The organism is Pantoea sp. JGM49 (genome assembly GCF_018257655.1).
In the GTDB taxonomy this organism is placed as follows: Bacteria; Pseudomonadota; Gammaproteobacteria; order Enterobacterales; family Enterobacteriaceae; genus Pantoea; species Pantoea communis.
In genome coordinates this window covers 1-57,671 of sequence record NZ_JAERJM010000008.1, presented here as the reverse complement: position 1 = coordinate 57,671, position 57,671 = coordinate 1, and the positions used below count along the sequence as shown (strand labels likewise).

Genomic DNA, 57,671 nt, shown 5'->3' with positions numbered 1-57,671 from the left:
AACGCTGTTGTGCTTTCCATGCCAGCATTGCCGGGATAAAAACGGCCCAAAGCGTTGCAAACAGTCCTGCGAAGCCAATCGCGGCGACAAAGCCATGTGGCCAGAATAATGACGCCATCAACGGTGGCAGAAAGGTCAGGCAGGCAGTTTTCAGCCGTGCAGCAGGAGAATTGCCCCAGCCTAAACGATCGGCGATGAAGTCAAACAGACCGGCTGTAACGCCGAGAAAGGACGCAATCACAGCGAAATGCGAAAAGATCGACATCATCAATGACAGTGTGCTGACGTGCAGATGATTGCTCAGCGCCGCCATTAGCGCGGCGATATCGCCACCCTGCTGCACGATTGCAGGAAATGCCGCGCGCGGCAAATTGCCCATGGTGCTGGTAACCCAGAACAGATAGAGTGCCAGCGACATTAGGGTACCGAGCACCAGCGCTTGAGTGATATGCCGTTTATTGCCGCGGTAATAACTCACCAGCCCGGTGATATTGCCGTGATAACCAAAAGACGCCAGACAAAACGGCAATACCCCGAGAGCATAAGGCCAATAGCTTTCCCCAACTGGCGCCGCGCTGATCAACGAAGGTAAACTGACCTGCGTCAGCAAACCACCAAAGAGCAGGATCAACAGCAGGATTTTCGCCAGTACGCAGAAGGTCATTAAACGACTCACGCCAGTGGTACCGAGCCACACCACGGCGGCAACGCAGAGCGTTAGCGTGATTTTCGCACCGGCGGTGGAGAGCGGCAGCCCCGCCAGATTGAGCGAGTGCTGATAAACCGGACCGCTGGCGGAGATGTAGGCATAAGTCAGGATGCCCAGCACAAACAGAATACTGAGACCGTTAAGCGTTGCCCAACCGCGACCCAGTAGATCTTTGGTTAAGGTGTCATAACCCGAACCCTGCGGATAATGCAGGCTGGTGCGCATAAACAGCAAACCTGATAGCAACATCGCGCCCCACGTCACCAATAACAGCAGCAGCGCCCAACCAAACCATGCACCGGCCATCACAATTGGCAAGGTGAACATACCCGCACCCACCACCGTGCCGCAGATAATCATCGCGCCCCACCAAACAGAGGGTTGGCGACGGCTCAAGGTTAAATCCGTCATTTTGTAAAATCCCTGCAAACATCAAAGGCGGCGATATTACACGGAAAGCGGCGTGAGGGAGAGGCAACGGCAGCAGGTCGTGACGCGCTGAGTGTCAGCGTAGGGTGACAGCGTCATTCGTTAAGACGGGGGTTAGGATTGTTATTGATGAATTCATCAACAACATAGTTAGGTGAACAGAATCAGGAAAAATCTCTGAATGACAAACTTGCTGACACTAAAAATTGACACGGGCGCACTTGGTGCGCCCGTGTTTCCGTCATTGATAAAACGCAGGGCGTGGTGGCATGGTAATCGGCACAATCTCACCGTTGTTCTGCGCGGCAACACAAGCATCGGCAGCAACCGCCGCAGCATAGCCATCCCAGGCCGATGGGCCCGTCATGTTGTCAGACAACACATTGTTAATGAAATCCTGCAATTCCACATCATAGGCATCGATGAAGCGCTTTTTCCAGTCGGTCAGAATTCCCGTGGAGAGTTTAGCCGCGCTTCGCGTCTGAACGGACATCGGCTCAGGTAAGCTCGCAATCCCGGTCTTACCCACCACTTCACACTGGATATCATAGCCATAGGCACAGTTGACGAAAATTTCGACGTCAATACGCACACCTTTCGCCGTTTCCAGCAGCACTATCTGTGGGTCTTTCAGATGCGATGAGGCTTTACGGGTTTTACGCGGATAAATCACCTGAGCACTGACGTAATCGTCTTTCAGCAACCAGCGCAGAACATCCAGTTCATGGATCAGCGTATCGGTAATCGCCATGTCCGTGGTGTAGGCATCGCCGACTTCCGGGTTACGGTGTGCGCAGTGCAGCATCAAGGGTTCGCCAATGTCTCCGCTATCAATAACGCTTTTCAATGCACGATAGCCGCTATCGTAAGGGCGCATGAAGCCAACCTGCACGCGCTTTTTACCACTCGCGATCTCCGCCTCCACAATGTTCATACAACCCTGCGCCGTCACCGCCAGCGGCTTTTCACAAAATACCGCTTTCCCGGCTTTAATCGCTGCCAGCACAAATTCTTCATGTGTCGGGCCCCATGATGTCACCAGAACCGCCTGTACATCGGGAGCATTAATCAGGTCATGTGCATTGTCATAGATCTCGGCTTTGAGCGCGAGATCGGTCAGGATCTGCTCGCAGTTAGCACGGTTGATGTCATTCAGTGCAACCACGCGAGCGTTTTGCAGCACCTGACTGCAACGACGAATGTGTTCGCGCCCGATTGCGCCAGTGCCAATTACACCAATATTCAGCGTCATGGTTTGTTTCTTCGTTCTTCTGTACGAGTAAAATTAATGGTTCAGATAATCAATGCTGGTACGAATCTCACGCGCGATATCCGCTTCGCTCCACGCTTCCATCACTGACGAGAAGGGTTCAAACGCGTAAGTACCGGTGTAACCTCTCTCCTCCAGGCGCTGGACTTGTCGTTTCGATTGCAACATGTCATCAGCGCTGAGCATAATGCGTTCTTCATCAGTCAATTCTGCAGTTGGACGTGTATCCGTCACACCAGACAGGTGAACCAATCCGATGCGGTTAACGTCAACGCCACCGGCGAAGTCCTGTTCTGCGCCTTCATACAAATGATGATGGAAGGTATCGAGCACGATCTTGAATGGCACATCTGCCTGTTTGATCAACTGTTGTGCCAGTGCCGCCGAACGCAGCGAACTCTGTGGAAAGCCCAAAGGTTCCACCAGCCCTTCAATGCCGTATTCGGCGAACAGCGGCGCGAGCGTTTTTAAAGCGGCAACCGTTTGTTCACTGGAGACCACCGTTCCGTCATTGAGTGGGCACAGCACCAGCGCTTTCGCCCCGGTTTCACGTGCGTCTTTTAATAAACCCCGTGTTTTTTCCAATATCTCAGCGGATAACTGGTTAAAGGGATACACCGCATTGATTGTTTCGATGGTCAGCGCATGTTGATTTGCCAATTCACGAATTTTCTCGCCCCCTAAACCATCCGTCACACTTCCGCCCTTCATATCATTACGAATCTCGACCTTATTTATCCCTAAATCTTTCACCAAGGTGATAAACTGATTAACAGTTAAGTTCGGCGCAATTTTTCGATTAATACAAAAACGGTCACGGCTTATTTTCTGGCTCATGTTATTTCCTGAAATGATTATCAGCGCATTGTGTTTTGGTTATTCTGTTTTGCTGCAGTGTTTAGCGTGTTTTGATAGTAATTTATCTTCTGGATTTATACTGCGTCATCGTTGAGTGATTTACATCAAGCTCGCAAATCCATCCTAAGGCTTGCCGTCATACAGCGCGAAGAAGTAATGCTCGACCTGTTCCAGACTGCGCCCTCGCGTTTCCGGAATGGTGCGCAGCACAAACATCGAGCCACCAATACCGATGATCGCGAAGGTAAGGAATGCGCCTGCAAGACCAAAAGCAGCCAGCAATATTGGAAATGCCATTGAAATAGCAAAGTTGGCCATCCACAGGGCGAACACCGCGCCGCCCATGCAGATCCCACGCATGCGCGCCGGGAAGATCTCCGAAAGCAGCAGCCAGGTCACCGGGGAAAGTGCGCCTTGCTGGAAACACAGGAACATCAGCATGCCAGTCAATACCAGATAGGCACGCAGCAGATTGACCTCTCCGCCTGCCAGATATTCCGGCATGAAGAAGCACACGGCGGCAATAAAGAACAGGCAAGCCGTACAGCCCATCTGTCCCACCAGCACCAGCGGTCGACGACCGATTTTGCCTATCATCCAAATCCCGACCAGGGTCATCAACACGGAAATGACGCCGTTGGCAATGGTGGCAAACAGCGCGGCATCATTGCTCAGCCCCGTTGCTGTCAGCATGGTCGGCGCGTAGTACATAATGGTGTTCACGCCGGTCAACTGCTGGATGGCAGCGATACCAATACCTAACAGAAACACCTTACGTAGCCAGGGCGTACGCAGATCGCGCAGCCGACCTTTACCTTTCTGCCGGTTTTCTTCAATGGTCTCTTCAATCTCTTCTAACTCCCACTCAACATCGTCTGCTGCACGGGTCTTCTCCAACACATGCCTGGCTTCGCGGATATTGCCTCGCATCACAAGCCAGCGCGGGCTTTCTGGCATAAAAATCATGCCCAGCCACAACAGCACGGCGGGAACAGTCGAGAGTGCCAGCATCCAGCGCCAGGTATGTTCACCGCCCCAGATTTCATTGAAGGTTGCATTCGAGACATACGCCAGCAGTTGACCCGATACAATCATCAACTCCTGTAAGGTCACCAGTTGGCCGCGTTTATTGGCTGGCGCGATTTCAGCGATATACACCGGCACAGTCGCCGCAGCACCGCCCACGGCAATGCCGAGGAAAAGTCGTGACATAATCATCGACACAACATCCGGCGCAAAGGCTGAACCGACTGCGCCAAGGGCAAAAATAAACGCCAGAGTGATGATGATTTTGCGCCGGCCCATGGCATCGGCGAAATGTCCGGCCAGTAAAGCGCCGAATGCGGCTCCAAACAGTAACGAGCTGGTCACCAGGCCCGTGGTGAAGGGCGTTAATTGCAGGTCACTGCGCATAAATAACAGTGCACCCGATACCACCCCAGTATCGTAGCCAAATAATAATCCGCCGAGCGTTGCCACCAGCGCAATAATCTTCACAAAAGGCTCAGTTCGCGTCACGCTATTCGGGCCTGACGCGGTATTGGTCGAGATATACAGTTCTTTTTCCATAACCTCTCCTGGTAAAAACGCATTTGGAAATACAGCAGAACAAAACAGAAAATGACGCTATCGGTATTTTTATTTCATGTTAATTTTTATTTGAAATTCATTTTCCGAAATGTGATATCAAGCATTCTGGCTGGTTTATTTTGATGGTTAAACATCAAAAGGGAGCGTTAATTTAAAGAGTGAGAGGCGAAGATGGATTCGAATAACCCTGGATTGAGGTGGGCAATGTTTATTAATAGCGGCGTGTATGTATTTAAACATTCGAGAGAGGAAATAAGAAAAACCTTACGCCAATGGGTATTGGCGTAAGGTAAACGCGATCAGAATTGCCAGCGAACCCCGCCGTTATAGCGCCAGCCTTTCGTACCGTTACCGTCAATTTCCTGACGATAGTCGGCCTCGGCATACAATGAGAGATTCCCTTTTAGCGCGGCCGTACCACCGATGCCCACATCCCACATCTGTCCGAACTTCCCGCTGTCGAAACTGACACTGTCCGCGCCGCCGTTAATGCCCGCTCGCGTAGTGGCCGCCCCTCCCCAACCACGCGTATAGCTGGTGCGCAGATAAGGCGTATATTGCTGGCCGGCTGTATCTTGCCAGGTGCGATCCAAACGCACGCCCACGCGGCCAATGGTTTGATCGTAATTGCCCCAACTGACGCGTGTGTTATCCCGATCCACCAGATTATCCATGTTAAGTTGCAAGTACATTAACTGCGCCTGCGGTTCGAGACGTACGCCATTGCCCAACTGCCACGGATAGCCGGTTTCCAGTGACGCGCCCCAGCCATTGCCTTTCAGTTTGCCCACCTCTTTTTGCCGCGCAATATCGGTATCGCCACGATGCCAGTCGAATGACAGTGCCCCATCAACATAGAAGCCACTGTCACGCAGCCAGGTGCCGTACAGCGACAAGGTATCGCTATCGAAACTGGTCGAGCTGTAACCGTCCGCTGCATCAGGACGAATACGGGCATTACCGCGCGTATAGGCCACGCCTGCTCGCAAACTGTCGCTGGTGCCTTGCAGATGAATCAGATTGCCGCCCAGTTGCACCGCGCTGTAATCAAGATCAAAATCGTAGCCGTTTTGACTCAGGCTGCGATCCGTCTTGTAGGTGAGATTGGAACCCAGATAACGGATAAACATCTCACCGCCGTTGCCCGCGCTGCTGCCTGAATCCTGACGTAGCTCTCCCAGTCGCTTATGAAGATCGTCCATCACCGCCATGTTGTAGTAGGCCAGCCCGATGGGCGCAGAAATATAAGATGGCATCTGAGGCGTAAGTTGTGGGCGCACCGCATTACCTGCTGCATCGCTGACAAAGTTACTCGCGAGACGAAAATCCTGACCGGTTCCGTTAGAACCGCTGTAAAGACCATATTGATAAGGACCCGCGGCGACATAGCCCTTTGCCAGCGCGAAGCTGTTAGCACTGGCATTGCCGGTTACCTGCGCCAGTGCAATGCCCTGTTCAGGCGTCATCACCGCCAGACGGTTCCCCGTCGGGTTAACATCCAGCAGAGTGGTGCCGCTGGTATTGCCATTCACACGCACACTGTCACTAACGCCTGTATCAATTTGCGTATTAAGCTTCACGCGTCCGCCAGCTGAGTTGAGATCCCCATCGATGGTTAGCGTGTTGCCCGGAACACCATTGCCATTAGTCAGATCCAGCGTACCGGCATTATTCACTACCAGCGAACCGTCGGTGGCGCCACTCAGCAGTGGATTGACGCCGTCGCCCGCATACACCGTTGAGCCTTCGCCGATATTAATAGTGCTGTGCGCCAGTTTCAGGTTATCGGTCAACGTCCATTGAGTGTTATCGAAGTTGATGGTGCTCCAGCCACCGCCAAGGTTGGTGCCTTTGCTCAGGTCATCGGCGCTAAATGACCCGCCGCGCGCATTGATGTCATTAAAATAGAGCGTGCTGCCTGCGCCATTCTGCGTGGTGATGTGCCGGGTATTGGCCAGATCAACCTTCTCCACCAGCGCCTGGTTAGTGCCGCTCCCCATTGTCACGCTGCCATTAAGCGTGCCGCCGGACACCTGCACGATGTCGTTACCGGCCCCCGTATTCACATCCCCCACCACGCTGCCTGACATCAGTGCAATGCGGTCGTTGGTCGCGCCGCCCGCCACCACCTCAATATCCGGGAAGGTGGCGCTGATTTGCCCCTGGTTGATAAACAGTGTTTGCCCTCCGCGCAGATCAATCACCGGTGAGACTTTACTGTTTGAGACGATACTGCCCCGGTTAATCACTTCACTGGCGGTGTCAGTGACAATCGCCGATCCGCCACTAAAGTCATACACACCGATAAAGCCTTTGTTGATCACTCTGCCGGTCGTATTAGCGCGTACGCCGGTAGTATTGGCACCCGAAAGGAAAATGGTGTAATTGGGACCGAGGGTCAAATCGTTGTGGGTGACAGAACCATCTTCATTAGCAAACAGATAGCCGATGCCGGGCGCGTTGGTCAGGCTGTTGCTGCTGACGTTGATATAAACATGGTCGTCATAGCCGAACGACGTTGCCGAGCGAATGCCATTACCGCCATTGACGTCCAGTCGCACATAATTTAGTGCAATATTGCTGGTTTCAGCGCGGTTATTAATAAGATTACGGGCACCACTCAATTCCATATGATCGGCGATAAACCCTGCGGCACCGTTATCAATCACCACCGTGTCTGCGTCACCGCTGGACCAGATATTGCTGCTGTAACTGTTGTACTGTTCGCCTTGCCCATCACCAATAATGTTAAGCGAACCGCCATTGCCAACACGAATGGCAGCGGTCCCTTCGGAATAGATCTGTCCACTGTTTTGCCGATAAGTTGACGCTCCTGATGAGGCATCCAAAGCCACACCTTTATAAGCGGAAATCGAACCACTGTTGATCAGAAGGCCGCCATCCGTCAGTGCAACCGCGCGGCTGTTGTTGCCATTGACGGTGACGGTACCCTGGTTATTGATATAGCCGCCGTCGCCTGCACTCAGTAACGAGACGTTCTCCGCATCCGTCGTCAAATTGGAGCTGTTGCTAATGCTGCTAAAGCCTTCAAGCGCCTGATAACCGATTTGATTGGCAGCATGGAATGCAATTTGACTGCCTTCACCAATCACTACCGTTCCGCCATTGCCCGCCTGCGCACCCACCGCATGTTCACCGTACAGATTGATGGTGCCATTTTGGTAGAAATAAGCTGCGTCCCCAAAAGCTACGCCGCCCACGGAAGGCTGTGTCGCGCTGGCATTGCCGGCGGAGACATTGATCGTGCCGTTGTTGGTCGCACGAGCGCCAACCGAATAGGTATAACCCTCGGTGTAAAGCCCGCTACTGCCATTCGTGATCGACACAGTGCCATTGTTGGTGGCATTCCCGCCGAGCGAGCCAATCCCCACCGTGTTGCTGCCTTCCAGTGCGATATCACCGTTATTGATCAGCTGCCCAGAGCTACTGGCAATAAAACCAATCTGCCGATCCTGCGAGCCATAGATATTGGCATTGTTAGTCAGCAGCGTGTTGGTGTAAGGCAGCGTTGTGGAGTTGGTAATATTGCCATTGAGGTCGGTACGATTGCCTTGTACCTGTGCCACGATGCTATGTATGCCATTCATATTGACGGTGGTTGCAGCGTCAATCGTGCCCTGCGCAGCACCCTCAATACGCAACCCGATGCCATTTTCGCCGAGATTAAAGATGGCATTGCCAGTGGTGACCGTGGTGTTATCTCCACTGCCCAGGACGGCGGTGGAAAGGTTGCCGTTTGAAGTTAACGTCATGCCACTGCCATCAAAGCTCGCGCCATCCTGCACACGAAAGATGGATGCGTTATTTCCCGTTACGCCGTAGTGGCCATTCTCGGGCAGTAAAATTTTTGCGTTCGGCCCCATAGCGAGAAAGGTGATTTGATCGGCACCGCTATTACCCGTGGGTAGAGCCGCCTGCGACACATTCACCGTGGCATTGCCTTCCGCGCGTATCCCAATCGCGCCAACTCCGTTTAAGGTGATCGGTCCGGTGATCTCCGCCGAAGCGACGCCGCTATTGATACCCTTCACCCATACTGCGGTGTTACGTGTTCCTTCCGTGACATTTGCATTGCCAGCAATACTGATTGGGCCACTCGACCAGGCGTGCGAAAGAGCACCGTCATTCGCCGTCACCAACAGGCCGGTACCGTTATCGCCATTCAGGTTAATCACTCCGGCATTGCCCACCTGACCGCCGCTGCCAGAGTCCATCACCGCCAGTCCAGTGCCGCGACCATTGACATCAATGACGCCATTATTACGGGTGACGGCATCCGCGCCGCCCGTCACGCTCATCGCCGCGCCGCTTTGTACGCCCGAACCCATGATGATGTGGCCGTTGTTGACTGCGCTGTTGCGACCCAACTGAAGGATACCGGTGGCGCTATCCAGCATAATGTCAGACGTTGCATCACCGGGATGATTTTGCGGCGTACGGCCAAGATAGATTGTGCCGTTGTTAGTAAAGGTGCTCGCATCGCCGCTAAGCGTCACCGCTGTTGCACTGCCGTTGTCGCCGACCAGATTGATGGTGCCGTTATTCACCCCTTCGCTGTTATCCAGCACAACGGCTGATCCCGCGCTGTTGATAATGCCGTTGTTGATAAAGTGACTATCACTGGCATTCACCGCTAATCCGTTAATGCCGAGCGTGCTGGTATCAATGCCACTCCCATCGGCGTTATTAAAGAAACCACTATTAATCACACCGTTGTTGATGCCGCTGCTGCCGTTGGTTAATACCAGGGCATCATTATCGGTGATTCCGCTACCGGTACTCGCTAACTTGCCGTTAATGGTTGCGGTGGCACCATTGTCCGCGCGCATCGCTCCGCCGTTGGCATTCGCCACCTCAAGGGTTTTTCCTGCCTCAATAGTGGCACGCGCATTGGCACCGTCAGCGCTGAGCACCACGCGCTCGCCTATTGGCAGGAAAGCTTCATCGTCATCCGGGGTATTCACTCCCCACACCACCTGCCCGCTGCTGAGCGTCACTGCTTTATTAAATTCGTTGTTGTAATCAGCGGAACTAATTTGGCCATTCTGCAGTTGCTCAATCAGCCAGTCGTTGTAATTTTGCAGGTCGCTCAACGACGTCACGTTAAAGTCGGTGGTATCGCCATAGAGGCTGGTCACACTAAATGCGCCGTTATACGCCACCAGATTGTCCACATTCAGACCCCATCGCGACACGGCAGGAATCTGCGTCGCGGTAAATGTGATACGGTTATCCGAATCCCAGTTCATGTTGCCTTTGTTGCTGGCAGTGAATAAGCGGCTCTGCTTTGCCGCCATCTCCCAACCATTTGCCACCGTGCTGGCTCCCTCAGTGCCTAGTTGTACGTTGATAGTGCCATTACTCACTGAGGCAACACGCGCATCAATGTACTGCTGATTCTTCACCTCTTCGAAATCGGTGACCAGGGTGCTGCTATCGACCGGCGCGAGATTGCTTAACGCGGCAGTGTTGTAAGTCTGGAAATTGCTGTAAGAGCGGTGATCCTCATTAGGCACGGAGATCGTGAAATCCTGCACCCCCAAGCTCAACCTCTCTTTACCTAATAAGTTGTTATCTGTCACCAACCGGCCTTGATCCTGTAACTCGCCAATGGAGACCTGCAATTCGCCACTTTTACCCGGCGTAAATTGCGGCAACCCCGTTAGCGATTGTGTGCTGCCGTTGCACACGCAAAACACCCCCACTTTGTTGTCATTTTTCGCAGGGTCAAAGGGTTGAATAACGGCGGCATTGGTTTGCATCGCAGGAATCATAATGCCTTGTGCAGCCAGCAAACTGATAACCAGCGGTTTTAATTTAAATAACATCCTTTCCTCCAGAGAGAAAATAATATTTTTCGCGCGGCAAAAACTAATACCGCGCATGACGATTGGTTTAATAAACGTGAGAACAAGAATGGAGAGTGCATTATGTCGAGTTATCTCACCATTTCGTAAAGAAAACGTCTAGCTGGAGTTAAGGTAAACAGGAAGGCTTAAGTCAAATTAAGAATTAACCCCTGAAAATCAGCAGGTAACGCGGGGTGATTTAATGGATTCATCTTCATTTATATCAATGCATTAGTCTAAATTTAAAGTCCATTCATTACTGGGTTTATTGAGGCTTATATATTCTTATTATCGATATTCGCAGATAACAGAAAAAACGATTTCCCAGTGAAACAGATCCATTCTATTTTGAATATTAATGTTATGAAGATTAATAATCGCAGCGCTGTAGCGGGTCGGAAATAATTGACTCAAAATTGATATGCTGTCGATTCTCGAAGGCAGGAATCAAAGCGAGGATGTAAATTCTCGCCATCTTAAATTTGTGATCGTTCGCGCAACAAACCAACAAACATCCTTGTATGGTAGTCTAAAATTATAAACCTGCAGGATTTTGACTATGGCATCTTCCACTTTTACTCAGACCCAAACGGCACAGGGAAATCACACCTCACTCATTCGTCGTGTCGCCAGTGCTTCGGCGATTGGCACCGCGGCGGAATATTATGATTTCTTTGCCTATGGCACGGCTGCAGTGCTGTTTTTTGGCCACCTGTTCTTCCCCAGCCACGACCCTTTGATCAGCACCCTCGCCGCGTTTGCAACTTATGCCGTTGGCTTCCTCGCCCGGCCGATTGGCGGCATCGTTTTTGGCCATATTGGTGACAAAGTGGGACGTAAAAAAGCGCTGGTGGCCACCATCCTGATAGTGGGTCTCGGTACTTTTTGTATTGGCTTGCTGCCAACCTATGAAAAGATCGGCATCTGGGCACCGGTGTTGTTGATCGCTATTCGCCTGATGCAAGGTTTTGGCGTGGGCGGCGAACAAGCTGGCGCGGTCCTGATGACCGCAGAATATTCGCAAGCATCACGTCGTGGTTTTTTTGCCAGCTGGGTACAAATCGGTGCGCCGGTTGGGTTCCTGCTGCCGCTGGCACTGTTCGCAATTCTTAATGCCTCCCTGAGCGCGGAACAAATGATGGATTGGGGTTGGCGCGTGCCCTTCTTACTGAGCGCAGTGCTGGTCATCGTAGGATTGTTTATTCGTTTGCGCATCGATGAATCGCCAGTGTTCGCCGCCATTCGCGAAACCAAGGCCGCCGAATCGCGTCCGTTAAAAGAAGTGATTCGCGGTAATCCGAAATTAGTCATCAATGGTGTGGCGGCTAAATTAATTGAAGCTTGCGCCTTTGCCCTCTTCACGGTGATTATCCTGGCGTGGGGCAAAGCCAACAATCTCGACGCCGGCATACTGATGAACAGCATGATTGTGGCTGTGATACTCGAGGTATTTGCCATTCCGCTGATGGGGGCGTTATCCGATAAGATCGGTCGCAAACCGGTATACATGATGGGTGCACTGCTGATTGTGATTTCCATCGTGCCGTTCTTTTATGCCCTGTCCCAAAACAGCTACTGGCTAACGCAAATTGCGATGATTGTCGCGCTGACGCTGGGCCACAGTATGTGCTACGCCCCACAGGCTTCCTGGTTCCCGGAACTGTTCCCGACGCATATTCGCTGCAGCGGCATTGCAGTGATTTGGCAGGTGGGATCGTTAATTGGCAGTGGCGTGCTTGGCTTAGTCGCGGTGAAAATCCTGCAGGCCACCGATGGGCACTGGTATGGCCTGGCGCTGTATGTTGCAGTACTGGGGGTGATTTCCGTTGTAGGCCTGCTGCGATTGCCTGAAACGGCTCCAGGCCGACGTGATGGCGAATATCATACCTGGGAACAACATTAATTAACGATGGGCGCACTAAGGTGCGCCCATATGCTTTATTCAGTTATGCAATGCCATTTAAAGCATTTGCCAGACCCCCTTCTTGCAATAGCATGACTTTTCTCTTCTTTATCCTCACAGCTGAATCGCTAGCCCATGCGCAAACTGTATCAACGTTGCCTCTCGTTAAATGATTTCGAGAAATATGCCCAAAAGCGTCTGCCCCATCCGCTGTTCGCTTGTGTCCGGTGGTGTTGAGGACAACATTGCGCTCCATCACATTCAGCAATCCTATGCTCATTACGGCCTGATACCTGAAAACATGGTCGATGTGTCGCAACGTAATACTGAGGTAGATCTGTTTGGGCATCGCTATGCGGCGCCTGTGGGTATTGCGCCGATGGGCATCTCTGCCATCACCGGTTTTCAGGGCGATATTGCTTTAGCGCGGGCAGCGGCGAGCAAGAACGTGCCCTTTATTATGAGCGGTTCCTCGTTGATTCCACTGGAGGACGTGGCTGCGGCTAATCCGGCGATGTGGTTCCAGGCCTATTTGCCAAAGACGCTGGAAGAGATTGATGCGTTGGTGGATCGCGTCAAGCGAGCGCGCATATCCGTACTGGTCGTGACGGTGGATACGCCGGTCAAAGCTAACCGGGAAAACAACGTGCGCGCCGGATTTTCCACGCCATTCCGCCCCAGTCTGGCCTTGGCGTGGCAAGGCGTCACCCATCCCCGCTGGCTTTACGGCATACTGTTGAAAACCTTACTGACCTCGGGCATACCTTATTTCGAGAACAACAACGCAGTGCGTGGCGCACCGCTGTTTTCCAAAAATGCCGTGCGTGACTTCAGTGGGCGCAGCCATCTCACCTGGCAGCATATCGAACATATTCGTCAGCGCTGGACGGGCGTGATGGTTATTAAAGGAATTCTGAGTCGAAATGATGCATTGCGCTGTAGATCCATTGGCATCGACGGCATTGTGGTCTCGAATCACGGCGGTCGTCAGTTGGATACGGTGATCCCGCCGATTTGTGTCCTGCCCGAGATTGTCACCGTTGCGGGAAATATGACGGTGATGATGGACAGCGGCATCCGACGTGGCACCGACGCCATCAAAGCATTGGCGCTGGGGGCAAGGGCCTGCTTTGTTGGCAGGCCTTTTAACTATGCAAGTGCAGTAGGCGGAACATCGGGGGTTGAGTGGGCCATTGACCTTATCACTAATGAAGTCAGTCGCGATCTGGGCATGCTGGGTGCACCCTCGCTCGCTGACCTCAGTGAAAAGCATTTACGCCTGATAAAGTGACAGTGTCATGCCATGCAGCTCGTCGACGAAATGTGGTCCCCGCTTTGGTTCCATGGGGCTCGCCTGTCACATCTAACGTTCTGCGGCTAAGGTTTACGCGGCAGTGAAACGCACAACAATCCAAACACAATCAATACAACACCGGCAAAACTGCTCCAGCGGAAGGCTTCACCGAACATTGGCAACGAAATAGCTGCCAGCCACACCAGCACATAACTCAGGCTCAGCAACGGATAGAGGCGGTTAAGCTGCATATGACGTAGCGCCAGCATCCAGCACAGCATCGATAATGCGTACGCACCAAGTCCCAGACCGAGCAGGAGCAGCGGCTGCAGATGCTGCCAGAATTGCGGGCTAAGGATTGCAGTCAATGGCGGGAAATGTAGCATCGCGGCACGCAGGACCAATTGCGCCAGCGACACCAGCAGCACGCTACACAGTGCGAGGATCACCCCTTTCATAGGTGGCTCCCCATCAGCGCGACCCCGGCAACAATCGCCAGCGTACCGAACCATTGTTGCAAGGTGTATGTCTCACGCCAGATCAACTTAGCTGCTATGGCCACCAACACGAAGTTGAGACTCAGCATCGGATAGGCCACGCTGACCGGCACCACACGCAATACCAGCAGCCATAGCAACATCGCCACGCCGAGCAAAAAGAGGCTCAGCGCAATCCACAAGATGAGCTGCTTCTTGCCGTGGCGCATCCCCAGATACGCCGCCTGCTTTTGACAAAGCTGGGCGGCGCAGCTCAACAAACTGACCAGAAGAATAAGCAACAGGTTCATGGTGTCGCGTTATAACCGTAATAGACCAGTCGACCTTGACGATAAACGTCATCCGGCGTTGGCATTGCAGGGTCAGGCCCGTTCTCGCCCGAGTTGAGCATCATCACCACGGACACTTTGCCATGGCGACGATGTTCACGCAGCCAGTCAGCAAATGCTGCGCCATCAACATAGCGCGTTTTCGCATCGGGATAGCTAAGACCGTATTGCAGTTCGCCTTTGGCATCATAGAAAGTGATATCACTGCGCTCAGTTTCCCATGCCACCGCAGCCGCGATGCCAGGATTGTCAGCCAGCAGATAACGGCTGTCTGCCAGTTGATGATGCACAGCCTGTACAAAACTCTGCGGCTGTTTGGAGTCACGAACCTTCTGCGGTATCGCGAAGCCGATCAGTAGCGCCAGCGTTAACGGACAAAGCGCCGCCAGTTGCCAACGGCAGGCACCCGGTTTGAGACTGAACCACCCCATAATGCCCCAGCCGGCAAAGGCCAGTACGCCACAGATTAACGGCAGTATTTCATCATGGGTATAAACGGGCTTATGCGCCAATCCCCATGGCGCAACCACCACCAACAGGACTAAGGTGGTTATGGCGCCAAACAGCAGGTTTATCCAGCCATTAACTTTAAACACCTTCACTAATTGTGCAGAACCACTGTGGGCGTAATGCGCCATCAACAGTGCTAAAGGTGCAAAGCACGGCAGAATGTAGGTCGGCAGTTTGCCTTTAGCGATGCTAAAGAACAGCAGTGGCAAGATCACCCAACTTAACAGGTAAACGGCTCCCGCATGTTGACGACGCTGGCGCCATGCGCCCATCAGTGAGCCCGGCAGCAGCGCCAGCCACGGCAGGCATCCCGCCAGCAACACCGGCAGGTAATACCAGAAGGGGGCTTTGTGCTGTGCATCTTTCTCTGCAAAGCGCTGAATATGCTCAACCCAGAAGAAGTAATGCCAGAAATCCCCTTCCTGGCGATAAATGGCCAGCGCCCACGGCGCACTGAGCAGTGCGGCAACGATGATCGTCAAAGGTCCCCAGCGTAATAGCTCGCCGAAGCGTTTTTGCCAAATCGCCCAGGGCACTATCGCCAATACCGGCACCGCCAGCGCAAGGAAGCCCTTGGTCATAAAGCCCATCGCGCAGGCTGCGCCCAGCAGCACATAACCGCAGAGACGCTGTTGCGTAGTAGAAGCTTGCGCCACCAGCCAATAGCTGCACATCGCGGCAACCATCCACAACAGCAGAATAGGATCCAGCACCGCGTAAGTGCCAATGCCATACACCAGAAGCGAAGTGAGAAAAATGATGCTGCCGGTCAGTGCGATTTTCCGGCTGGCAAACATCTGATGGCCCAGCCAATAAATCAGCACTGCACTGAGCGTGGTGCAAAAAATCGAACCGGCGCGTACACCGAAGTTGGTATGGCCAAACAAGAGCTGGCCGATATTGTTGACCCAATAACCCGCTATGGGCTTTTCGAAATAACGCAAATCAAAGAAGTGCGGTACCACCCAATTGCCATTAACCAGCATTTCACGGCTGATTTCAGCGTAGCGGGTTTCATCCGGCTGCCATAAGGCGCGGAATTCGATCGGGATAAGATAATAAAGCGCGAAAAGCGCCAGGAGCAGCGCCGTTTTGGTGCCTGTACGCATCCGTGGTTCCTATAAAGTTTCCTGTTAACGTTTAGCGCTGGCAGCCCAGCCAGCCTTCGCGTCCGGGTATATGCCCACGTACCAGATTGCCCTGCGGGAGTGTGCTGAGATCGTCAGGTAACAACTCGCTCAGAGGACAGAAGTGAATGCCTTGTTGCTCTGCGCGGGTTAACAACTCGCCAAACGCCTTAGAACCGATAATGCCTTCAACTTCAGCATGAATGGTGTACACCGGCGATCCTTCGGCAGCGAGCATCTGCTCAAGAATGAAATCGTTATAGTCAGCGGCGCTAACTGACTGTCCGACGACTTCATCCCAGGTAGGCAATGTCACGGGGATTTGCACCGTGCCTAAGCTGCCATCACGCAGACGCGGCAAGAAGGGTCCAGTACCACGACAATCACTGTTATAGCTGAAACCGAAGGTCTGCTTAGCGGCGACAACGCGGCCATCCGCCCGCCATCCGGCCACGGCAGAGCAAGTGACAGCGTCACCGATAATCGCTTCCAGTGCGGCTTTCCCACGCGAAATCTGTTCCAGCAACTTTTCTTCTGACCACACGCCTGCCCAGGTTTGCCAGGCAAAGTGATCCCAGGCGTGCAGACCGACTTCATGATGATCGGCTGTGGCGCTGATGATCTCCTCCAGACCGCGGCCAATCTCACGTCCTGGCCAGGCCGTACCAGCCAATAAAATATCCCAGCCGTAGAGTGAAGCTGCGCGCGAGCGCAGCATTTTCCATAAGAAGCGCGGTTTCATCAGGCGCCACAAGTGGCGCCCCATGTTATCCGGCCCAACGCTAAAGAAGAAACTGGCCTGCAACTGATGCAGGCTAAACTGCTCTAGCAGCGCCGGAACGCCGAGTTTGGTTCCACGCCAGGTATCAACATCTACGCGCAAACCAATTTTCTTCATGGCTTATCCTGCAACTCAACGGTGCGCAGGAAGAAATCCAGCGTGTTATCGATCGTGGTATCCATCTCAATGGTCGGCGTCCAGTCCAGCAAGCGACGCGCATTTTTGATTGACGGCTTACGATGCTCGACGTCCTGATAACCTTTACCGTAGTAGCTGCTGCTCTCTACTTCGCGGAAACCGGCGAACGGCGGGAATTGGTCGCGCAGCGGATGACGTTCGAAGCTTGCCAGCAGACGTTCCGCCAGCTCTTTGATGCTCGCCTCGTTTTCCGGGTTACCGATGTTGACAATCTGACCGTCGCAGTTGTTGTTCTTGTTCTCAATGATGCGGAACAACGCTTCGATACCATCGCGAATGTCAGTGAAGCAACGCTTCTGTGCACCACCGTCGATCAACTTGATCGGCGAACCTTCAACCAGGTTGAGGATCAGTTGGGTAATCGCACGGGAGCTACCAATACGCGCAGCGTTCAGGTTGTCGAGACGCGGGCCCATCCAGTTGAAGGGACGGAACAGCGTGAAGCGCAGACCTTCTTTTTCGCCGTACGCCCAGATCACACGGTCCAGCAGTTGTTTGGAAACCGAGTAGATCCAGCGCTGTTTATTGATCGGCCCCACTACCAGGTTGGAGTGATCTTCATCGAAGTGTTTATCGGTGCACATGCCGTACACTTCTGACGTGGAAGGGAAGATGATGCGCTTTTTGTATTTTACGCAATCGCGGATGATCTTGAGGTTCTCTTCAAAATCGAGTTCGAACACGCGCAGCGGGTTGCGGGTGTATTCAATTGGCGTAGCAATCGCCACTAATGGCAACACCACATCACATTTTTTGATGTGATACTCGATCCACTCTGAGTGAATGCTGATATCACCTTCAACAAAGTGGAAGCGCGGCTGATCTAGGAAACGGCTAATGGCATCCGATCCAATATCCAGACCGTAAACTTCAAAGTTGTCATCCTGCAGCAAACGTTCGGTCAAGTGGTTACCGATGAAGCCGTTCACACCCAGAATCAACACGCGTGTACGACGTTTAACGGCTGCAACCGGCTGAGAGTACAACAGTGCGCCCGGCACCATTCCCAGACTCTGCGCCAGTTGGCTGCCGTTCATATAGACGCCATTTTCACTTTGTCCGGTTACTACTTCCAGGGCACCTTCTCCGCAGGCAATCAGGAAAGGTTCAACGGAAATCACTGTGCCTGGCTTGGCTTTTGGCGCATCAACATGTACGCGCCCTTTCCACACCACAAATTTCACAGTACCGGCGAAGGCAAATGCGCCCGGCCATGGATCGGTGACCGCACGCACCAGGTTGTTGATTGACTGTGCCGACTGTTCCCACTTAATGCGACCGTCTTCTGGTGTGCGACGTCCCACCACCGTCGCCTGGCTGTGATCCTGAGGAATTGCCGCAATTTCACCACGTTTCATCGCTGGCAGTGCCTGCTCCAGCAATTGTGTAGCACAGGCTGTCAGTTTGCGATGCAGAGTTAAGGCGTTGTCTTGTTCATCAATGGCGACACGCTGCTGTGCCACGATATCGCCTGCATCCGCGCGTTTTACCATGCGATGCAGGGTCACGCCGGTTTCAGTCTCGCCATTCACTAACGCCCAGTTAAGTGGCGCGCGCCCACGATATTTAGGCAGCAGTGAACCATGCAGGTTGAAAGCGCCCAGGCGCGCGCTGCTGAGGATGCTGTCATTGAGCAGATTGCGATAGTAGAAGGAGAAAATGTAATCCGGTGCCATGGATTTAATGCGGTCGACCCACAAAGGATGGTTAGCATCTTCCGGCGCATACACCGCGATACCCTGCTCTGCCGCCAAACGGGCGACAGAACCAAAGAAGTGGTTCTCATTAGCAAAATCAGCATGGGTGAAGATCGCGCTGATTTCGAAACCCGCATTTAACAGCGCAGTAATACCTGCACAGCCCATATCGTGGTAGGCGAAGACGATAGTTTTCATTGCTCAATTTCCTGTACAGAGGAGACATCTTTCTGCGAGTTAATAACACGTTGAATGAAGTAGCGCGGACGAGCGCGGACGTCGTTGTAAATTCGGCCGATGTATTCGCCGAGTAGGCCCATACCGATAAATTGCGCGCCGACAAAAATAAACAGCACCGCAAACAGCATGAACACCCCGTCTCCGGCCCAGTCGGCACCGAGGAACAGGCGCAATACGATCAGTACCAGTGAGAAGGCGAAACCGGCCAATGCAATCAGACTGCCGACAATACTCAGCAGGCGCAGTGGCGTGGTGGTCAGGCAAGTCACCAGGTCATACATCAGATTGATCAGCTTCATAAAGCTGTATTTCGAATCACCAAATTCGCGCTCGGCGTGGGCGACAGGCAGCTCAATCGTGCGGCGCGCAAAGGTGTTGGCCAGGATAGGAATAAAAGTGCTGCGCTCGTGACAGTTGAGCATGGCATCGACAATGTGACGGCGATAAGCACGTAACATGCAGCCATAGTCACCCATCGCTTTACCGGTGACGCGTTGAATCAGCTGGTTGATGGTGCGGGAAGCGCGGCGACGGAACAAACTGTCCTGACGATTTTGACGCACAGTACCGACCACGTCATAACCCTGCTGAGCGGCTTGCACCAGATTGGGAATCTCTTCGGGTGGATTCTGCAAATCCGCATCCAGTGTGATAATCAGGTCGCCTGATACATGGCTAAAACCGGCCATGATTGCCGAGTGTTGTCCATAGTTGCGGTTCAGCAATACGCCGACCACATGGCTTCCGGGCATGTCAGCGGCATCGGCGATCATCTCACCTGAGCGGTCGCTACTGCCGTCATCCACCAGCAAAATCTCATAATCGAGATTCAGCACAGCACATGCCGCATCGGTGCGACGCACCAACTCTGGCAGGCTCTCCTCTTCGTTGTAAACCGGGATCACCACGGAAACTTTACGAATATCTTTTTCTTCGAGCATGTCAATCAAACTCCAGCGATATGACGTAATGCACCGATTACGCGGCTGACATCTTCATCGCGCATATCAGGGAACAGCGGTATTGAGCAGATGCGGTCGCTATTCCATTCCGTGTTGGGCAAGGAAAGTTGCGGATAACGTTCGCGGTAATACTTGTGGGTATGCGCAGCCCGGAAATGCAATCCGGTACCAATATCCTGCTTTTTCAATGTTTCCATTAGTGCATCGCGGCTTAAACCGCAGGTGGCTTCATCGGCGCGGATGATAAACAGATGCCAGGCATGTTGATGAGACCATTCAGGCTGAGCGAGCGGTAAGAAAGGGGTATCCGCCAGCTCGATCAGATAACGCTGCGCAATCTCAGCACGACGCGTATTAATGGCAGCCAATTTGTTTAACTGCACCAGCGCAATCGCCGCGCTGATATCTGGCAAGTTGTATTTGAAACCTGGCATGATCACTTCAGCCTGCGGTTTGCGCCCATGGGTATGGCGGTCATAGGCATCCACACCCAAGCCATGGAATTTCAGGCTGCGCATACGATCGGCAAGTTCAGCGTCATCGGTGACGATCAAACCGCCCTCTGCACAAGTCATATTCTTAATGGCATGGAAGGAGAAAATGGCCGTACCTTGCTGGCCAACGTGCTGACCTTTGTAGTAACAACCTGCGGCATGTGCAGCATCTTCTATGACTGCAATGCCGTGGCGCTCACCGATTGCGCGAATCGCATCAATATCCGCAGGTGCCCCGGCATAATGCACTGGAATAATGGCACGGGTGCGAGGCGTAATCGCTGCTTCAATTTGCTCAGGAGTGACCATCAGCGTATCGCGATCAATATCAATCATCACCGGGGTTGCGCCAAGCAACGTGATGATATTAATCGTCGACACCCACGTCAGCGAAGGGGTAATAACCTCATCACCGGGTTGAATATTTAACGCAAGAAGCGTGACGTGCATGCCTGCCGTGGCGGAACTGACAGCAATCGCATGTTGATTGCCGGTTAACTGGCAAAAGGCTTGTTCCAGTTCCGCATTTTTAGGGCCAGTAGTGATCCAGCCAGATTCAAATACCGCTTTTACCGCTGCTAACTCTTCCTCGCCTAATGAGGGACGCGAGAATGGAAGAAAAGTCATAAGTTTACCTTACCGTTTCAAACCCAAAGTTGCCTGCAATAGGGCCAGTTGCAGTGTGCAATCATAAAGTTTCTCAACAACATCCAGTAACTTGCTGTTTAAACGTAGATTAAGCGGAACCAATTCGGTAGCACGAACTGTTAATTCTTTAATCTGGCGCAAAAAACTTAAGCACACCTGTCATATTGCCTCGTAGAACAAAATACGGAGGAAAACTTAACGGAACATTAAATGGCAGTAAGACAAGATGAGTTATTTCTTAAATGTTGATGATCGGTAGAAGAATCTGGCTGGTAATGTCGTTGTAAAAAGAATATTCATCAATCTTTCATTAAAGATTCAAAATAGGTTAACCACCGCAAGACATACGAAAGGAGGAATAGGAAGTTTCTATTTAAATCAATAATAAACATAACGATAAAAATTCAACCTATACTGTTCTTAAGGTTAAATTAATATTCAAATCTTACTCTATGTTGGGAAATCAAACGGCATATAAATGGAGGAGGATACGCAATGAATACAGGAGCCGACAGACTCGCTCAGGCAGCGCTGCGCCGCCACCATATCGGGGTGAAAACCAAAGGTTTGCGTTTTCGCGGTGACATGTATGTGTTTCGCTACAACGCAGGCCATTATGACGTTTTTCTCAACAATGACCGCGTGATGTCACTGGCCACCAGCAACGTTCAGGAAGCCATTCAAATGTTCAAACAGCAGTCCTCTCTCTGACTGCTGTTCCTGCCCCTTATGCTCTACGTTTTTACGGTTGGATTGTTGAATCTGCTCTGAAATCTCACTGATAAACTATGTAATACCCTGTTCGAACTCGCTAACTTTAACATTCGAGCGTAGCGTCTCCTGGCTCATGCAAGGGGATCGCCGAGGTTAATCATGGAGTGGACGTTATGGATAGTCGTGTGGGTGTTGGGATCAAGCGTTGGCAGCTTCATTAATGTCGTGGTTTATCGACTGCCCAGACAATGGCTGCATTCGGAAGCGCAGATAAGTTTGTGGCGGCCCGCTTCACACTGCCCGAAATGCAAACAGGCGCTGCGCTGGCGGGATTTGCTGCCCGTGATCAGCTGGCTGCTTTTACGAGGTCAATGTCGAGATTGTCACTCTGCAATCAGTGCACGTTATCCCGTGGTCGAATTTTTCAGCTCATCGGTCAGCCTCATCCTCGTCTTCTTGTTTCCTGCTGATGGACATTTCGCCATCACGCTCCTGCTGTTTTGGGCGCTGCTAACCCTATCGCTGATCGATATTGACCATTATTTGTTGCCGGATGTGATCACCCTGCCATTGCTGTGGTTTGGACTATTATTAAAAGCAGTCGGATGGCTACCGGGCTCACTCAATGATGCCGTGTTTGGCGTGGTTTCAGGTTACAGCGCACTTTGGTTAATCAGCCATTTATATCAATGTGTTAGTGGTAAATTAGCACTGGGTATGGGCGATGCAAAGTTAGTGGCGGCATTAGGCGCCTGGCTGGGTTGGGCACTTTTACCCTATGTGCTTTTGCTAGCTTGTAGTGGCGCAATTTGCGCACTATTTTTCGCCAGTATTGGCTGGCAACGTGACCTCTCTCAACCCCTTGCATTTGGTCCCTGGATTGCTCTGGCGGGCATAAGTCTTTTTATTAACACGATTATTTAATAACCACTTCATCTGCTGGCGCTAAAATAGCCGGCCAATTAGTGGCCAACGCCCTGATTCCTATATGAAAAGAATAAACAAATCTAAACAAAATAAATCATTGTGATGTACGTCAAAAGGCTCTATATTGGCCGCGTTTTTTAAACCACTGATACTTTTTTGTTCAACTAGTCAATCGGCCAGCCATCACGAGCCCCGGTTGAAGGAGAGATATGATGACGGATAAAGTCCGTATTGATAATTTTGGTGCCAACGCATTCAATGGAAACAACGACGCTTTCTTAGCCCGTCAGGCTGAGTTTGAATCAAACGTCAGGAGCTACCCGCGCAAGTTGCCTTTAGCGATTGCCAAAGCCAACGGCGTGTGGATCACAGATGTCGAGAATAAACAATATCTTGACTGCCTGGCTGGCGCAGGGACGCTGGCACTTGGTCATAACCATCCTGATGTTCTGCAGAGCATCCAAAATGTCATTACCAGCGGCTTGCCGTTACATACTCTTGATCTGACGACACCTCTGAAAGATCAATTCTCAGAATCTCTGCTCTCGCTGCTGCCTGGCCAGGGTAAAGAATATTGCCTGCAGTTCACCGGTCCTTCCGGTGCGGATGCGGTTGAAGCAGCACTGAAGCTGGCGAAGAAAGTCACTGGCCGTAGCGGCGTGATCAGCTTCTCTGGTGGTTACCATGGTATGACTCATGGTGCGCTGGCTGTGACTGGCAACCTGTCACCGAAAGAAGCCGTTAACGGCATGATGCCAGAAGTGCAGTTCATGCCTTACCCGCATCTGTACCGTTGCCCACTGGGTCTCGGCGGTGAAGCGGGTGTGAAAGCCCTGACTTACTACTTCGAAAACCTGATCAACGACGTGGAAAGCGGCGTGCGCAAGCCTGCAGCCGTTATCCTGGAAGCCGTTCAGGGTGAAGGCGGTGTGAACCCTGCTCCGGTCGAGTGGCTGCAGCGCATCCGTAAAGTCACTCAGGAACACGGTATTCTGCTGATTCTTGATGAAGTTCAGGCAGGCTTTGCCCGTACCGGCAAATTCTTTGCCTTCGAACACGCAGGCATTGAGCCAGATATTATCGTGATGTCTAAAGCAGTAGGCGGTGGTCTGCCACTGGCTGTTCTGGGTATCAAAAAGCAGTTCGACGCCTGGTCTCCAGGTCACCATACCGGTACCTTCCGCGGCAACCAGCTGGCGATGGCAACCGGTCTGGCCACTCTGAAAGTCCTGACCGAGCAGAACATCGCCGGTAAAGTGGCTGAACAAGGTGAATGGCTGAAAGCACAGCTGGCTGAGATGCAGAAACGCTTCCCGGTTATTGGCCACATCCGCGGTCTGGGCATGATGATCGGTATCGAGATCGTTAAACCAAACGAAGCGGCTGACCATATGGGTAGCCTGCCGGCTGATGGTGAACTTTCTGCACTGCTGCAGAAGAAGTGCTTCGAAGCAGGTCTGATTCTGGAGCGTGGCGGTCGTCACGGTGCAGTACTGCGTCTGTTGCCGTCACTGCTGATCACCAACGAAGAGCTGGCGATTTTCCTGGATAAATTTGAGCAGGCGCTGATTGGCGCTGGCGTCAAACCTGTTTGATTGGAAGAGTAAATGTCTGAAGTAAACCCGATTCTGGCCGCCTCTGCACAAAGCATTGAGGCGTACCAGCAGGCGATTGCCCAAAGCAGCGCCGCGGTTGTGCAGTGGCTGCAACAGCCTGAGATGTATCAAGGCAAAAGCGTTGCAGAACTGCGCGAGCGTATCACGCTCGACTTCAATCCAAACGGCCTGGGTAACCAGGCCGCGATTGAACGCGCGATTGAGTATTTCCTGAAAGACAGCCTGTCAGTGCACCACCCACAATGTGTGGCGCACTTGCACTGCCCTAGCCTGGTGGTTAGCCAGGCTGCCGAAGTGTTGATCAACGCCACCAACCAGAGTATGGACTCATGGGATCAGAGCCCTTCTGCCACCATCATTGAGGTCAAACTGATCGAATGGTTGCGTGCACAGGTGGGTTATCCAGCAGGCGATGCTGGCGTGTTCACCAGTGGTGGCACCCAAAGCAACCTGATGGGTCTGATGCTGGCGCGTGATGCGTTCTATCAGCGTCAAGGTCATTCCGTGCAGTTGGACGGCATCACTGGCGATCTGCGTAAGATCAAAGTGTTGTGTTCTGAGAACGCGCACTTCTCGGTACAGAAAAACATGGCGCTGCTTGGCCACGGCTACAATTCTGTGGTGCAGGTGAAGTCTGACCAGTTCGCACGCATGGACGTTAACGACCTGAAAGCCAAACTGGCGCAGGCCGAAGCCAATGGCGAGCAGATTTTGGCGATTGTCGCGACGGCTGGTACTACCGATGCGGGTGCGATTGATCCACTTCGCGAAATCGCGGGCATCGCGGCTGAGCACAACATTTGGATGCATGTCGATGCAGCCTGGGGCGGTGCACTGCTGCTGTCTGAAAAGTATCGTGACTATCTGGACGGCCTGGAGTTAGTGGATTCGGTGACTCTCGACTTCCACAAACAGTATTTCCAGACCATCAGCTGTGGCGCATTCCTGTTGAAAGACGAGCGTCACTATGAGCTGATGCGTTATCAGGCGGCTTACCTGAACTCTGAGTTCGATGAAGAAGCCGGTGTTCCTAACCTGGTTTCAAAATCTCTGCAGACCACGCGTCGTTTCGATGCATTGAAACTGTGGATGGGTCTGGAAGCGTTGGGCCAGAAACAGTATGCCGCGATCATCGACCACGGTGTGACGCTGGCACAGGAAGTGGCGAAGTTTGTTGCGTCAGAACCACGCCTTGAGCTGGTGATGCAGCCACAACTGGCAAGCGTGCTGTTCCGCTATCGTCCAGAGCAGCTGACCGATACCGCGCAGATTGCTCTGTTCAACCAGCGCATCGGCGATGCTCTGCTGGATTCAGGCCGCGCTAACGTTGGCGTGACTGAAAACCAGGGCGTTACCTGCCTGAAACTGACGCTGCTGAACCCAACCGTGACGCTGGAAGACATCAAAGTCCTGCTGGCGCTGGTGGAGAAAACCGCGAATCAGTTGCTGAACGCGTAATTTCGCTTCAAACGAAAAGCCGATAACTGGCAACAGTCATCGGCTTTTTTATTGCCTGTCAATTGCCCAGCCCGTTCATTTTTGCTCACTCATCCCTCTCGAATAACAACCCATTTGGTTGATTGGCAGATAACGTTAGCACGATCAATGACGGTGCAAGTTGCACCGTCATAAGGCTCGATCACGTGGAAAACTGCCTATCAGGTGTTGAAACACTCTCATTTACCCTCTGGCACGGTAATTGCTTATTACTGTCAACCGCATCCTGCATGTCAGGAACAGGCGCCGAAGTCTGGTAAGCGGTTTGTGGCACTCTGCCACTCCAATACATCGAATTCAGGCGAAGAAGCCCCACCGGCAATGCTGTCGGCGGGGCTTTTTTTATTGGAGTAAAATTATGAGCAAGTCAAAAGCGTGGTTTCAGGGACCTCAAGACATCACCGAAGCGGAAGCCGTGGAAGATTATGCCGTTGGGCGTGTTCCCTCCCACTATCGCTGGCCGATCCCGGCCATCATTTTAGTGTTACTGGGAAACTCGACCGCCATGTTTTGGTTCAGCCTCGGCGCGGATATGAGCTATCAGGTCGGCTGGCCGCTGCTGCTATTACCGATTGGATATATGGTGGTGTTTGCGACCTTAATTGGCTCCTGCATTATGAAAATGGCCAGTAAAGAGGGCCTGTCGCTCAATCTGATGACGCGAGGCCTGGGCTTCGGATATATGGGGTCGGCTTTTACCTCGCTAATCTATGCCATCAACTTCATCTTTTACTTCTTGTTCGAAGGCACCATCGTGTCGCATGCCATTGCGAACTACGCGGGCGTCCCGGTTAACTCCTTCACGGGCATTGCGATTTTTGCATTAATGGGATTGGCGGCAATCTGGTTTGTGTGGAAAGGCATGTCGTCGATGCAGTTCCTGCAAACCTGGGGCGTGCCGATCTTCATCTTGCTGTTCGGTTTCTGCATCTGGCAACTCACGCACCATTATCCGTCGGTGGGCTTCGGTGGCTGGCAGCCTAAAGCGGAAGTCGACAGCAATGCGCTGTGGTTAGTGATGAACATGGCCAATGGACAAATTGTGTTTCAGGGCCTGATGGCGACTGATTATGGCCGCTTCGCTCGTCCCGGCGTCAGCCATAAAGGCACGGCGACTATCATGCTGGGTATGCTGATTCCGATTGTAGTGGTGATGCTGTTCGGCGCGTTTATGGCCTATACCCTGATGCCACACATTCAGGGAGAGGATGTCTGGTCACTGGCATTAGATCCAGGCTTCGTCTTCCCGCTGATTATTGGGCTGACCGGCGTGCTGTTTGCTGTGATTACACAGATTCGTATTAACGTGCTGAACCTCTACTCCGGATCCATCGCATTGTCGAATACCATGGATATGGCGTTTAACTATCGTCCAGGCCGTCAATGGTGGATGCTGCTGGTCTGGCTGCTCGGCGTGGTGTTCTACGTCTGCAACATTCTGCAGTACACCGGTACTTTCCTGTCGATTACCGGCATTCTGACCAATACCTGGGTGTTCATAATCCTCGCTGACTATTATGTCTGCCGCAAAGTGTTGCACCTTGCGCCGTCTGATTTTGTCGAATTCCGCAAAGAGTATCTGCGGATGTGGAACCCAAGTGGCGTCATTGCCCTTTGCGTTGCGGTGGCCATTGGTGCCGCTGGCGTACTCGGTGTTTATCCTATGGTGTACGCGTCGTTCATCGCCATGCTGGTGGGGCCTCTGCTGCACGTTGCAATCAGCGTCGCTACGCGCGGTCGCTATTACTTCAAGACGTTCCCGCAAGATATGCAGACCAACTGGAAACCTTCTGATGCCTATCAGGGACCAAAGCCCGTCTTCAATCCATTGCTGAGTAAGGAGGCTGAATAATGAACGTTAAGGTTGCCACAATTCAGTTTGAACCCACGCAATTTCGCAAAGATGAAAACGTCACTCATCTGCTGCAACTTGCCAGCCAGGCGGCCCGTGATGGCGCGCGATTGATTGTCATGCCGGAAATGGCTACCACCGGTTATTGCTGGCAGGATCGTGCGGAAGTTGCACCTTTTGTAGAAACCGCTGATGGCGTGACCAGTCAGGCTTTCGCTGCTATCGCACGGGAGTTCCAATGTTATCTGGTGTTTGGTATGCCGGAGCGTGACCCTGTCACAGAAATCTATTACAACAGTGCTGTTTTAGTCGGCCCGCAAGGTGTGATTGGCGTTCATCGCAAAACCCACCCTTATATTTCTGAACCCAAGTGGGCTGCCAACGGTGATGCCGGGCATCAGGTCTTTGCCACCGAAATTGGTAATATCGCCTTGCTGATTTGCATGGATATCCATTTTATCGAAACCGCTCGCCTGGCGGCGTTAGGCGGCGCGCAAATTATCTGTCATATCAGTAACTGGTTGGCTGAACGGACACCCGCGCCCTACTGGTTAAATCGCGGTTGGGAGAATGGCTGCGCCTTAATTGAAAGTAATCGTTGGGGCTGGGAGCGCGGCGTACAGTTCAGCGGCGGCAGCTGTATCGTTGACCAGAATGGCATCGTTCTGGCTAGCCGTGATAGCGGCGATGGCGTGATAGCAGCTGAGTTAACGCTGTCTGCGGAGAATCCTTCACTGCGCAAACGACGCCCTGAGCTGTATCAGCGCCTGATGACCAATACCTTTATGTGGAATCCGCAGGATTTCTTTGGCTTGTACGGCGGCGATCCCCTGCCTGCCGCCAAAGATTCACGTATCGCTGTAGCGCAGTTTCATCCAGCCAATAACATTGCTGAAAATCTATCGGTGATCCGTCATTGGGCCGAACAGGCAAAATCACGCGGTGCTGAACTGCTGATTTTGCCAGAACGAGCGCTGACAGGGGGCGAAGGTAAGAATAATGCGCTTACGCTAAACGATGCGCCAATTCAGAGCCTGCTGAAACTGGCGATTGAACTGGATATCGCGTTGTTAACTGGATTTGCCGAATGCGAAGGTCAGCAGTTTTATAACAGTGCGCTATTGGTAAGCAGCGCGGGATTGAGCGCGCACTATCGACAAATCCACCTCAGCGAAAGCGATCAGCAATGGGCTAGCGCAGGCAATCAATGGGTGACCTGCGATCTACCCTGTGGACGCGTGGGAATTCTGCTGGGTGAAGATTTGCTGGTACCAGAGGCAGCACGCATTCTGGCACTGGAAGGGTGCGACATCATCGCCTGTCCCGCCCTGCTCAACACGCCGATCCCGCTGGCGCATACGGGGACGGAGATCCCGCACGCCTGGCCGATTCCGCGCGGTGCCGACCCGTATCACTGGCTATTACCTCGCGTACGCGCGGGCGAGAATAATGTCTGGCTGGCCTTTGCCAACTGGACGCCAGCGACCGGCATGAGTTTTGGGCTGAGCGGTGTGTTTGGCCCGGATACGTTTGCGTTTCCACGTACCGAAATCAAAGTGCCGGGCACGGATGGCTTGGCGGTGCTGGATATGACTACCGGGTCAGCGGAAACCGCATATCCTAATCATGTAGTGAGACGAAAGGATTTGGTATTGATGCGCCAGCCGCACTATTACACCCCACTGGTGTTGCCGTCCAGCCAGTAAACACAAGGAGCGGCCTGTTATGACTGTCGTGGTCTTCAACGGTGCAACAGTCGCTCTTATTAAAGCTGATGTATGTCGTTATGTTCTGGCGGCCACCCTGCCGCCAGAACAGGAAAGACGTTTAATCACCAGGAGACTCTATGTCTGCCACACCCCCGCCAAAGAGTGTCATTCCGATTGGCATCCTTTACTCCGTATCCGGCGATTATGCCGTGATCGGCCGCGAAATGCTCAACGGCATCCTGCTGGCGATTGAAGAGATCAACGCCAACCCTGATTATCACTTCACCCTCGCGCCAGTGGTGCGTGACCCTGGCGGTTCGCTGGATAAATATTATGACGACTGCCACGACTTACTTTTTCGCCACGGTGTACGTCATGTGATTGGTTGCTACACGTCAGCGGCCCGCAAAACCATTCTCCCGCTCATCGAATCTGCCAACGCTCTGCTGTGGCACTCCGCACGCTATGAAGGTTTTGAAAGCAGTAACAGCGTAATTTATCTGGGGGCGACGCCCAATCAGCATGTGTTGCCGCTTCTGAACTGGCTGTTGCAGCAGCAGAATGTCGCGATGTATCACGTGGGGTCGAATTACGTCTGGTCATGGGAGATGGATCGCATCACGCGTGAAGCGGTCATCCCGGCTGGTGGCGAAGTATTAGCCAGCAAGTTACTGCCGCTCGGTGAAGAGAATGTCGATGAGCTGATTACCGATATTATCGCGCAGCGGCCCAGGGTGCTACTCAACACCATGGTGGGAAAAAGTGCGTACAGTTTCTACCGTGCCTGGCATCGGGCCAGCCATCAGCAGCCCTGGCTCAATGACGTATTAAAATTAAGCCTGACGCTGTGCGAGCCGGAAGTGAACATGATTGGCGCAGAAGCTCTTGAAGGATATCTGGTCTCAGCGAGTTGGTTTCAGTCCATCGACAGTGCCGCCAACCACGATTTTTTACGCTGCTACCGCCAGCGTTTTGGCGAAGACGTGTCCCCCTCCGTTGACAGCCAAAGCGCCTGGTTGGCGGGACACCTGCTGGCGCGCGCTATCAACCGTCAAGGTGATGCTGACGTTGAGGCCGTGCGTGCTGCCGTGCTTAAAGATGAGATGGATTCCCCCGCCGGACCGATCCGAATTGATGCCGATAATAATCACAGCTGGCTGACGCCGCATCTGGCGCGCTGTCATGATGGCAAGCTAGAAAGTTTTTGGCAGGCACCACAACCGGTAAAGCCTGATCCCTGGTTAGCATGGACCGATCTCGATAATCTGAATCAGGATGGAGAGCGCACATGAGCCGAAAAAACGTGCAAATGCGCGGACTCAAAGTGTGCGTAATGGGCTGTGCGGATCGTGATAATCATCACCTGGAGCAACAATTTTCCCGTATGGGCATTCGGGGAGAATTTTTCCCGGCCTTCCCAGATGTAGAGCAGCTAGTCGGGCAACAGTTACTGGTGTTCGATGGCGACAACCCAGCGCTGTTTCATCCCACTAACAAATTGCCCTGGCCGCCCTTACCTAAAATTGCGCTCACCGCGATGGAAACACCTTCGCGACTGCAGTGGATAACTGAGCAGAAAATTGACAGCTATATGCGTAAACCGGTGCGCTTCGACGGCGTGATGACTGCCTTCACGCTGGCGCTTGAGAGTGCAGCGCGTTTTGCCCAACTGGAACAACAACTTAAGCGTCAGGAGGAACGTCTGCGCGCGCGCAGGTACCTGTTCTCCGCGCAAATACAGGTGATGCAAGCGTTTCAGTTAGGGGAAGATGATGCTTACAACCTGCTACGTCTTGCGGCCATGGCGCAGCATATGACGATTGAGAATCTCAGCTGCGAGTTTCTTAACAATCAAACATCCTGGTTAAACCTGCTTAAAGCGCTGGCAGCTGAGAAATTATGAAAGTGGTTCAGGCAACGTGAAACACTCACTCATCTTGCACATTAAGTTCGCGCACATAATCAAGAAAAGCCTGCAGCGGTGCTGGGATCAAACGGCGGTCGTTATAGTAAAGCCACAGTCCGGAAAAGCTCTGCCACCACTCGCTTAGGATGGGTTGCAGGCTGCCATTATCCAGTGCGGATTTGATCCAATCCTCAAACAGATAGACCACCCCTGCGCCGGATACCGCAGCCGCGACCGTGAGATCCATGGCCGCGCCGATGCTGCAAATAAGCGGCCCCTTAGGCTGTAAACGCACCACCTCTTCGCCCTTTTCAAACTCCCAATCTGCAATGACTCCTGTGGCATAGCGGCCATATAGACAACGATGCTTTAGCAAATCACGTGGATGTTGTGGCGTGCCAAATTTTGCAAGATAAGCGGATGAGGCCGCTGCTGCAAAGCGTTGTACGCGGGGTCCAATCGGTAATGCCACCATATCCTGTTCGAGATGATCGTCGTAACGAATTCCGGCATCACAGCCGTCGCGGAAGATATCCTGCACATTGCTTTCCGCCACCACTTCCAGCTGTATGTCAGGATATCGCGCCAAAAAGCCGGGCACGATAGAGGGCAAAACCAGGCGGGCCGCGCTAACGGGCACATTGATTCTTAACGTGCCACCCGGTGTGTTGCGGAAATGATTGAGCGAATCGAGTGCCGCATCCACTTCATTCATTGCTGGCATTAAGCGCGTCATTAACGCCCTGCCTGCTTCGGTGAGCGCGACGGTGCGCGTGGTGCGATTGAACAACCGCACGCCCAACTGCTCCTCAGCTCGTCTTACGGCGTCACTTAAACGAGAAGGATTGCTTCCCGTCATGCGGGCGGCTTCACGAAATCCGCCCGCTTTTCCCACGGCCACCACCGCATGTAGCAGTGCAATATCCAATGCCATTGTTCGCCATTCCGCACACTGTGTCCTGATTTCACCGGATAGTTGCACAGCCATGCGTCGATTACAATCTGTACACACATCGACGAAGGAGGTTTCCATGTCTCACAACGTAAATACTTATACTTTGGGCGATCGTCAGGTTAAACGCCTCGGTTATGGCGCCATGCAGCTCGCTGGCAAAGGCGTGTTTGGCCCACCGGCAGATGAGAATCGGGCATTACAGGTGCTACGTGATGCGGTGGCTGCTGGCGTGAATCATATCGATACCAGCGACTTTTACGGTCCGCACATTACTAATCAACTGATTAAAAAAGCCCTGCATCCCTATTCCGACGATCTGGTGATCGTCACTAAAGTCGGTGCACGTCGTGATGCGAAAGGAGGCTGGTTGCCCGCTTTCTCGCCCGATGAATTGACCCAGGCGGTAGAAGACAATCTGCGTCATCTTGGTCTGGAGGTGATGGAAGTCGTGAATCTGCGTTCGATGCTCGACGTGCACGCACCTGCAGAAGGCTCACTCGAACCGCAGGTCGAAGCGATGATCAAGCTTAAAGAGCGCGGACTGGTAAAGCATATTGGTCTGAGCAACGTAACGGCCAAACAAGTGGCGGACGCGCAGAAAATGACGCCCATCGCCTGTGTGCAGAATCTTTACAATCTGGCGAATCGCCAGGATGAAGCGTTGGTCGATCAACTGGCTGCGCAGGGCATTCCTTATGTGCCGTTCTTCCCATTGGGTGGTTTCTCACCGCTGCAATCCGAGCAGCTTACCGCCGTGGCCGAAGAGTTGAATGCCACTACATTGCAGGTTGCCCTGGCCTGGTTACTTCAGCGCTCGCCAAACATTCTGTTGATTCCTGGCACATCATCACCAGAACATCTCCAGCAGAATCTCGCCAGTGGCGATCTGGTGTTGAGTGCTGATGTCGTGCAACGTTTAAACGGCATCGCTTAGTCCTGAATGACGCGGCCCCCGGGCCGCCCAACATTATGATTGCATGCGCACACGTCTACGAACGCGCTAAAATCCCGCTCTCCATCAGACATGCCTTCAATACACCAAACGCATCCTGACACTGACGCTCATCCACGCAGGCATAACCCAGCAGCAATCCTCGTCGCTCCTGCTGGTGCATGTAATATTGCGACAGCGGTCTAACCTTCACACCGCGCCGCAGCGCCAGTGCAGCAATCGCCACATCATCACATCCAGCCGGTAAATTCACCACCAGATGCAAGCCCGCTTCATGATTGACGCGCGGCATAAAATCAGCGCCAAGATAACGCTCAATCAGACCCGCTAAAAATCGACGACGCTGGCTGTAGAGTTTGCGCATACGGCGGATATGCGCCATGTAATGCCCTTTCTGGATAAATTCCGCCAGCGCCCGCTGCACCAGCAGATGCCCGCCACGATAGAGTTCCGCCGCCGCCACGCGTAAAGGTTGAGCCAGCGCTTTTGGCACCACCAGATAACCCAGTCGCAGTGCCGGATAGAGCGTTTTGCTGAACGTGCCCATGTAAATCACCGGCGCATCGGGCTCAAAACCTTGCAGCGAGGGAAATGGCTGACCCGCGAAGCGAAACTCACTGTCGTAGTCATCCTCTATCAACCAGGTTTTATGTTTGCTGGCTAAATCCAGCAACTGCTTACGTCTTTCAAGGCTGAGATGAACGCCCAATGGGTATTGGTGTGACGGTGTCACAAATATCACTTTTGGCGCCCGACTGCGCGGCGGTAAGTCAGGAATAATGCCCTGATCGTCGACCGGCATGGCCTGTATTTTCAACCCATTGATGCGTAAAAGATTACGGGTTCCCCAGTAGCCAGGCTCTTCAATCCACGCGGTATCACCCGGATCGCAGAGTACGCGCGTGACCAGATCAACCGCCTGATGGATGCCTTCGGTGATGATGATTTGATCCGCATCCGCACGCACCGATCGGGCCACGCTGAGATAGTCCGCCAGTGCCTGTCGCAATAGCGGACAGCCGCCATTGCTGCTGTAAATTAGTCGATCAACATCGGGCTCGCGATTTAATCGCGCCTGAATCTGGCTAAAGAGTTTGTGCGGAAACTGCGTGACATCCGGCGCGCCTGGCACAAACGCGCCCCATTGATAAGGCGAGGCGTTGGCATGGCCCAACAGCGATGCACCGCGTTTAGAAATCGCCGCCGTTTTCACGCTCAGCGGCAGCGTCAGGTCATCGCCACGCGGGCTGTTTAAACACCCTTCAGGCAGCGTTTCGGCGATCCAGGTTCCGCTGCCGGTGCGCGCTGTAACATAGCCCTGTGACATCAAATTTTCATAAACGTTAAGTACGGTATTACGTGACACCGATAACTCCCGTGCCATATCGCGCGTGGCCGGTAATCGCGTGGCGCGTGGAAAAATCCCCTCAACAATCGCCGCCTGCATACACGCTAACAGGCGCTGCTGCAACGTCCCTTCCGGCATAAACTGCAAACGTTCTAATACATGATCGGCGTACAAACTCCGCAATTGGCTCCATCCTTTTCTGTAAAAGTGGCTCTGGCAACAAACCTTAGCGCAGGGATAAATAAGCGTGTTTGTCGTGATTTGTAAAGACGCTTATCGCTAAGGAAAGGTTATGGAAGGTAAAAACAGCCAGCTGCAACAACGTAAAGATGACGCACTCCCACGTGGCACCGGTAATCTTTGCCAGTGGTATGTCGATCAGGCAGAGAACGCGACGTTGCGTGACGTTGAAGGCAACAGCTGGATTGATTTCGCTGGTGGTATCGCGGTGCTCAACACCGGCCACCGTCATCCGCGCATTGTGAAAGCCATCGCGGAACAGTTAGAAAAATTCACCCATACCGCGTTCCAGGTGACGCCTTACGAGAGCTATGTCGGCCTGGCAGAGCGCATCAACAGCGTGGTGCCCATAGCCGGTAAAGCCAAAACCGCCTTTTTCTCAACCGGTGCTGAAGCGGTTGAGAATGCCGTTAAAGTTGCGCGCGCCGCCACACGCCGTCACGGCATTATCACCTTCGGTAACGCGTTCCATGGTCGTACGTTTATGACGATGGCGATGACCGGTAAAGTGGCCCCCTATAAGCGTGACTTTGGCCCGATGCCTGCTTCCGTGTGGCACGCTCGTTACCCCAACAACGTGACCGGTATCAGCGTTGATGATGCTTTGGCGAGCCTGCAAGACATCTTCACTCAGGACATCGCGCCGCAAGACGTGGCAGCCATTGTGCTGGAGCCAGTACAAGGTGAAGGCGGTTTCCACATCGCCCCTGCTGAGTTCTTCGTTCGCCTGCGCCAACTGGCCGATCAACACGGCATTCTGCTGATTGCCGACGAAGTGCAAACCGGCTTTGGTCGTACTGGCAAGCTGTTTGCCATGGACCATTACACCGTTAAACCAGACTTGATCACTATGGCGAAAAGTCTGGCGGGCGGCATGCCGTTGTCTGCGGTGAGTGGTCGCGCAGAGATCATGGATGCGCCCGGCCCCGGTGGGTTGGGTGGCACTTACGCCGGAAACCCGCTAGCGATTGCCGCCGCGCATGCGGTGCTGGATATTATTGCTGAAGAACAACTGTGTGAGCGCTCAGTGAAACTGGGTGCGCAACTGGTCGAATTCCTCAATGAGGCACGTCGCCACTGCTCTGCGATCACCGATATCCGCGCATTAGGTTCGATGGTCGCGGTGGAGTTTGCCGAGGCGCAAACCGCTCAGGCCATCCAGCAACACGCCATGGCGCGCGGTTTACTGTTGTTGACCTGTGGTCCGCAGGGCAACGTGATTCGCTTCCTCTATCCGCTCACTATTCCGGATGCGCAATTCAGCCAGGCGCTGGAGATTCTCAGCCATGTGCTGAGCGCGCACCAGGATTCGTAGGCCCCCAGCTTAGCCAGCCCGTATGCGGGCTGGTCATCCACCTGCTGCAGCCAGGCTGTGTCAAATCACAGCCCGAGAGACAATCTGGAGAAAACAATGAGTTCACAGAATGCTGATGCGCTTGCGCAAGGCTTAAAGCCGCGTCATGTCCGCATGTTATCCATTGCCGGTGTAATAGGTGCCGGCCTGTTTGTCGGTTCCGGTCATGCTATCGCCGAAGCAGGCCCCGCCGTGTTACTGGCCTACATCGCAGCCGGTGCGCTGGTGGTGCTGATTATGCGCATGTTAGCGGAAATGGCCGTTGCCTCACCGGACTCCGGCTCTTTCTCCACCTATGCAGATAAATCACTGGGACGCTGGGCTGGATTTACCATTGGCTGGCTCTACTGGTGGTTTTGGGTGCTGGTCATTCCGCTTGAAGCCAATGCCGCAGGCACGATATTGCACAGTTGGTTCCCGCAGATTGCCGTGTGGGAATATACACTGGCGATCACCACGTTTCTGACGGTCAGCAACCTGTTCAGCGTGAAGAATTACGGTGAGTTCGAATTCTGGTTTGCGCTGCTGAAAGTGGTCGCCATTGTCGCCTTCCTGATTGTCGGCAGCCTGGCGATATTCGGCCTGATGCCCGGTAGCAGCACACAAGGCATTTCCCATCTCTATGACACGCACGGGTTTATGCCAAACGGCATCGGTGCCGTACTGGCTGCCATTCTGACCACCATGTTCTCCTTTATGGGAACGGAAATCGTCACCATCGCGGCAGCGGAATCACGTGAACCGAAAAAGCAGATAACGCAGGCCACCAACTCCGTGATCTGGCGTATTGCGCTGTTTTATTTGCTGTCGATCTTCATTGTTATCTCGCTGGTGCCGTGGAATACCACATCGCTGATGAAAGCCGGTTCGTATCAAACGGCGATGGAGATGATGAATATTCCTTACGCGCGGCAAATCGTCGATGTAGTGGTGTTGATCGCGGTGTGCAGCTGTCTTAACTCTGCGCTCTATACGGCTTCACGCATGCTGTATTCGCTTTCCCGTCGTCAGGATGCCCCTGCCGCGGCATCAAAAACCACGCGCAGCGGTACGCCCTGGGTTGCAGTCATCGCCTCAACTGCCGCTGCATTTCTCGCGGTGATCGCCAATTATCTGGCACCCGCAGCAGTATTTGAGTTCCTGCTAGCCAGTTCCGGCGCGATTGCGTTACTGGTTTACCTGGTGATAGCGGCCTCGCATCTGGTGTTGCGCAAAAAGCGCGAGGCACGGGGTGAGATCTTAAGTTATCGCATGTGGCTGTTCCCAGGCTTAACCTGGGCAACCATGGTGTTCATCGTGGGAGTGTTGGTCTCAATGCTGTTTATGCCGGCGCATCGCTCTGAGATCATAGCCACCGGTCTACTCACGTTGGCGGTGTTGATCACCAGCCGCATCGTGCATCGTAAACGCGCTTTGCGCGAGCGCGAGGCGTTAGTGGCAGTGCGTTCATAATGCCAGAAATTTCCGGGCTGGGAGGCCCGGAAGCCTTACTCATATTGCACATCGATCCTGATCGACTCTTCCGGCACGTTAATCACCACAACGCATTTATTCCACACTGGCTTCCCTTCGGTCATATCGTGCTCAACGAAGTAGTGTTGGAAATCTTTCAATGCTTCAGTTAAATCACCAATTGCCTGTGCATCAGGTTCAAACCAGTCTGGCTCGCCGTTTTCATCCAGATAATCGAACTGGTATTCACCGCCCTCGTCATCGGCAAACAGTTCAGCTTTTACGATTAATTCGCGTGCACCTTGCGGTCCACAGCTGAAAACAATCATCGCGATGCGGCGGTAAAGGTCTTCATAGGTCATGGCAGTGTATTCCTGTTTTTAGTGAGTTCCCGTGGGCAGCGTTCGTCATGGATGGCATAACAACGTTACCGAGGGCTCTTATTGACTTTAAGGCTGATGAGAAGAGAATGAGGCTCTTCGAACAGTAAATTGAAAAAAATGGAGTTTATCATAGCCTGTTCCGCGCGTTTTCCCCGTATAACTACCGTGAATAAAATGGCCACGCTATTGGCTGCACTGCTTTTAGCCAGCTGCAGTTCCGAGCCGCCTAAATCACTGGTCACCCCGTTCCCGACAGTAACGCCGAAACCGCATCCTGTTCAGCCCGTTGCCAGCGCAGAACCGGTGCGTGGTGTGTGGCTCACCACGGTGTCGCGCCTTGACTGGCCACCCATGGCCTCAGTGAATGCCAGCCCGGCAAATCGCATCAGCCAGCAACAAAAGGCGCTGACCGATAAGCTGGATAAACTTAAAAGTCTCGGTATTAATACCGTCTTCTTCCAGGTGAAACCTGACGGCACGGCACTGTGGCGTTCTAAAATCTTACCCTGGTCAGATATGATGACCGGAAAGATTGGGGAAGATCCCGGTTACGATCCGCTGCAGTTTATGCTGGATGAAGCACACAAACGCGGTATCAAAGTGCATGCGTGGTTTAACCCTTATCGCGTTTCTACCAACGTGAAACCCTCGACGGTGGCAGAACTCAACAACACACTCTCCCTGCATCCAGCCAGCGTTTTTGTGCTCCATCGTGACTGGATCCGCACCGCAGGTGATCGCTTTGTGCTGGACCCAGGCATTCCTGATGCCCGCGACTGGATTACCAGCATCGTGGCGGAGGTGGTTGCAAATTATGATATCGATGGCGTGCAGTTTGATGACTATTTCTATGCGGAATCGCCCGGCTCAACGCTGAATGACAGCACCACCTTCCGCCAGTATGGTCAGGGATATGCCTCGAAAGCGGACTGGCGACGTCACAATACTCAGCAGCTGATTGAACAAGTGTCCCGCACCATTAAGCAGTTAAAACCGAATGTCGAATTCGGCGTCAGCCCCGCTGGTGTGTGGCGCAACGTATCCCACGATCCCGCAGGCTCAGACACGCGCGGCGCGGCGGCCTACGACGAATCTTATGCAGATACGCGTAAATGGGTGCAGTTGGGCCTGTTAGATTACATCGCGCCACAGATCTACTGGCCATTTTCACGCCAGGCTGCACGTTATGATGTGCTCGCGAACTGGTGGGCCAATGTAGTCAAACCCACGCACACCCGGCTCTATATCGGTGTAGCGCTGTATAAAGTCGGTGAAACCTCCAAGATGGAGCCAGACTGGACCATTAATGGCGGTGTGCCGGAACTGAAAAAACAGCTGGACCTCAATGAATCTGTGCCACAAATTAACGGCACTATTCTGTTCCGCGAAAACTACCTTAACCAACCGCAAACTCAGCAGGCGGTGAATTATTTACGCAGCCGTTGGGGAAGTTAATTTCTACAGCAACTTACAACCGATTTTTCCGGTATATCTCATCCAACATACGGAGATGAAAACTACGCCAGCAACAGACGTTGCTGGCTGCTCTTTAGATAAACGGCTCTGTTGCACTATTTAAAGGAATACTCCATTCGTTGCCATTCACCCGGACTTTCAAATAACGCCGGGTACGCCATTTTCCCGGTTCGTACTCTTCAGGCTGGCCAGTAATAACCGTTCCATTTAACAGCAATTCCTGGTCGTTGTTGTAGCCGATCCCGACTTTTTCATTGCCAATCCAGTGTTGTTCGAAAGCCACCACAGGGGCTACATCGAACTTTTGCGCATCGGCTTCAGAGCAGGCGGTATAGCTTTTGCGGAAGATAAAACATAATCCCGCCTTGTAGCGATCTTTACCATTGGTTTCCACCAGCGCGGTGGCAAATCCAGTGAATTGCGCCAATTTAACGTAGAGCTTCGTACGGGTGGCACCGCCTTCAATGTGCACTTTCGTCACCGGACATGAGCCTTCGCCATACCAGCTGCCAATGGTATTGGCATTATTGCGCGCCTGGAGGTAAATATTGGCCACCCCTTCTGGCGTCCGTCCAGAGTACTGAGTTTGCGTGGCGCTTTGCGATAATATTTGCGATGTCCCCACCACACGCACGTGAATCTGAGTCCCTTCATCCGAGAAATTAAATTCGCCAATGTAGAACCATTTCTCTTTATCGCTACGGTTATCCATATGGTGTTGCGAGGTAATATAATCGTAGTTTAGCGAGCCCTGAATGATGGCACCCCAATCCGATATTTCCATCAGCCCGCGATCACCTTCCGCCAGCAGTGACCAGGGTTCGATACCTGCGGTACTGTAATCAAACCCGGCGCTTTGATTATGAATACTTTTCTGAATGATCAACGCGCGGCAATAACCCAATTTTAACGGGTTAGTCGTTGATTCAATCGCCAACCCCTCTATCACCCACTGACCATTAGTTAAATCCCCGGCGAATTCTGAATGTTCAATCCAGCCATTACGAATAAAGGATTGGGTGCAGCGCGGTAAATCCAACACCGGCTTTAGGGTATTTTCTTGCAAATTGAAGTTGGATAATTCAATGGCCGTGCTGTGGTCCCAGGCACCTGCTGCACGATCGGACCAGCGCGCATACACAATGCTGTCCTGACAGCCTCTTGAATAAAACTGATCAATCTTACAATCCAGCGTATCGATCAGATCCAGTGCTCGTCCGCCCAGATAGCGAAACTCCATACTGCTCACCCGCAGAAACTGCCCACCGGTAATAATGTTGGCGTAAAAACCGACTTTATTAAATGCGGTACCGCCGTCTCCGCCGTTGTTTGAACTCATGCCTTTTACCACAATGCCTGATATCTCTGCATAGCGCGCATTCACTTTGAAAAAATGGAGCCCTCGGGGCTGGGTCTCCCAATTGAAAACTAACGTGGTTGTCGGAAAGTAGCCAAAATTGACATTGGCGCCTGAAACTTTAAAACGGTTAATCTCTTTGTCTGAGATGTCGAAAGTAGACATGCTGAATACACCGGCGGTAAAACGGATACCGGCAGCAGGCAGCACACGCTGTGACCAGGTAAACATACGTTTTACTGCCTCGATACAATCCGTTTTACCGTCGGCTATAGCACCAAAATCCAAAACGGTGACGGTGCTGTAATCCTGAATCACTCGCTTCCAGCGTTTATTGCCTGCCGCGATAAAGACAATTCCACCATCGTCTGGGCTGGTGGTATCGGTCGCGTCATACACAAACACCCCGCCGCCCATTTTACTGCCTTTGGTGTACTCCAGCACCGACGCAATTTCCCCGGCGGATGTCGGTTCTGTAGCACGTAATTCATCAATGGTTTTTAACTGCACAACGGTACCCGTTGCGGCGTTGACGGCATTTTGTGGCGTGGTGTTATTGGACGCATTAACCATGGTGTACCCCTTAAATATTAAGAGAAAATAACTGCCCCCATGCAGTATAAGTAGCTGATAGTTAATATGTTGATGTGTGCCAGTGTAATTAGAGGCGTTAAACATCCAACAGATAAATGGAATTAACCAAGATAATGATTGTAGAAAGAAAGCGCAGCGGTAAGGGCGGGGTTTTACAGAATAATCGCAGGCACATTATTGCTTATCGCGGCCCCAACAATTGAGCAATCTACGCAAGATTCCGATCGAATACCTTAAGCCGGTAACTGATTCATTCACTTATTTATTAAGGTTAAGTGAAGCTAAAACGGTGCCAGCAAGCCACGACTTGCTGGCACATCATCCTAGAATGTGGCATTCACCCCGACGTTCCAGGTCACCTGATGGTAATCGCTGTTACTGGCGACGGTAGACACGCCAGCAAAGGCATTGACCGTATCGCCCAACGGCACATTGGCACCGACCGCCACATCCAGCCAGTTTTTATCCCCAGCCGCCACCGTCCGCTCAAAAGAGGTCTGGGTGGATTTCAAACCCGCGCGTACGGTGGCATCCGTGTCACCAAACTGATGGTTATAACTGACCTGAGCCCACGGATTGACCACCCACTGCCGGCTATCGACGCGCCAGCCAATTGAACCGATCTGTGAGTGAAGCGTTTGATCAGAGAAGCGCATCGAGGTGCTGGTGTTGCCATTTTCCTGATAGCCACCCACGCGACCATAATCCAACGCATAGCTGACTACCGGGCCGGTCGTGATATGGTTCCCCAAGGGTAAGTCCCAGCCGCTTTGTACCCGCATGCCCAGTAATTTACCGCTGCTGTTGCCTTGTTCAGTCCGGGTGGCAGGGCCGATGTTGATGTTACGCTCGATACTGTCGAAATCGAGATCGGCATAATGGAGATCGGCGTTGATCCAGCCTTGATCGAACAAGGTGAGCTGACTGTAGAGCGCCACCAGATTACCGCGCAGCTTGTAGTCATAGTTTGATGAGGGATCCATGCGCTGATTGCTGTTTGAGAACAACAAACCCGTTTGCCAGTTATCGGTCAATTGATAGCCGATCCCCAACGTCAGATTAGTGGTGTTTGCATCACCGTCGCTCCAGTCATCACCTTGATAATCGACGTGCTGCCCGGCATAGCCACCAAACACTGTGAACTGTCCCGCGCTGGCCGGTTGCTGGCGCTGCTGTTGCAAATGCCCATCCAGTGTATTATGCATGTCGCGCGCCATCAGCAGTGTGGATTGCGACAGTGCCGCGACCTGTGCAGGAGCATCGAGAATCGATTGAATATAATCTGCCAGCATAGCGTGCACTGCCGGGCTGGGATGCAGGCGATCGGCAAACAGATACGCTTGTGCGCTACTAAAACCGGCATCAGAGGAGTGGCATTCATCTGCAGAGGTGCCCACCGGACAGGCAATGCCGATGGTGTTGGTCAAACCATAACGTCCCGGGTTTGCGACCACCTCACTAAACAGTCCAGCGATATCCACCCGAACGATATTGCCCTTCAACGCGGCCAACTGGGCCTCTTCCTGCTGGTTGTAGCCATCGGACAAGGCTGTCACCTGAGTACTGAGTGCTTGCCAGGCGTCGTAAAGCTGTTGAGCCAATACGTCACGCGCCGTGGGGTCGCCCAAAATTTGTCCGGCGGCGGCTGTAAAGGCCTCTTTCACCGCCTGTTGACGGGCGGCAGCATCCGGTGTGGCAGCGTTATCGAGCGACTGAAAAGCCGCGACCATGGCTGATGTTCCAAACGTACTCAAGACGATCTGCACCATGTAGGGCGTCAGCCCCAATTGCGGAACATTGGGCACGATGACCGCTCCCGCGCCCGCATCCAGTAGCGTTTTGACCTGGGAAGCCGCAGAAACTGCGCTGTTGCTAATGGTTTCACGTGCGGTGAGCGGATTGGTGACGGCGGCGGCAATATCATTTGCACCGACCCAATGAATGTACAAGCCGTTGCTGTCAGCGCGCCCACCGGTGGATTGCAGATAGGTCGCCAGCTGGTCCTGGGTGTTCAAATCAGGATCCAAAGCAGGTACCGCAACAGCACCACCTTGGGCATAGTTACTGCCCCCTAAATCGGAAGGCAGTAGATTTTCACCCAGATGCGTTGCCAAAATTTCATCGTACAGCGGATGCTGCGCGCCGTCGGCGGTAAAACGCCCAACATTGCCACCGTCGCTCAGGCTATCACCAAAAACCGTTAAGCTGTCCCACGCCTCAGCGTCAGGTGTTGCCAGCAGGGTACTTATGGTCGCTATCGCGACAAGGGAAAGTGCGGATTTGCGTTTTTTCATCATCCACTCCGTGATGAGTCAGACGGTTTGTGCCTGACGCGTAAAAGATGTGACTTGCGCATGACACCGCAGCAACACAAGTCAATAAGGTCGCATCAAGGATGCGAAAAGGACGTTAAGGGGATAACAAGGACGTTTAAGGTGTAGTCAGTCAGGGAAGGTAATACCAGTTTGCATACATAAGATTACTGCGAGTATTTTTAGGAATTTAACCTCGCTCACACTACCGCACGTCTCTCATGAAGGAAGGACTGATCTATAGTTATGGGTTGCCGGGCAAGGATCCGGCAACCGCAATTTGCGCCACATCTCTGGATATGGAGTCAGTAAATGAGTGATTGTAAAGAGCAGCATCACCAACATCATGACCATCAACATGGTGCGCACTGTGGTCATACCGCGATTCGCCATGAAGGACATATCGATTACTTGCACGACGGCCATCTTCATCATCCACACGGAGATCATGTTGATGAACATGTATTACCGGTGAATGCGCACAATCCCGATCAATGCACGCCAGACCACCATTGCAGTGGTCATGAACCAGGACATGTTCATGGGCCCGGATGTGGGCATGAAGCCGTACCGCATGGCGACCATGTGGACTACCTGGTTGATGGGCATCTGCATCATCCACACGGTGATCATTGCGATAACCATGGGCCGGTTGAGATTGTAGAATCCGCTAAGTCGCTGCCCTGATGCTATCCTCAGAGCCGTGGAGCGCCACTCACGGCTCTTATCAGGAAGAGAATGCCCCGTACTGCTGCCACAGCCGTTGCAATTTAACCACCACATCATTAACGACCTGGTGCCTTCTCGCTCCCGGCGCCCACAGTGCCACCAGAGTGATATTGAGTCCCTGATGCCCCACCTCAGTTGGCAAAACTTGCACCTGATGCCATTTCTGCGCCTGAAAATGCGTTGGTAGAAATCCCCAACCTTGCCCCTGCTCCATCAGAGACTGCAGCATGGTTCGCTCGTTCACAAACAGTGACTGTCCCGAAATTTGCAGACGGTGCGTGATTTGTTCATCAGCATGCGCATGCATTACCAATTGCGGTTCCAGGGCGAGGTTTAGCAACGTCAGAGGTGAATCTTGATGAGCGAACAATGCTGTCGCCGCATAAAAGTTCAGTTCAATGGCACCTAACGCGCTCCACTCCATCTCATTACCTAACGAACGATTCACTGCCTGACAAATTGCCAGGTCGGCCTTGCCCGATTTTAGGGCACTCTCAGCTTCGAAACGCGAAGCACACCAGAGACTTAATTGCACCTGCGCCCTGCTGCACTCACTGATGAATGCCTGCAAAAATAACTGCGGGACAAAAGGGTCATACACCAGCGTGATTTGCTGCGTGCGCGACTCCGGCAAGGTCTGCGCGAAAGCTTCAAATGCATGAGCCTGACGCACCAGCAAATGCGCCTGACGATGTAACTGCTCCCCCCTGGATGTCAGCACCAATTTGCGCCCTTCACGCTCAAACAACGAGTAGCCAAGGGCATCCTCCAGGTAATCGATGAGATCGCGCACGGTGGTGCGATCTTTCCTCAGTTTCTCTGCTGCACGGGAAACCGTGCCGAACTCTGCAATCGCCGCAAAGGCTTCAATTTGTGAAAAGGAATAGCGCAGCGCATTCATCTGAAATCCTATGTCTAACATTTGGGGGGGAATTTCCCCCATGGGGTGATTTTAACCTCGCCCCATAGATTTCTATACTCGCCGCACTCTTAACTGCACTACAAAGGCACTTTTCATGCAACGTCACACCGTGATTAAACCCCTGCTGTTTTCTCTCTCACTAGCTGTGAGTAGCTATGCAACTGCTGCGACAGAGTGCGATGGCGTGGCGCTCACGCCCTGTCCTGCCCCCTTTGATCATCAGTTACCTGACCCTCACCAGATGCTGAGCTGGAGTCAAAAAGATCGAGTAGTCGGTTTCCGTAATGATTACCGAAATTATGCGGGAGATGTGTTTCATCATGGGCAAGCGAAGCCACTGGCGCGTGCCAATAACCTGTTAGTTGATGCGCAGTATCAGGTTAATGGCCACACCTATCACCTCGCTGATTACTTAAAACGTGAAAATGTCGCGGGCATGCTGGTGCTGAAAAACGGCAAAGTCGCCTACAAATATTTTGCCGAAGGTAATACCGACACCACCCTGTGGACCTCGCGCTCAGTGGGTAAATCGGTGGTGTCTACACTGGTGGGCATCGCCATCAAGCAGGGAAAAATTCATTCACTGGATGACAACATCACTGTATATGAACCCGAACTGAAGGGAACCGCATGGGATGGCGTAACCCTTAAACAGCTCATCCAGCACACTTCCGGCGTGGCATGGAATGAGGATTACACTAATCCGAACTCTGACTTTGCGCAGTTGACCCAGTGCGAAGCGCAAGCTGGCGCCTATGCCTGTGTGCGTAATATCGTCTCTCATCTGAAACGCGCGCATCCTGCGGGTGAACAGTGGTCTTACTCTTCCGGTGGCGCATGGTTGTTGGGGGATGTGCTGGAACGGGCAACAGGCATGTCATTGGCGGCTTACCTGCAGCAAACCGTATGGCAACCCAATGGCATGGCCAGTGATGGCGTCTGGCATGCTTACCAATCAGGAAAGCATGACGTGGGTGCTCATGGTTTCAACGCCACGCTGGAAGATTGGGGTCGCTTTGGTGAATTTATCCTCAACGAAGGTCGCCTGCCCGATGGTAAGCAAATCTTGCCTGACAATTGGGTGAATGACGCAGCAACATGGACACAGGCAAAAGACTCTGTCAGTGCGGCCCATCCGGAGGGTATTTACGGTTATCAATGGTGGAATAATGCTATCCCCGCCAATGCACAACATGTCGTGCCCACTGCAGCAGAGGGGCTGAAGCACTCACTATGGGCTCTGGGCATTTATGGGCAAATCATTATGGTTAACCGTGCAGAAAACCTGGTCATCGTACAATGGTCAACCTGGCCTCAGGCTGAACCCTCCTTCAGCGCGCAGCCACTCGAAGCGGCTCTGATGTACAGCGCGATTGCGCAACAGTTGCATTAAACAGCATTTATTCGCGCCATACAGGGGTGTGGCGCGATAAATTGCTTGTGGGTATGAGTTTACTTTTCCTCTCATTTGTCGGTTTGGGATTGCCACCCGTACTGGGAAAACTTAAGAATATGACCCACAGTTATCATTCAGGTTTACTGGTGGTGGCGGTGGCACTGATCGCGGGTGGCGTGATTGGCATTATCGCCTCGCGACCACCAAATGATCGGTTGAAAACCCTTGCTTATCCGCAGTCTGGCAAGTGAAACGCTTTTTCATGCATTTTAGTTAAATGTTCTGGAAACCGCGCCGATAATTAAGCTACCTTTATCAAAGCGGACCGTAACCGGTCCGTTTACCACAACATCAGGCAACCAAAACTCAATACACCCAGCCTGCGTACGCGCAGAGAAGCACATCGCAAGAAAAGTGTTCAGCTGAGGAAATTCAGCGGAGCGGCAAACGCTGCACGCATTATGTTCAATGACATAATATCGCCTGAGGTCACACATGTTTGGGGTGAAGAAATCCAGCCTTTCTCTGCCATTTTATAAAAGTGGCGATGTACTCAAAGATATCAATGCAATCAAACAACATGTGGCATGGATTGAGTTTTCGCCCAGCGGTGAAATCCTCAGCGCCAATCCGCAATTCCTTGAGGTGACCGGCTACAACCTGCATGAGATTCAGGGACAGCATCATCGCATTTTCTGCAGCCCGGCCTACAGCCAGTCATCGGAGTACTTTGCTTTCTGGCAGACGCTGGCCTCAGGTGCATCCGTCACCGGAATTTTTGAACGCTTTAATAAACAACGCCAACGTTTCTACCTGAGCGCAACGTACTTCCCGGTGAGCGATGATAAAGGCAAAGTCTATAAGGTGATTAAAGTCGCCAGTGATATCACTGCCCGACATGAAGAACTTGAGCATAAAGAGGCAGTGATCACCGCTCTCGACCGCTCCATGGCCGTCATTGAATTCACGCCCGATGGTCATATTCTGACAGCCAACGCGAATTTCCTGACACACATGGGTTACGAGCTTAAAACGATTGTCGGTCAGCATCATCGCTTGTTCTGTTTCGATAACTTTTATCGGGAAAATCCCGAGTTCTGGCGCAAAATCGCTAAGGGGCAACACTTTGTCGGGCGCTTTGAGCGTAAGACCGCCGCGGGCGAACGTATCTGGCTGGAGGCGAGCTACAATCCGGTGTTTGATGCCGACGGCAAAGTGTACAAGGTGATCAAAATTGCTTCCGATATCACCACGCGGGTTGAAGCGGCAAAACGGGTCGCTGATATTGCCCTCACCACCTCAGAACAAACTTCGCAAATAACGGATAACGCCAACGAAGTGCTGGATGAAACCATCCGCAACTCCGGTCTGGTGGCAGTACAAGTCAATGCCGCCACCGATATTGGCACCCAGTTAAATGCCTCGGCGAAAAGCATCAACGAAGTGGTAGAAACCATCAATCTGATTGCTTCACAAACCAATATCCTGGCGTTAAATGCCGCGATTGAAGCCGCGCGCGCGGGTGAAGCGGGGCGTGGATTTAGTGTGGTAGCGGATGAAGTGCGGCGTCTGGCGGCTTCCACCTCCAGCGCAACCAAAAAGATCACTCAAGTCGTGGAGCACAACGCCATGCTGATTCATCAGATGGAGCAACAGTTAGGCGAAGTGAAACAGTTCGTGGTGACCGAGCAGGATAAAATCAGCGTGCTGTCACGCAGCCTGCGAGAAATAAACAGTGGTGTGCATGAGTTTGTGAATGTCATTCATCGACTGGATGTTTAGGTTATCACCCACCAGCGATGCTCAGGCGGCCTGAAGGCCGCCTTTCACTTTTAACGATGCCACGATCGGTCAGTACCTGGCAGGCTTTTACATCATCTGCGGTTCGCGAATCTCATTACCTTTGGCAAAGCGCGCCAGACTGTAAGGTTCAGCATCCGTAAACAGCGGTTGGTTATTCACCATCTGCGCACACAATAAGCCCGCACCTGGACCGATGCCGAAACCATGGCCACTGAAGCCTGAGGCGATAAACAGGCCCGGCACCGTATCCATCTCATCAATCACTGGCACCAGATCAGGCGTGGTGTCGATCCAGCCCCCCCAGGCATGATCCACTTTGATCCCGGCAAGTTCCGGGTAAAACTGAACCAGCAGTTGCATCGCTTCCTGTACAATCGACGGATCGCCGGCGGGATCGAGCACACGGATCTTTTCAAATGGCGATAAGCTCTGATTCGACCAGGAACCCGCGGCTTCCGGACCATTAAAGAAAGAGCCGTTGATGCGCACTTTGAGTTTTTTGGCAATTTTGCTGCGATACATCGGATAAAATTTGGTGGCATAGCGGATATTTTGCGGAGCCAGGTCGATCTGCCCACGACCGGAGAGTGCCACGGTGTAACTGCCATCCTGACGACGGCGAATACATAAACCGCCCATACTAATACAGCCTTTGATCACTTCAGGTGCGGCTGTGGTTTTAAACGCCGTACCCAAGATATTGGCGCTCGGCAGTTCAACACCGTACTGTTTGCAGAAGCGGGAACTCCAGGCACCGCCACAGCAGATCACCCGGTTCGCTTTCACTAAGCCACGCTCGGTCCATACGCCGGTGACGCGCCCGCCGCTGATATCCAATCCACGCACCGCGCAGTTTTGATGTACTGAAGCACCCAGATTTTTCGCGCCCGCGGCAATGGCCGGGGCGGCCATGGAGGGTTCAGCACGCGCATCGCTCGGTGACCACACGCCGCCCACCCATTGGGCCTGTTCACCAATGCGCTCGCGCGTCTCTTTGCCCGTCAATAAGTGGCTAACAAAGCCGATTTGTTTCGCCTGCTTGCCCCAGGCTTCCCAGCGCGCCACATCCGCTTCACTCAGCGTGCCGTAGGTGATTCCCTGGCGGCTAAAGCCAAGATCGAGTCCGATTTCGCCGCTCAACGCTTCCCAACGCTGCAAACTGCGTATCGCCATCGGCAGCTCATACAGATCGCGATTCTGCTGGCGAACCCAGCCCCAGTTGCGTCCCGACTGCTCACCGCCAATCACGCCTTTTTCAAACAGCGCCACGGAAACGCCCTGCTTTGCCAGTTCATAACTGACGGAAGTACCAATAATCCCGCCGCCGATGACGATGACATCCACCGCGCTGGGGAAAGTTTCACTGTCTGCTACGGTATTCACGTTGATGCGCATGATGTTCAATCCTGACCTTTATAAATGTTGCTCAGAGGAAATATGCATGATCCACAACACAGTCGCGTCACTGGACGTCGGGTTAAAAATGTTGTGCGGGAGATGGCTCTGAAATTGAAAACTGTCACCGGGTGTCAAAAGCACGGTGTCACCTTCAATCTCCAGCGTCAGTTCACCCGCCATCACTAAGCCTGCTTTTTCCCCCTTCCCCATTAACATCTCAGCGGAGTGCACGCCAGCCGGGATATTGATGAACATGAACTGCAAATCATGGTCGCCCGAGGGAGAAAGCATCTGTTTAGAAATGCCCTGTTTACCCACGTTAAAGTGCGGGCGTTCCGCTGCGCGCCGGACATAATGCTCAGCACCACGAGTGTGAGCTTCGGCCTCTTCCAGAAAGGCCGAAAGGGGGACTTTTAAGACCAGACGCAGTTGTTCCAGCACACGCACTGTCGGATTCGTCAGATTGCGTTCGATCTGACTGATCGCGCCAGCGGAGACATTCGCCAGCAGCGCCAATTCAGTAATGGTCATATTCCGCGCCTTGCGCACACGTTTTACGCGGGAGCCGATATCCGCTTCCTGCGCGCCTGACTCCCCTTTGATGATCGATTCTTTTTTCATCGGCTGAATTCCATTCGCATCCCTGTCAGCTGTGCTTAAGGGTGTCATCAATCAGGGCATGCCCCATTTGGTTTTAATCGTCTGCAACGTGCCATCCTCTTTCATGCTGGTTAACGCGCTATTGATCTGCGCCATTAACGCATCGTTGCCTTTCTTCACGCCAAACGCCATGGGGGAAACATGCTCCGGTTTATAACCGTCCACTACATGCATGCCTTTTAGTCCACCGGCTTTTTCCTGCGCTTTTAGTATCGGATAGTCATTTAATCCGGCCGCCACGCGACCCAGTGACAAATCTCGCGTCATATCCGCAGGGCTGTCGTAGACCTTCACTTCTTTCGCAATACCGCTGGCCATCAGGCTTTGGGTATAATCGGTACCGGCCATGGTGCCTACCACTTCACCCTTAAGATCCTGCCAGGAGTTATACGCTTTTTTATTGTCATCCCGCACGATCAATCCCGCGCCAAAAGCCGTCACCGGTTGAGAGAACGTAATACGTTTCGCGCGCTCTTCAGTCGGTGTCATTCCCGCCACTATCATGTCAATCTTTCCGGCAATAACAGATTGTATCAGCGTGGAAAAAGGGATTGCGCTGTATTGGATGTCCAAATGCTCACGTTTAGCCACTTCTGCGGCCACATCCGGCATAAAACCCTCAATCTTGCCCGTTTGGGTATTGAGAAAGGTAGTGGGTGCACTCGATGGCGGTGAACCCGCGGTTAACACCGCTGCACTGGCATTGAAACTCAACGCAGCCGTGAGGCCGAGGATCATCAACGGGGAACGAATGGCAAACATGGCTCACTCCTGGGTGCAATGAAAGGGATAATGCTCTTTTTCACTATAATGAAAATTGCACACCTGCTGTCAACGATTTATTTAATGAAAATGCGCCAACTCACAAATTAACAATAAAGCCTTTGATTTCACTAAATATCACACCTATAGCTTGTTCGTATGAGCGTAATAAGTAAATGCTATCTCTGTCATGAGAGTAAAGATTGACAGCGATTTGCTATCAACGATATTCATTATAATGAATTTATCGCCTGATTTTAGGGTGACACTACAAGCCAGGAGAACAAAATGGACTGGAGCAGCATCCACCAGTATCTGCCCTTTTTATTGAAAGGGGCTGAAATGACGATCTATATCACCCTTTTGTCTCTGATAATCAGTACGCCATTGGGGTTGATTTTTGCCGCAGCCAAAATGTGTCCGTGGAAAATCATTTCATGGCCGATCGCCACCATCATTAATATCACGCGCGGTCTGCCGATGATTGTGGTGCTGTTTTATATCTACTTTGTCTTCCCGGATATTGGCATCACCCTCACCTCGTTTCAGGCCAGTGTTATTGGTATCGCCTTTTGCTTTTCCACTTACATCGCAGAAATATTTCGTTCCGGCATTGAATCGGTTGATCGCGGGCAGCTTGAAGCCGCGCGATCAATGGGCATGAGTTATGGCAAAGCCATGCGCCGCGTGGTGCTGCCTCAGGCTTTCCATGTTGCCTTACCCCCGTTCAGCAATACGCTCGTGATGATGCTCAAGGACTCTGCGCTTGCCTCGACCATTGCGGTGACGGAAATGACACGTCAGGGCCAGCTGATTGCTGCCTCAACCTTCGATAACACCACGGTGTACACGCTGGTGGCACTGCTGTATCTGGTGCTTTGCCTGCCGCTGCTGGCACTCACCAAGAAGCTGGAAAAACGTCAGATGAAAGGGGCTTAAGATGATTGAAATTCATGAGGTACACAAAAAATTCGGCCCCATTGAGGTGCTGAAAGGCGTGAGTTTCAAGGTCAGCGAAGGCGAAGTGGTTTGCCTGATTGGCCCTTCGGGTTCAGGTAAATCAACCATACTGCGCTGCATCAACGGCCTTGAAACCTATGAAGGCGGCGATATCACCGTACTGGGCCAGCGCGTCAACAACAAGCACAAGAGCATTAACGACCTGCGGCGTCAGATTGGCATGGTGTTTCAGCGTTTCAACCTTTTCCCGCATCGCAGCGTGCTGGAAAACGTGATGGAGGGTCCGATTCACGTCAACGGTGAATCTCGCAACGTGGCGGAAAAGCGCGCCAAAGACTTACTGGCAATGGTAGGTCTGGCTGAGAAAATCAACGCATGGCCAGCCCAGTTATCTGGCGGACAGCAACAGCGCGTGGCGATTGCCCGCACGCTGGCCCTTCAGCCCAAAGCGATCTTATTTGATGAGCCCACCTCCGCGCTTGATCCCGAATTAGTGGGTGAAGTGCTGCAGGTCATGCGCAATCTCGCCCGTGAAGGGATGACCATGATCGTGGTCACCCATGAGATGCAGTTCGCGCGTGAAGTGGCCGATCGCGTCTGCTTCCTGCACAGCGGACAGATTGTAGAACAAGGTCCCGCTGACAACCTGTTACTGCGACCACAAGAAGCGCGCACGCAAGATTTCCTGCGCCGTGTTCTGGGTAACACCGTTGCGCAGCCCTGCTCATGCTGCCAAACGCTGAGTTAGGCGGCGCTCTCACCCCCTTTCAAAGTGCAGGCAGGCGTCGCCTGGAACCGACTCAGATGACTGATCGGGGGTGAATGGACGCCGCCCCCCACTTGCAGCGTGAAGCATGGTGAGGAAACAAAAGTTTCTGCCAAAGCCGTGCGAATAATCATTCAAATATGTTATTCGCACGGCAATAAGTCCCCTCAGGTTTTACTGCAATCGCTTAATCTGAATTGAGTTTTTCCCCAATGCACTTTGCCATTGTGGTGAGTGCTATTTGTCACTGCTTACAGGAAAAGGAACTGATGAAGGTGCAAAAAATTGAACAGCCAGCGTTAATTGAAACAATGGAACCCTGGGGCAGCGTGGAAGGCTTACCGGGCAGCGGCACTATTGCCCTTTCCGGTATCCAGAAAGTGATTCCCGGCAAAGAAGATATCGATACGGGCATATTTGAATGCGCAGCAGGTTCCTATCGTCGCTCAGTGAAACAGGCTGAAATTATGCATTTTCTTAACGGCACAGGTTCATTTACTCCTGATGGCGAAGCAACCCTAAATTTTAAACCGGGTGATTCCTTTTTCTTCGAAGCCAATACTGAAGGGACCTGGGTAATTGAAAACACGATGCGTAAACTGTATGTGATTTTTGATGCCAGCTAATTTATTTCCGCATTTATAAATGGCGCGTTAATTCGCGCCTTTTTTATATCCTCGCTGTGACATCCCGGTGCATATTTTTTCGCCTTGCACCAGTAAAACTCAGATCTCCTGCTTATTACTGCCCAGAAATGTCAATTAAATCAGGCATAAAAATAATGGCACGCGCCTTGCTATGAAATTGGTAGAGATGTTGGACCAATTAAGGCCGCGCTATGCAATCTCCTTTTGAGCTTCAACCGATAACCACACCGCGCAGTGACACGCTGATTCTTGATGCACTCACGCGTTTTATGGCGCAATCCGGCGCGCAGCCGGGGAGTCGCTTACCGCCTGAACGCGAGCTGGCGGAAAAACTCGGGGTGAGCCGCAACACCGTGCGTGAGGCGTTAAAACGCTGGGAAGCACTGGGCATCATTCTGCGTAAGAAAGGCAGCGGCACGTTTTTGCAGGCAGATGTCGGCATCAACGACAGCTTTCTCTCGCTGCGATTCAAAAATGACTCCGCCAATATGCTGCACGCGCTGGAGGTCCGTCGCATTATCGAATCAGAATCCTGTGTGCTCGCTGCACAGCGTGCAAGCGCCGAAGACCTGCTGGAAATCGAACAGCGATTGATTGAAATGGAGCGCGTGCATCTGGCGGTCGGCTCAGCCGGTGCCGAAGACTGGGCGTTTCACACCAGCATTTATCGCGCTTCAGGCAACCCCCTTCTGCTGCAAATGCTCAACGGCATCTACGACAGCATGCACGCCTTTTTTGAATCGCCACCGGAGCAGGCACTGTTTGCCGACTCCTTCCCGTTACACCGCGATCTCTTCAATGCCATTTGCCAGCGGGATGGTGAAGCCGCGCGCGCCATTTGCCATCAAATTCTCGATATCACTGAACGCGACATGAAGGATGTCATCAATGCCAAACGATAAACCGGTCTCGCAACAAACACTTTTGTCCCATGATTTACGCCATGAAAAAGGCGCGGTCACCCCGCCGATCTACCAATCGTCACTGTTCACCTTCAGCGATTACGATAGCATGATTGCCCGCTTCCGTGGCGAAAGCGATCAACCGCTCTATTCGCGCGTCGATAATCCCACGGTCCGAGCGCTGCAGGAGAAAGTTGCCGCACTGGAAGGGGGCGAGGCTTGCCTGGCGTTCGGCAGCGGCATGGCCGCCATCAGCAATGCCATTCTCAGCGTGCTGCAACCCGGCGCAAAAGTGGTGTGTGTTAATCACGTCTATCCCGATACGTATCGCTTCCTGCGTGGCTTCTGCCAGCGTTTTGGTATCACCACCGAGTTCGTCGATGGTGATGATGAAGAGGCAATTCGTGCCGCGCTGCCGGGTGCCAGCCTGCTCTACCTGGAAAGTCCGGTGAGTTGGGTGATGAGCGAGTTGGACCTGAATAAACTGGCCACGCTGGCGCGTGATGCTGGTGCGGTCACCATTATCGATAACAGCTGGGCGTCGCCGATTTTCCAGCAGCCGTTACTGTGTGGGATCGACATCGTGGTGCACTCGGCATCGAAATACATCAGCGGGCACAGTGATGTGGTGGCCGGCCTGGTCATTGCCAGTCAACAGCACATCGGCTATATCTCACGCCACATCAGCCCCTTCCTCGGCGGCAAGCTATCGGCGCATGAAGCCTCATTGCTGATCCGTGGTCTGCGCACGCTCCCCCTGCGCATGAAGCAGCATCACCAAAGCGGCATGGAACTGGCACAAAAGCTGAGTGCCCATCCACAGGTTACGGCAGTGTGCCATCCCGGTTTGTCCCCCAAATCCTGGTCATCGCTGCGCGGCTACAGTGGCCTGTTTGCGTTTGAAGTGACCGAACAAATCGATATCCCCGCCTTCTGCAACGCCTTGCACTATTTCCATATGGGGGTGAGTTGGGGTGGATTCGAAAGTCTGGTGATGCCCGCCATCTCAGTCATCAATCAAGCCAGCGAATTTAACTCAGCCGTTGATTTCGGCGTCTCGCCACGTTTGATCCGCATCTCGATTGGTCTGGAAGAGACCGAAGACCTCTGGAACGACCTGCAACAGGCGCTGGCTACCGCAACCCGCGCATAATCACTCACTCCCAGGAGAAGCTGCAATGACGACTCGTTTTGCGATTAACGCACTGGTTTTAGCCATTGGATTGGGTTCAGCACTCAGCAGTATGGCGGCAAAATTAACCGTGGTGGAAGTGATTACCAGCCCGCCCCGCACTGAACTGCTGCAGAAGATGCTGACCGAATACAAAACCCAGCATCCCGGCACGGAAATTGAGTTGATCTCACTGCCGTGGGGTCAGGCGTTTGAGAAATTAGGCACCATGCTGCAAAGCGGACAAGTGCCCGATGTGGTGGAAATGCCCGATACCTGGCAAGGGCTGTATGCCAGCAACAACATGCTGGAGGATCTGGAACCGCGCCTGAAAAGTTGGGATGGCACCGCCCAGTTAACCGATAAAACGCTGGCGATGGCGCGTGCCGCCAATGGCAAAGCCACCATGATCCCTTACGGCTTCTACCTGCGCGCCCTGTTCTGGAATAAGAAACTCTTCCAGCAGGCCGGATTGAGCGAGCCGCCAAAAACCATGGATGAGTTTGCCAGCGATGCTAAACGCATCAGCCAGTTGGGTAACGGCATCAGCGGCTACTGTATGCGCGGCGGCGTCGGCGGCACCAACGCCTGGATGATGTTTATGGCGGCAATGAACGGCTCACCGGATTTCTTCGATAAATCCGGCAACAGTACTCTGACTCAGCCAGGGGCGATCAAAGGGGCGCAGTTGCTGGTCGACATGTACAAACAAGGCGGCGCGCCAAAAGACAGTGTGAACTGGGGCTTTAACGAAATCGTCTCCGGTTTCTATTCCGGCAAGTGCGCCATGCTCGATCAGGACCCCGATGCGCTGATTGCGATTAAAAACAGCATGGCCGCCGATGATTTTGCCGTTGCACCGATGCCTGTCGGACCGTCGGGTAAAGCTTTCCCTACCATTGGTTATACCGGCTGGGCGATGTTTAAACAGGGCAAACAAAAAGATCTCGCCTGGCCACTCATCACCTTCCTGAGTAATAAGACCAACAACCTCGCATGGGCAAAATTTGTTGGCACCCTGCCGATTTATAAAGGCGCAGAGCAAGATCCTTTCTATCAAACACCGCAGTTTGCCGGCTGGTTTAAAGAGTTAAACGATCCTAACTATGTGCCGTTGACCATGCCGACACACCTGAAAGGCTGGGGTTACTTCAACTCGGTGGTCGTGAAAGAGAGTAGCCAGGAAACCCTGCTGGGCGAAAACGACACCGAAGACATGGTGAAAGACTGGGCTAAATATCTGACCAAAGAACAGAAAAGCTGGCTCGCCACGCAGTAATCACCGATCGCGTGGAGAACAATGATGATGCTAGAAACTTCACTTGATGCCCGCTCGCCGCGCTCACGCTACTCGCGCTGGCTGCGGCTGGCTGAGCCGTGGTTTTATCTTTCGCCGGGACTGTTGCTGATCGCCTTGTTTATTTTTGTGCCGATGGCGATCGGCATTTCCTACGCGTTTCAGAGCATGAATCTGCTCAATCCGATGGATAGCGGGTGGGTGCTGT

At 52.7% G+C, this 57,671-nt stretch carries 44 protein-coding genes and 2 pseudogenes (1 of these 46 running past the window's edge); 25 read left to right on the top strand and 21 right to left on the bottom strand.

Translation table 11 applies throughout. The annotated features are described in order from the left end of the window. The 5 genes from JK231_RS14975 to JK231_RS14955 form a co-directional block, all read right to left on the bottom strand. A protein-coding gene (locus JK231_RS14975; protein ID WP_211728930.1) for an aromatic amino acid transporter crosses the window boundary here: on the bottom strand, nucleotides 1-1,120 show its 5' portion. It extends 119 nt beyond the left edge of the window; only the first 1,120 of its 1,239 coding nucleotides appear in the window; the start codon lies at nucleotides 1,118-1,120; its stop codon lies beyond the left edge, outside the window. Nucleotides 1,121-1,379: 259 nt separating this feature from the next. After that, nucleotides 1,380-2,390: a Gfo/Idh/MocA family oxidoreductase gene (locus JK231_RS14970; protein ID WP_211728929.1), complete on the bottom strand. Its 1,011-nt coding sequence runs from the start codon at nucleotides 2,388-2,390 to the stop codon at nucleotides 1,380-1,382. Between the two features lie 33 nt (nucleotides 2,391-2,423). Beyond that, complete coding sequence (locus JK231_RS14965; RefSeq protein WP_211728928.1) at nucleotides 2,424-3,245, bottom strand: TIM barrel protein; 822 nt, start codon at nucleotides 3,243-3,245, stop codon at nucleotides 2,424-2,426. A 144-nt stretch (nucleotides 3,246-3,389) separates the two neighbouring features. After that, nucleotides 3,390-4,835 (bottom strand): sugar porter family MFS transporter, encoded by a 1,446-nt coding sequence (locus JK231_RS14960; RefSeq protein ID WP_097117911.1) that lies wholly within the window; start codon nucleotides 4,833-4,835, stop codon nucleotides 3,390-3,392. A 320-nt stretch (nucleotides 4,836-5,155) separates the two neighbouring features. Next, the gene (locus JK231_RS14955) at nucleotides 5,156-10,705 is read right to left on the bottom strand and encodes an autotransporter outer membrane beta-barrel domain-containing protein (RefSeq protein WP_211728927.1); all 5,550 of its coding nucleotides are present in this window, start codon (nucleotides 10,703-10,705) and stop codon (nucleotides 5,156-5,158) included. Between the two features lie 580 nt (nucleotides 10,706-11,285). Here JK231_RS14955 and JK231_RS14950 point away from each other — a divergent pair. Both JK231_RS14950 and JK231_RS14945 read left to right on the top strand, forming a co-directional pair. Then, a complete protein-coding gene (locus JK231_RS14950; protein ID WP_211728926.1) occupies nucleotides 11,286-12,629 on the top strand; it encodes an MFS transporter in 1,344 nt (447 codons plus the stop codon). Between the two features lie 184 nt (nucleotides 12,630-12,813). Further along, complete coding sequence (locus JK231_RS14945) at nucleotides 12,814-13,920, top strand: alpha-hydroxy acid oxidase (protein WP_249221723.1); 1,107 nt, start codon at nucleotides 12,814-12,816, stop codon at nucleotides 13,918-13,920. Nucleotides 13,921-14,006: 86 nt separating this feature from the next. Here the strand turns inward: JK231_RS14945 and arnF are convergent, their stop codons facing one another. Genes arnF through arnB form a run of 7 tightly spaced genes read right to left on the bottom strand, consistent with a single transcriptional unit; the run spans nucleotide 14,007 to nucleotide 21,385 of the window. Next, nucleotides 14,007-14,381, bottom strand: coding sequence for a 4-amino-4-deoxy-L-arabinose-phosphoundecaprenol flippase subunit ArnF (gene arnF / locus JK231_RS14940; RefSeq protein WP_097117907.1), 375 nt, complete (start codon nucleotides 14,379-14,381; stop codon nucleotides 14,007-14,009). After that, on the bottom strand, nucleotides 14,378-14,710 hold the full coding sequence (gene arnE / locus JK231_RS14935; RefSeq protein ID WP_034829847.1) for a 4-amino-4-deoxy-L-arabinose-phosphoundecaprenol flippase subunit ArnE: 333 nt from the start codon (nucleotides 14,708-14,710) through the stop codon (nucleotides 14,378-14,380). Before arnE ends, arnF begins: the two co-directional genes overlap by 4 nt. Beyond that, nucleotides 14,707-16,368 carry a lipid IV(A) 4-amino-4-deoxy-L-arabinosyltransferase gene (arnT, locus tag JK231_RS14930; protein ID WP_160833839.1) on the bottom strand — a complete coding sequence of 554 codons (1,662 nt, stop codon included), beginning with the start codon at nucleotides 16,366-16,368 and terminating at the stop codon, nucleotides 14,707-14,709. Before arnT ends, arnE begins: the two co-directional genes overlap by 4 nt. A 31-nt stretch (nucleotides 16,369-16,399) precedes the next feature. Next, nucleotides 16,400-17,284 (bottom strand): 4-deoxy-4-formamido-L-arabinose-phosphoundecaprenol deformylase, encoded by an 885-nt coding sequence (gene arnD, locus JK231_RS14925; protein ID WP_211728925.1) that lies wholly within the window; start codon nucleotides 17,282-17,284, stop codon nucleotides 16,400-16,402. After that, entirely contained in the window at nucleotides 17,281-19,260 is a 1,980-nt protein-coding gene (arnA, locus tag JK231_RS14920) for a bifunctional UDP-4-amino-4-deoxy-L-arabinose formyltransferase/UDP-glucuronic acid oxidase ArnA (RefSeq protein ID WP_211728924.1), read from the bottom strand. Before arnA ends, arnD begins: the two co-directional genes overlap by 4 nt. Continuing rightward, complete coding sequence (gene arnC, locus JK231_RS14915; protein ID WP_211728923.1) at nucleotides 19,257-20,243, bottom strand: undecaprenyl-phosphate 4-deoxy-4-formamido-L-arabinose transferase; 987 nt, start codon at nucleotides 20,241-20,243, stop codon at nucleotides 19,257-19,259. Before arnC ends, arnA begins: the two co-directional genes overlap by 4 nt. 5 nt (nucleotides 20,244-20,248) lie before the next feature. Continuing rightward, nucleotides 20,249-21,385 (bottom strand): UDP-4-amino-4-deoxy-L-arabinose aminotransferase, encoded by a 1,137-nt coding sequence (arnB, locus tag JK231_RS14910; protein ID WP_160833836.1) that lies wholly within the window; start codon nucleotides 21,383-21,385, stop codon nucleotides 20,249-20,251. 516 nt (nucleotides 21,386-21,901) lie between these two features. Here arnB and JK231_RS14905 point away from each other — a divergent pair. The 8 genes from JK231_RS14905 (at nucleotide 21,902) to JK231_RS14870 (ending at nucleotide 31,624) form a co-directional block, all read left to right on the top strand. Further along, nucleotides 21,902-22,117 carry a hypothetical protein gene (locus JK231_RS14905; RefSeq protein WP_097117901.1) on the top strand — a complete coding sequence of 72 codons (216 nt, stop codon included), beginning with the start codon at nucleotides 21,902-21,904 and terminating at the stop codon, nucleotides 22,115-22,117. A gap of 162 nt (nucleotides 22,118-22,279) precedes the next feature. Next, nucleotides 22,280-23,044: an A24 family peptidase gene (locus JK231_RS14900; RefSeq protein WP_211728922.1), complete on the top strand. Its 765-nt coding sequence runs from the start codon at nucleotides 22,280-22,282 to the stop codon at nucleotides 23,042-23,044. A gap of 215 nt (nucleotides 23,045-23,259) precedes the next feature. Further along, complete coding sequence (locus JK231_RS14895) at nucleotides 23,260-24,642, top strand: diaminobutyrate--2-oxoglutarate transaminase (protein ID WP_034829839.1); 1,383 nt, start codon at nucleotides 23,260-23,262, stop codon at nucleotides 24,640-24,642. A gap of 12 nt (nucleotides 24,643-24,654) precedes the next feature. Further along, on the top strand, nucleotides 24,655-26,121 hold the full coding sequence (locus tag JK231_RS14890; protein WP_097117899.1) for an aspartate aminotransferase family protein: 1,467 nt from the start codon (nucleotides 24,655-24,657) through the stop codon (nucleotides 26,119-26,121). A gap of 397 nt (nucleotides 26,122-26,518) precedes the next feature. Further along, complete coding sequence (locus JK231_RS14885) at nucleotides 26,519-28,012, top strand: cytosine permease (RefSeq protein WP_211728921.1); 1,494 nt, start codon at nucleotides 26,519-26,521, stop codon at nucleotides 28,010-28,012. Next, on the top strand, nucleotides 28,012-29,718 hold the full coding sequence (locus JK231_RS14880; RefSeq protein WP_211728920.1) for a nitrilase-related carbon-nitrogen hydrolase: 1,707 nt from the start codon (nucleotides 28,012-28,014) through the stop codon (nucleotides 29,716-29,718). The genes JK231_RS14885 and JK231_RS14880 overlap by 1 nt, the downstream gene beginning before the upstream one ends. A 140-nt stretch (nucleotides 29,719-29,858) precedes the next feature. After that, nucleotides 29,859-31,013 (top strand): transporter substrate-binding domain-containing protein, encoded by a 1,155-nt coding sequence (locus tag JK231_RS14875; RefSeq protein ID WP_160833832.1) that lies wholly within the window; start codon nucleotides 29,859-29,861, stop codon nucleotides 31,011-31,013. Continuing rightward, nucleotides 31,010-31,624: an ANTAR domain-containing protein gene (locus tag JK231_RS14870; RefSeq protein WP_097117896.1), complete on the top strand. Its 615-nt coding sequence runs from the start codon at nucleotides 31,010-31,012 to the stop codon at nucleotides 31,622-31,624. The genes JK231_RS14875 and JK231_RS14870 overlap by 4 nt, the downstream gene beginning before the upstream one ends. Before the next feature lie 25 nt (nucleotides 31,625-31,649). Here JK231_RS14870 and JK231_RS14865 read toward each other — a convergent pair whose 3' ends face one another. Further along, a complete protein-coding gene (locus JK231_RS14865; protein WP_211728919.1) occupies nucleotides 31,650-32,561 on the bottom strand; it encodes a LysR substrate-binding domain-containing protein in 912 nt (303 codons plus the stop codon). A gap of 97 nt (nucleotides 32,562-32,658) precedes the next feature. Between JK231_RS14865 and JK231_RS14860 the strand changes: the two genes are divergently transcribed. After that, the gene (locus JK231_RS14860) at nucleotides 32,659-33,516 is read left to right on the top strand and encodes an aldo/keto reductase family oxidoreductase (protein WP_160833830.1); all 858 of its coding nucleotides are present in this window, start codon (nucleotides 32,659-32,661) and stop codon (nucleotides 33,514-33,516) included. 55 nt (nucleotides 33,517-33,571) lie between these two features. Here the strand turns inward: JK231_RS14860 and JK231_RS14855 are convergent, their stop codons facing one another. After that, the gene (locus JK231_RS14855) at nucleotides 33,572-35,065 is read right to left on the bottom strand and encodes a PLP-dependent aminotransferase family protein (protein ID WP_058961043.1); all 1,494 of its coding nucleotides are present in this window, start codon (nucleotides 35,063-35,065) and stop codon (nucleotides 33,572-33,574) included. Between the two features lie 109 nt (nucleotides 35,066-35,174). On the opposite strand from JK231_RS14855, the gene gabT reads away from it, so the two are divergent. Continuing rightward, complete coding sequence (gene gabT, locus JK231_RS14850; protein WP_058961044.1) at nucleotides 35,175-36,437, top strand: 4-aminobutyrate--2-oxoglutarate transaminase; 1,263 nt, start codon at nucleotides 35,175-35,177, stop codon at nucleotides 36,435-36,437. A gap of 96 nt (nucleotides 36,438-36,533) precedes the next feature. Then, nucleotides 36,534-37,928, top strand: coding sequence for a GABA permease (gene gabP / locus JK231_RS14845; protein ID WP_097117893.1), 1,395 nt, complete (start codon nucleotides 36,534-36,536; stop codon nucleotides 37,926-37,928). Between the two features lie 35 nt (nucleotides 37,929-37,963). Here gabP and JK231_RS14840 read toward each other — a convergent pair whose 3' ends face one another. Further along, nucleotides 37,964-38,290: a hypothetical protein gene (locus tag JK231_RS14840; protein ID WP_211728918.1), complete on the bottom strand. Its 327-nt coding sequence runs from the start codon at nucleotides 38,288-38,290 to the stop codon at nucleotides 37,964-37,966. Nucleotides 38,291-38,428: 138 nt separating this feature from the next. Between JK231_RS14840 and JK231_RS14835 the strand changes: the two genes are divergently transcribed. Continuing rightward, complete coding sequence (locus JK231_RS14835; RefSeq protein ID WP_211728917.1) at nucleotides 38,429-39,766, top strand: glycoside hydrolase family 10 protein; 1,338 nt, start codon at nucleotides 38,429-38,431, stop codon at nucleotides 39,764-39,766. Nucleotides 39,767-39,860: 94 nt separating this feature from the next. Here JK231_RS14835 and JK231_RS14830 read toward each other — a convergent pair whose 3' ends face one another. Beyond that, entirely contained in the window at nucleotides 39,861-41,717 is a 1,857-nt protein-coding gene (locus JK231_RS14830) for a hypothetical protein (RefSeq protein WP_211728916.1), read from the bottom strand. A 344-nt stretch (nucleotides 41,718-42,061) separates the two neighbouring features. Further along, the gene (locus JK231_RS14825) at nucleotides 42,062-44,032 is read right to left on the bottom strand and encodes an autotransporter domain-containing protein (protein WP_211728915.1); all 1,971 of its coding nucleotides are present in this window, start codon (nucleotides 44,030-44,032) and stop codon (nucleotides 42,062-42,064) included. 330 nt (nucleotides 44,033-44,362) lie between these two features. Here JK231_RS14825 and JK231_RS14820 point away from each other — a divergent pair, with 330 nt between their 5' ends. Next, a complete protein-coding gene (locus tag JK231_RS14820; protein ID WP_211728914.1) occupies nucleotides 44,363-44,737 on the top strand; it encodes a hypothetical protein in 375 nt (124 codons plus the stop codon). Between the two features lie 40 nt (nucleotides 44,738-44,777). Here JK231_RS14820 and JK231_RS14815 read toward each other — a convergent pair whose 3' ends face one another. Further along, nucleotides 44,778-45,680, bottom strand: coding sequence for a LysR family transcriptional regulator (locus tag JK231_RS14815; protein ID WP_211729046.1), 903 nt, complete (start codon nucleotides 45,678-45,680; stop codon nucleotides 44,778-44,780). 115 nt (nucleotides 45,681-45,795) lie between these two features. On the opposite strand from JK231_RS14815, the gene JK231_RS14810 reads away from it, so the two are divergent. From JK231_RS14810 to JK231_RS14800, 3 genes and pseudogenes are all read left to right on the top strand, one after another. Next, complete coding sequence (locus JK231_RS14810; RefSeq protein WP_211728913.1) at nucleotides 45,796-47,094, top strand: serine hydrolase; 1,299 nt, start codon at nucleotides 45,796-45,798, stop codon at nucleotides 47,092-47,094. A gap of 71 nt (nucleotides 47,095-47,165) precedes the next feature. Further along, nucleotides 47,166-47,348 (top strand): annotated as a pseudogene (locus tag JK231_RS14805) (MFS transporter); the annotation flags it as partial. Nucleotides 47,349-47,592: 244 nt separating this feature from the next. Continuing rightward, nucleotides 47,593-48,879 carry a PAS domain-containing methyl-accepting chemotaxis protein gene (locus JK231_RS14800; protein WP_160833823.1) on the top strand — a complete coding sequence of 429 codons (1,287 nt, stop codon included), beginning with the start codon at nucleotides 47,593-47,595 and terminating at the stop codon, nucleotides 48,877-48,879. Nucleotides 48,880-48,966: 87 nt separating this feature from the next. Here JK231_RS14800 and JK231_RS14795 read toward each other — a convergent pair whose 3' ends face one another. From JK231_RS14795 to JK231_RS14785, 3 genes are read right to left on the bottom strand one after another with little or no spacing between them, the layout of a single operon-like run. Further along, on the bottom strand, nucleotides 48,967-50,295 hold the full coding sequence (locus tag JK231_RS14795; RefSeq protein ID WP_097117885.1) for an FAD-binding oxidoreductase: 1,329 nt from the start codon (nucleotides 50,293-50,295) through the stop codon (nucleotides 48,967-48,969). Between the two features lie 18 nt (nucleotides 50,296-50,313). After that, nucleotides 50,314-50,919: a cupin domain-containing protein gene (locus JK231_RS14790; protein ID WP_211728912.1), complete on the bottom strand. Its 606-nt coding sequence runs from the start codon at nucleotides 50,917-50,919 to the stop codon at nucleotides 50,314-50,316. 51 nt (nucleotides 50,920-50,970) lie between these two features. After that, nucleotides 50,971-51,720, bottom strand: coding sequence for a transporter substrate-binding domain-containing protein (locus JK231_RS14785; protein WP_097117883.1), 750 nt, complete (start codon nucleotides 51,718-51,720; stop codon nucleotides 50,971-50,973). A gap of 288 nt (nucleotides 51,721-52,008) precedes the next feature. Between JK231_RS14785 and JK231_RS14780 the strand changes: the two genes are divergently transcribed. From JK231_RS14780 to JK231_RS14750, 7 genes and pseudogenes are all read left to right on the top strand, one after another. Further along, nucleotides 52,009-52,659 (top strand): amino acid ABC transporter permease, encoded by a 651-nt coding sequence (locus tag JK231_RS14780; RefSeq protein WP_058961056.1) that lies wholly within the window; start codon nucleotides 52,009-52,011, stop codon nucleotides 52,657-52,659. A gap of 1 nt (nucleotide 52,660) precedes the next feature. Then, entirely contained in the window at nucleotides 52,661-53,428 is a 768-nt protein-coding gene (locus JK231_RS14775) for an amino acid ABC transporter ATP-binding protein (RefSeq protein WP_034829813.1), read from the top strand. A 287-nt stretch (nucleotides 53,429-53,715) separates the two neighbouring features. Beyond that, nucleotides 53,716-54,072, top strand: a complete 357-nt coding sequence (locus JK231_RS14770; protein WP_045815471.1) for a cupin domain-containing protein — start codon at nucleotides 53,716-53,718, stop codon at nucleotides 54,070-54,072. A gap of 212 nt (nucleotides 54,073-54,284) precedes the next feature. Further along, the gene (locus JK231_RS14765; RefSeq protein ID WP_058961058.1) at nucleotides 54,285-54,995 is read left to right on the top strand and encodes a FadR/GntR family transcriptional regulator; all 711 of its coding nucleotides are present in this window, start codon (nucleotides 54,285-54,287) and stop codon (nucleotides 54,993-54,995) included. Beyond that, nucleotides 54,982-56,148 (top strand): PLP-dependent transferase, encoded by a 1,167-nt coding sequence (locus JK231_RS14760; RefSeq protein WP_211728911.1) that lies wholly within the window; start codon nucleotides 54,982-54,984, stop codon nucleotides 56,146-56,148. The genes JK231_RS14765 and JK231_RS14760 overlap by 14 nt, the downstream gene beginning before the upstream one ends. Nucleotides 56,149-56,173: 25 nt before the next feature. Then, nucleotides 56,174-57,445 carry a sugar ABC transporter substrate-binding protein gene (locus JK231_RS14755; RefSeq protein ID WP_211728910.1) on the top strand — a complete coding sequence of 424 codons (1,272 nt, stop codon included), beginning with the start codon at nucleotides 56,174-56,176 and terminating at the stop codon, nucleotides 57,443-57,445. A 24-nt stretch (nucleotides 57,446-57,469) separates the two neighbouring features. Beyond that, nucleotides 57,470-57,671 (top strand): annotated as a pseudogene (locus tag JK231_RS14750) (sugar ABC transporter permease); the annotation flags it as partial.

Bases quoted from the DNA above. Each gene is read 5' to 3' on its own strand.
- JK231_RS14970 (WP_211728929.1), bottom strand. From the start codon at position 2,390: ATGACGCTGAATATTGGTGTAATTGGCACTGGCGCAATCGGGCGCGAA.
- JK231_RS14965 (WP_211728928.1), bottom strand. From the start codon at position 3,245: ATGAGCCAGAAAATAAGCCGTGACCGTTTTTGTATTAATCGAAAAATT.
- JK231_RS14960 (WP_097117911.1), bottom strand. From the start codon at position 4,835: ATGGAAAAAGAACTGTATATCTCGACCAATACCGCGTCAGGCCCGAAT.
- JK231_RS14955 (WP_211728927.1), bottom strand. From the start codon at position 10,705: ATGTTATTTAAATTAAAACCGCTGGTTATCAGTTTGCTGGCTGCACAA.
- JK231_RS14950 (WP_211728926.1), top strand. From the start codon at position 11,286: ATGGCATCTTCCACTTTTACTCAGACCCAAACGGCACAGGGAAATCAC.
- JK231_RS14945 (WP_249221723.1), top strand. From the start codon at position 12,814: ATGCCCAAAAGCGTCTGCCCCATCCGCTGTTCGCTTGTGTCCGGTGGT.
- arnF (WP_097117907.1), bottom strand. From the start codon at position 14,381: ATGAAAGGGGTGATCCTCGCACTGTGTAGCGTGCTGCTGGTGTCGCTG.
- arnE (WP_034829847.1), bottom strand. From the start codon at position 14,710: ATGAACCTGTTGCTTATTCTTCTGGTCAGTTTGTTGAGCTGCGCCGCC.
- arnT (WP_160833839.1), bottom strand. From the start codon at position 16,368: ATGCGTACAGGCACCAAAACGGCGCTGCTCCTGGCGCTTTTCGCGCTT.
- arnD (WP_211728925.1), bottom strand. From the start codon at position 17,284: ATGAAGAAAATTGGTTTGCGCGTAGATGTTGATACCTGGCGTGGAACC.
- arnA (WP_211728924.1), bottom strand. From the start codon at position 19,260: ATGAAAACTATCGTCTTCGCCTACCACGATATGGGCTGTGCAGGTATT.
- arnC (WP_211728923.1), bottom strand. From the start codon at position 20,243: ATGCTCGAAGAAAAAGATATTCGTAAAGTTTCCGTGGTGATCCCGGTT.
- arnB (WP_160833836.1), bottom strand. From the start codon at position 21,385: ATGACTTTTCTTCCATTCTCGCGTCCCTCATTAGGCGAGGAAGAGTTA.
- JK231_RS14905 (WP_097117901.1), top strand. From the start codon at position 21,902: ATGAATACAGGAGCCGACAGACTCGCTCAGGCAGCGCTGCGCCGCCAC.
- JK231_RS14900 (WP_211728922.1), top strand. From the start codon at position 22,280: ATGGAGTGGACGTTATGGATAGTCGTGTGGGTGTTGGGATCAAGCGTT.
- JK231_RS14895 (WP_034829839.1), top strand. From the start codon at position 23,260: ATGACGGATAAAGTCCGTATTGATAATTTTGGTGCCAACGCATTCAAT.
- JK231_RS14890 (WP_097117899.1), top strand. From the start codon at position 24,655: ATGTCTGAAGTAAACCCGATTCTGGCCGCCTCTGCACAAAGCATTGAG.
- JK231_RS14885 (WP_211728921.1), top strand. From the start codon at position 26,519: ATGAGCAAGTCAAAAGCGTGGTTTCAGGGACCTCAAGACATCACCGAA.
- JK231_RS14880 (WP_211728920.1), top strand. From the start codon at position 28,012: ATGAACGTTAAGGTTGCCACAATTCAGTTTGAACCCACGCAATTTCGC.
- JK231_RS14875 (WP_160833832.1), top strand. From the start codon at position 29,859: ATGTCTGCCACACCCCCGCCAAAGAGTGTCATTCCGATTGGCATCCTT.
- JK231_RS14870 (WP_097117896.1), top strand. From the start codon at position 31,010: ATGAGCCGAAAAAACGTGCAAATGCGCGGACTCAAAGTGTGCGTAATG.
- JK231_RS14865 (WP_211728919.1), bottom strand. From the start codon at position 32,561: ATGGCATTGGATATTGCACTGCTACATGCGGTGGTGGCCGTGGGAAAA.
- JK231_RS14860 (WP_160833830.1), top strand. From the start codon at position 32,659: ATGTCTCACAACGTAAATACTTATACTTTGGGCGATCGTCAGGTTAAA.
- gabT (WP_058961044.1), top strand. From the start codon at position 35,175: ATGGAAGGTAAAAACAGCCAGCTGCAACAACGTAAAGATGACGCACTC.
- gabP (WP_097117893.1), top strand. From the start codon at position 36,534: ATGAGTTCACAGAATGCTGATGCGCTTGCGCAAGGCTTAAAGCCGCGT.
- JK231_RS14840 (WP_211728918.1), bottom strand. From the start codon at position 38,290: ATGACCTATGAAGACCTTTACCGCCGCATCGCGATGATTGTTTTCAGC.
- JK231_RS14835 (WP_211728917.1), top strand. From the start codon at position 38,429: ATGGAGTTTATCATAGCCTGTTCCGCGCGTTTTCCCCGTATAACTACC.
- JK231_RS14830 (WP_211728916.1), bottom strand. From the start codon at position 41,717: ATGGTTAATGCGTCCAATAACACCACGCCACAAAATGCCGTCAACGCC.
- JK231_RS14825 (WP_211728915.1), bottom strand. From the start codon at position 44,032: ATGAAAAAACGCAAATCCGCACTTTCCCTTGTCGCGATAGCGACCATA.
- JK231_RS14820 (WP_211728914.1), top strand. From the start codon at position 44,363: ATGAGTGATTGTAAAGAGCAGCATCACCAACATCATGACCATCAACAT.
- JK231_RS14815 (WP_211729046.1), bottom strand. From the start codon at position 45,680: ATGAATGCGCTGCGCTATTCCTTTTCACAAATTGAAGCCTTTGCGGCG.
- JK231_RS14810 (WP_211728913.1), top strand. From the start codon at position 45,796: ATGCAACGTCACACCGTGATTAAACCCCTGCTGTTTTCTCTCTCACTA.
- JK231_RS14800 (WP_160833823.1), top strand. From the start codon at position 47,593: ATGTTTGGGGTGAAGAAATCCAGCCTTTCTCTGCCATTTTATAAAAGT.
- JK231_RS14795 (WP_097117885.1), bottom strand. From the start codon at position 50,295: ATGCGCATCAACGTGAATACCGTAGCAGACAGTGAAACTTTCCCCAGC.
- JK231_RS14790 (WP_211728912.1), bottom strand. From the start codon at position 50,919: ATGAAAAAAGAATCGATCATCAAAGGGGAGTCAGGCGCGCAGGAAGCG.
- JK231_RS14785 (WP_097117883.1), bottom strand. From the start codon at position 51,720: ATGTTTGCCATTCGTTCCCCGTTGATGATCCTCGGCCTCACGGCTGCG.
- JK231_RS14780 (WP_058961056.1), top strand. From the start codon at position 52,009: ATGGACTGGAGCAGCATCCACCAGTATCTGCCCTTTTTATTGAAAGGG.
- JK231_RS14775 (WP_034829813.1), top strand. From the start codon at position 52,661: ATGATTGAAATTCATGAGGTACACAAAAAATTCGGCCCCATTGAGGTG.
- JK231_RS14770 (WP_045815471.1), top strand. From the start codon at position 53,716: ATGAAGGTGCAAAAAATTGAACAGCCAGCGTTAATTGAAACAATGGAA.
- JK231_RS14765 (WP_058961058.1), top strand. From the start codon at position 54,285: ATGCAATCTCCTTTTGAGCTTCAACCGATAACCACACCGCGCAGTGAC.
- JK231_RS14760 (WP_211728911.1), top strand. From the start codon at position 54,982: ATGCCAAACGATAAACCGGTCTCGCAACAAACACTTTTGTCCCATGAT.
- JK231_RS14755 (WP_211728910.1), top strand. From the start codon at position 56,174: ATGACGACTCGTTTTGCGATTAACGCACTGGTTTTAGCCATTGGATTG.